The 51,352-nt window shown below is 55.8% G+C and carries 46 protein-coding genes and 4 tRNA genes (1 of these 50 only partly in view); 27 read left to right on the top strand and 23 right to left on the bottom strand.

The window, feature by feature from the left end:
• Positions 1-390: 390 nt before the first annotated feature.
• Positions 391-4,125 carry a glycoside hydrolase family 99-like domain-containing protein gene (locus J4P41_RS04845; RefSeq protein ID WP_426066287.1) on the bottom strand — a complete coding sequence of 1,245 codons (3,735 nt, stop codon included), beginning with the start codon at positions 4,123-4,125 and terminating at the stop codon, positions 391-393.
• A 130-nt stretch (positions 4,126-4,255) separates the two neighbouring features.
• Here J4P41_RS04845 and metX point away from each other — a divergent pair, with 130 nt between their 5' ends.
• The 4 genes from metX to J4P41_RS04825 all read left to right on the top strand — a co-directional run bounded on the left by metX (position 4,256) and on the right by J4P41_RS04825 (position 7,818).
• Entirely contained in the window at positions 4,256-5,449 is a 1,194-nt protein-coding gene (metX, locus tag J4P41_RS04840; protein ID WP_426066286.1) for a homoserine O-acetyltransferase MetX, read from the top strand.
• A complete protein-coding gene (gene metW / locus J4P41_RS04835) occupies positions 5,449-6,048 on the top strand; it encodes a methionine biosynthesis protein MetW (RefSeq protein ID WP_426066285.1) in 600 nt (199 codons plus the stop codon). The genes metX and metW overlap by 1 nt, the downstream gene beginning before the upstream one ends.
• Before the next feature lie 169 nt (positions 6,049-6,217).
• Positions 6,218-6,397, top strand: a complete 180-nt coding sequence (locus J4P41_RS04830) for a hypothetical protein (protein ID WP_426066284.1) — start codon at positions 6,218-6,220, stop codon at positions 6,395-6,397.
• Positions 6,398-6,513: 116 nt separating this feature from the next.
• Positions 6,514-7,818: a DEAD/DEAH box helicase gene (locus J4P41_RS04825; protein ID WP_211569577.1), complete on the top strand. Its 1,305-nt coding sequence runs from the start codon at positions 6,514-6,516 to the stop codon at positions 7,816-7,818.
• A 239-nt stretch (positions 7,819-8,057) separates the two neighbouring features.
• Here the strand turns inward: J4P41_RS04825 and J4P41_RS04820 are convergent.
• Positions 8,058-8,147 (bottom strand) — tRNA-Ser (locus J4P41_RS04820).
• Between the two features lie 233 nt (positions 8,148-8,380).
• Here J4P41_RS04820 and J4P41_RS04815 point away from each other — a divergent pair.
• From J4P41_RS04815 to J4P41_RS04760, 12 genes are all read left to right on the top strand, one after another.
• Positions 8,381-8,902: a Spy/CpxP family protein refolding chaperone gene (locus tag J4P41_RS04815; protein WP_023942903.1), complete on the top strand. Its 522-nt coding sequence runs from the start codon at positions 8,381-8,383 to the stop codon at positions 8,900-8,902.
• A gap of 129 nt (positions 8,903-9,031) precedes the next feature.
• Positions 9,032-10,447, top strand: a complete 1,416-nt coding sequence (gene ffh, locus J4P41_RS04810) for a signal recognition particle protein (protein WP_023942901.1) — start codon at positions 9,032-9,034, stop codon at positions 10,445-10,447.
• Positions 10,448-10,487: 40 nt separating this feature from the next.
• On the top strand, positions 10,488-10,841 hold the full coding sequence (gene rpsP / locus J4P41_RS04805; protein WP_007283494.1) for a 30S ribosomal protein S16: 354 nt from the start codon (positions 10,488-10,490) through the stop codon (positions 10,839-10,841).
• Positions 10,842-10,873: 32 nt separating this feature from the next.
• Complete coding sequence (gene rimM, locus J4P41_RS04800; RefSeq protein WP_426066283.1) at positions 10,874-11,416, top strand: ribosome maturation factor RimM; 543 nt, start codon at positions 10,874-10,876, stop codon at positions 11,414-11,416.
• A complete protein-coding gene (trmD, locus tag J4P41_RS04795; RefSeq protein WP_023942897.1) occupies positions 11,413-12,117 on the top strand; it encodes a tRNA (guanosine(37)-N1)-methyltransferase TrmD in 705 nt (234 codons plus the stop codon). Before rimM ends, trmD begins: the two co-directional genes overlap by 4 nt.
• A gap of 24 nt (positions 12,118-12,141) precedes the next feature.
• Entirely contained in the window at positions 12,142-12,534 is a 393-nt protein-coding gene (rplS, locus tag J4P41_RS04790) for a 50S ribosomal protein L19 (RefSeq protein ID WP_010504000.1), read from the top strand.
• A gap of 20 nt (positions 12,535-12,554) precedes the next feature.
• Positions 12,555-13,982 (top strand): 3-isopropylmalate dehydratase large subunit, encoded by a 1,428-nt coding sequence (gene leuC / locus J4P41_RS04785; protein WP_426066282.1) that lies wholly within the window; start codon positions 12,555-12,557, stop codon positions 13,980-13,982.
• Positions 13,982-14,608 (top strand): 3-isopropylmalate dehydratase small subunit, encoded by a 627-nt coding sequence (gene leuD / locus J4P41_RS04780; RefSeq protein WP_010503995.1) that lies wholly within the window; start codon positions 13,982-13,984, stop codon positions 14,606-14,608. Before leuC ends, leuD begins: the two co-directional genes overlap by 1 nt.
• Positions 14,605-15,714: a 3-isopropylmalate dehydrogenase gene (gene leuB / locus J4P41_RS04775; RefSeq protein ID WP_010503994.1), complete on the top strand. Its 1,110-nt coding sequence runs from the start codon at positions 14,605-14,607 to the stop codon at positions 15,712-15,714. Before leuD ends, leuB begins: the two co-directional genes overlap by 4 nt.
• 162 nt (positions 15,715-15,876) lie before the next feature.
• Positions 15,877-17,079, top strand: a complete 1,203-nt coding sequence (locus tag J4P41_RS04770) for a pyridoxal phosphate-dependent aminotransferase (RefSeq protein ID WP_426066281.1) — start codon at positions 15,877-15,879, stop codon at positions 17,077-17,079.
• Positions 17,076-18,287: a pyridoxal phosphate-dependent aminotransferase gene (locus J4P41_RS04765; RefSeq protein ID WP_426066280.1), complete on the top strand. Its 1,212-nt coding sequence runs from the start codon at positions 17,076-17,078 to the stop codon at positions 18,285-18,287. Before J4P41_RS04770 ends, J4P41_RS04765 begins: the two co-directional genes overlap by 4 nt.
• Positions 18,288-18,329: 42 nt before the next feature.
• Positions 18,330-20,018 (top strand): M3 family oligoendopeptidase, encoded by a 1,689-nt coding sequence (locus J4P41_RS04760; protein ID WP_426066279.1) that lies wholly within the window; start codon positions 18,330-18,332, stop codon positions 20,016-20,018.
• Positions 20,019-20,064: 46 nt separating this feature from the next.
• On the opposite strand, the gene J4P41_RS04755 is transcribed toward J4P41_RS04760, so the two are convergent.
• The gene (locus J4P41_RS04755) at positions 20,065-20,589 is read right to left on the bottom strand and encodes a thioredoxin family protein (RefSeq protein ID WP_026017619.1); all 525 of its coding nucleotides are present in this window, start codon (positions 20,587-20,589) and stop codon (positions 20,065-20,067) included.
• 72 nt (positions 20,590-20,661) lie between these two features.
• Between J4P41_RS04755 and J4P41_RS04750 the strand changes: the two genes are divergently transcribed.
• On the top strand, positions 20,662-20,994 hold the full coding sequence (locus tag J4P41_RS04750; protein ID WP_062016218.1) for a hypothetical protein: 333 nt from the start codon (positions 20,662-20,664) through the stop codon (positions 20,992-20,994).
• Here J4P41_RS04750 and J4P41_RS04745 read toward each other — a convergent pair.
• Entirely contained in the window at positions 20,989-21,426 is a 438-nt protein-coding gene (locus J4P41_RS04745) for a DUF423 domain-containing protein (RefSeq protein WP_426066278.1), read from the bottom strand. The two genes, J4P41_RS04750 and J4P41_RS04745, sit on opposite strands and share 6 nt — an antisense overlap.
• Before the next feature lie 119 nt (positions 21,427-21,545).
• On the opposite strand from J4P41_RS04745, the gene J4P41_RS04740 reads away from it, so the two are divergent.
• The 3 genes from J4P41_RS04740 (at position 21,546) to J4P41_RS04730 (ending at position 23,529) form a co-directional block, all read left to right on the top strand.
• Positions 21,546-22,139 carry a DUF4142 domain-containing protein gene (locus tag J4P41_RS04740; RefSeq protein ID WP_426066277.1) on the top strand — a complete coding sequence of 198 codons (594 nt, stop codon included), beginning with the start codon at positions 21,546-21,548 and terminating at the stop codon, positions 22,137-22,139.
• A gap of 15 nt (positions 22,140-22,154) precedes the next feature.
• The gene (locus J4P41_RS04735) at positions 22,155-22,715 is read left to right on the top strand and encodes a cob(I)yrinic acid a,c-diamide adenosyltransferase (protein ID WP_426066276.1); all 561 of its coding nucleotides are present in this window, start codon (positions 22,155-22,157) and stop codon (positions 22,713-22,715) included.
• Positions 22,716-22,950: 235 nt separating this feature from the next.
• Positions 22,951-23,529, top strand: coding sequence for a hypothetical protein (locus J4P41_RS04730; RefSeq protein ID WP_034880435.1), 579 nt, complete (start codon positions 22,951-22,953; stop codon positions 23,527-23,529).
• 21 nt (positions 23,530-23,550) lie between these two features.
• Here the strand turns inward: J4P41_RS04730 and J4P41_RS04725 are convergent, their stop codons facing one another.
• From J4P41_RS04725 to J4P41_RS04715, 3 genes are all read right to left on the bottom strand, one after another.
• The gene (locus J4P41_RS04725) at positions 23,551-25,446 is read right to left on the bottom strand and encodes an OPT family oligopeptide transporter (RefSeq protein WP_426066275.1); all 1,896 of its coding nucleotides are present in this window, start codon (positions 25,444-25,446) and stop codon (positions 23,551-23,553) included.
• A gap of 72 nt (positions 25,447-25,518) precedes the next feature.
• Positions 25,519-27,150, bottom strand: a complete 1,632-nt coding sequence (locus J4P41_RS04720; RefSeq protein ID WP_426066274.1) for an alginate export family protein — start codon at positions 27,148-27,150, stop codon at positions 25,519-25,521.
• 52 nt (positions 27,151-27,202) lie between these two features.
• Positions 27,203-27,793, bottom strand: coding sequence for a hypothetical protein (locus tag J4P41_RS04715; protein ID WP_034881451.1), 591 nt, complete (start codon positions 27,791-27,793; stop codon positions 27,203-27,205).
• A 101-nt stretch (positions 27,794-27,894) separates the two neighbouring features.
• Here J4P41_RS04715 and ispH point away from each other — a divergent pair, with 101 nt between their 5' ends.
• The 4 genes from ispH (at position 27,895) to J4P41_RS04695 (ending at position 30,489) form a co-directional block, all read left to right on the top strand.
• Complete coding sequence (gene ispH / locus J4P41_RS04710; protein WP_010503979.1) at positions 27,895-28,896, top strand: 4-hydroxy-3-methylbut-2-enyl diphosphate reductase; 1,002 nt, start codon at positions 27,895-27,897, stop codon at positions 28,894-28,896.
• 6 nt (positions 28,897-28,902) lie between these two features.
• On the top strand, positions 28,903-29,865 hold the full coding sequence (locus tag J4P41_RS04705; RefSeq protein WP_426066273.1) for a homoserine kinase: 963 nt from the start codon (positions 28,903-28,905) through the stop codon (positions 29,863-29,865).
• Complete coding sequence (gene rnhA, locus J4P41_RS04700; protein WP_010503976.1) at positions 29,858-30,304, top strand: ribonuclease HI; 447 nt, start codon at positions 29,858-29,860, stop codon at positions 30,302-30,304. The genes J4P41_RS04705 and rnhA overlap by 8 nt, the downstream gene beginning before the upstream one ends.
• Before the next feature lie 109 nt (positions 30,305-30,413).
• Positions 30,414-30,489: transfer RNA gene (locus J4P41_RS04695), tRNA-Asn, on the top strand.
• 121 nt (positions 30,490-30,610) lie between these two features.
• Here J4P41_RS04695 and J4P41_RS04690 read toward each other — a convergent pair.
• Positions 30,611-31,837 (bottom strand): MFS transporter, encoded by a 1,227-nt coding sequence (locus tag J4P41_RS04690; RefSeq protein WP_426066272.1) that lies wholly within the window; start codon positions 31,835-31,837, stop codon positions 30,611-30,613.
• A gap of 61 nt (positions 31,838-31,898) precedes the next feature.
• Between J4P41_RS04690 and gpt the strand changes: the two genes are divergently transcribed.
• From gpt to J4P41_RS04675, 3 genes are all read left to right on the top strand, one after another.
• Positions 31,899-32,414 (top strand): xanthine phosphoribosyltransferase, encoded by a 516-nt coding sequence (gene gpt / locus J4P41_RS04685; RefSeq protein WP_426066271.1) that lies wholly within the window; start codon positions 31,899-31,901, stop codon positions 32,412-32,414.
• Positions 32,415-32,464: 50 nt separating this feature from the next.
• Positions 32,465-32,541, top strand: a tRNA-Pro gene (locus J4P41_RS04680).
• Positions 32,542-32,560: 19 nt separating this feature from the next.
• Positions 32,561-32,637, top strand: a tRNA-Arg gene (locus tag J4P41_RS04675).
• A 331-nt stretch (positions 32,638-32,968) separates the two neighbouring features.
• Here J4P41_RS04675 and J4P41_RS04670 read toward each other — a convergent pair.
• From J4P41_RS04670 to murG, 15 genes are all read right to left on the bottom strand, one after another.
• Positions 32,969-34,585 carry a dihydroxyacetone kinase subunit DhaK gene (locus J4P41_RS04670; protein WP_426066270.1) on the bottom strand — a complete coding sequence of 539 codons (1,617 nt, stop codon included), beginning with the start codon at positions 34,583-34,585 and terminating at the stop codon, positions 32,969-32,971.
• 94 nt (positions 34,586-34,679) lie between these two features.
• On the bottom strand, positions 34,680-35,087 hold the full coding sequence (locus J4P41_RS04665) for an Ivy family c-type lysozyme inhibitor (RefSeq protein WP_426066269.1): 408 nt from the start codon (positions 35,085-35,087) through the stop codon (positions 34,680-34,682).
• A gap of 19 nt (positions 35,088-35,106) precedes the next feature.
• Positions 35,107-35,673 (bottom strand): isochorismatase family protein, encoded by a 567-nt coding sequence (locus J4P41_RS04660; RefSeq protein ID WP_426066268.1) that lies wholly within the window; start codon positions 35,671-35,673, stop codon positions 35,107-35,109.
• Between the two features lie 80 nt (positions 35,674-35,753).
• Positions 35,754-37,097 carry a hemolysin family protein gene (locus tag J4P41_RS04655; RefSeq protein WP_426066267.1) on the bottom strand — a complete coding sequence of 448 codons (1,344 nt, stop codon included), beginning with the start codon at positions 37,095-37,097 and terminating at the stop codon, positions 35,754-35,756.
• A gap of 86 nt (positions 37,098-37,183) precedes the next feature.
• Positions 37,184-39,220 (bottom strand): NAD-dependent DNA ligase LigA, encoded by a 2,037-nt coding sequence (ligA, locus tag J4P41_RS04650; RefSeq protein WP_426066266.1) that lies wholly within the window; start codon positions 39,218-39,220, stop codon positions 37,184-37,186.
• A complete protein-coding gene (gene recN, locus J4P41_RS04645; RefSeq protein WP_426066265.1) occupies positions 39,217-40,935 on the bottom strand; it encodes a DNA repair protein RecN in 1,719 nt (572 codons plus the stop codon). The genes ligA and recN overlap by 4 nt, the downstream gene beginning before the upstream one ends.
• A 45-nt stretch (positions 40,936-40,980) precedes the next feature.
• Positions 40,981-41,880, bottom strand: coding sequence for an outer membrane protein assembly factor BamD (locus J4P41_RS04640; protein ID WP_010503966.1), 900 nt, complete (start codon positions 41,878-41,880; stop codon positions 40,981-40,983).
• 68 nt (positions 41,881-41,948) lie between these two features.
• Entirely contained in the window at positions 41,949-42,986 is a 1,038-nt protein-coding gene (gene lpxC, locus J4P41_RS04635) for a UDP-3-O-acyl-N-acetylglucosamine deacetylase (RefSeq protein WP_426066264.1), read from the bottom strand.
• Positions 42,987-43,114: 128 nt separating this feature from the next.
• Positions 43,115-44,659, bottom strand: a complete 1,545-nt coding sequence (gene ftsZ / locus J4P41_RS04630) for a cell division protein FtsZ (protein ID WP_426066263.1) — start codon at positions 44,657-44,659, stop codon at positions 43,115-43,117.
• A gap of 57 nt (positions 44,660-44,716) precedes the next feature.
• On the bottom strand, positions 44,717-46,114 hold the full coding sequence (gene ftsA / locus J4P41_RS04625) for a cell division protein FtsA (RefSeq protein ID WP_010503963.1): 1,398 nt from the start codon (positions 46,112-46,114) through the stop codon (positions 44,717-44,719).
• Positions 46,111-47,100: a cell division protein FtsQ/DivIB gene (locus J4P41_RS04620; RefSeq protein ID WP_282860359.1), complete on the bottom strand. Its 990-nt coding sequence runs from the start codon at positions 47,098-47,100 to the stop codon at positions 46,111-46,113. Before J4P41_RS04620 ends, ftsA begins: the two co-directional genes overlap by 4 nt.
• On the bottom strand, positions 47,100-48,011 hold the full coding sequence (locus tag J4P41_RS04615; protein WP_282860360.1) for a D-alanine--D-alanine ligase: 912 nt from the start codon (positions 48,009-48,011) through the stop codon (positions 47,100-47,102). Before J4P41_RS04615 ends, J4P41_RS04620 begins: the two co-directional genes overlap by 1 nt.
• On the bottom strand, positions 48,008-48,922 hold the full coding sequence (gene murB / locus J4P41_RS04610; protein ID WP_415515394.1) for a UDP-N-acetylmuramate dehydrogenase: 915 nt from the start codon (positions 48,920-48,922) through the stop codon (positions 48,008-48,010). Before murB ends, J4P41_RS04615 begins: the two co-directional genes overlap by 4 nt.
• A complete protein-coding gene (gene murC / locus J4P41_RS04605) occupies positions 48,919-50,355 on the bottom strand; it encodes a UDP-N-acetylmuramate--L-alanine ligase (RefSeq protein ID WP_415515393.1) in 1,437 nt (478 codons plus the stop codon). Before murC ends, murB begins: the two co-directional genes overlap by 4 nt.
• Positions 50,356-50,395: 40 nt before the next feature.
• On the bottom strand, positions 50,396-51,352 hold the 3' portion of the coding sequence (gene murG, locus J4P41_RS04600) for an undecaprenyldiphospho-muramoylpentapeptide beta-N-acetylglucosaminyltransferase (protein WP_426066262.1). The gene runs 141 nt beyond the window's last position; 957 of the gene's 1,098 nt are visible here — the last part of the coding sequence; its start codon lies beyond the right edge, outside the window; its stop codon occupies positions 50,396-50,398.

The raw sequence follows: 51,352 nt of genomic DNA, 5'->3' as shown, positions 1-51,352 counted from the left end.
CAATCCCATCATAAATCCCTACACATCGACCGCTGACGCAGATATTTCCGCGTCATATCAGTCGTCTCATTGCGGCCCGACCCTCGAAAAGAAGGCCAGGCAATCACGTACGTCTCCATCACACCAGTGACCCACTGGGCCGTCTCTCAACCTGTTTCCATATCCGTTCAGAACGAAACGTAGAAAAGCCAACTATAACGCTGTCAGGTCCCACACCAGCCTTAAGAACATGACACCAGAGGCTTTTGCTCAGCACACCAATAAGTCCATACAAACAACACACAGACCCTAACTCAGAAGAAGTCAGAGGTAGGGGTAAAACAACAGAGTTTAAAAAACAAAATTGATAAAATTTATTGAAGTATAAACTTAAATAATTTCTTTTATAAATTAATTATTAAATTGATTGATAATTTTTATTTGGTAGGTCTTTTGCTTTATTATTTTCTCATCGGAGAGATGTATTCGTTTGGAAATGGTTGTGTGCATAAATTTTATTTCATTGACGTGTCTATTTTTATTGAGGCGATGTGTTGCTGAATGTTCATGGCGTCGGTGAATGTTCAGGGGTTCTTTGACGTAAACAATACCCGTTTCATTTTGATCTAATAGCTCAAGGTAAATACGCCAATCTCCCGCAATGCTGAGTGTTCTAAGGTCTGGTTGGCATTTGCGGAGAGCGGCGCGCATTGGGATGCGTTTGAAAACAGCTCCGCTTACGTTGAGAATGAGATTACGTTCTGAGAGACAGGTCTTCAGAAAATCGCGTCCTTGAAAATACCCATCGTGATCAAGGATGCTGCCTGCTGTCTCGGAGCAGTAATTACGGTAAGACGAAGTCAGAGGAGCGCCATTTGTATCAATGGATCTGCTGTCGCTGAAGGCCATTGTGGCATTGGGGTGCTGTTGTAAAGCATCAAAAAGCTTTTCTAAAAACTGTGGATCACAAAGATCATCTGCTTCTGCAATCCAGATCCATTCTCCTCGGGCCTCTTTCAGTGCTTTGTTCCACTGACGAAAAACTGACCCTGAAGGTTTGCGTCCTTTGATAATGCGGATTTCGCGTTGCCATTCTCTGGCAGTATTTTGTGCAATATCTAGGCTTTTATCAGTTGAAGCATCATCCAAAACAATAATTTCAAGAACAGGGAGTGTCTGTGTGAAAATGGAAACCAGTCGACTTTCTAGGTAACGCGCGTAGTTATAGGACGGGACGACAACCGAAACGTTCGGAAGTTTCGGGAGCGCTCGATACAAAAGGGCTTCAGCATAAGATTTGAAATCAAGCTGGCGTTGCATCTTTTGTGCGATTTTTCTGCGATGCAGAAACGGTCGGTTTTTTGATTGACTCCCCAGTGCAAGGAGAGCTTTCGCCATTGCATTGATGTCACCGAGTGGAACGGTTAAATGGTCGATATCCTCTGAATTTAGATCTTTTAGAAAGGCGGGAATCCCACCGCTATCTTCAAATGCGACGCAAGATAGTCCTGCGCTGACAGCCTCAAGAGCGACAGACGGGTAGGGGTCCTCTCTGGATGTCAGGGCAAAAACATCTGCTGCGGATAGCCAGTCAGATATGTTTTTTACATTTCCCGGCATATGAAATGTTCCTGACAGCAGTGCTAGATCAAGCTCTGAGCGGAGTCCGTCCTGGAGAGTAGGGTCTATGTCTCCCAGCCAGACGAAGTGAGCGTCATTTCGCAGGGTACGCCACAGTTGCAGGAAAAGATCGAAGCCTTTTCGCATATCTGCATAGCCAGCGCCGAGCACTAAAAACGTTGCTCCTGTCAGCCCTAGTTTTTGATGAAAGGCTTGCCGTGCGCTAGTGCTCAAAACAGGGGGTTGATAAAGACCTTGCGGCAGAATGTTCAGTTTGGGGTGCTTTTCTACCCCAAGACGTTGGGCAACGATCTGGGCTGGGAGCATAATGGAACATGCCAGATCGCAACCTTTCTGCATTGCACTGATCAGATTGCGGGTATTTAGGATATTTGGCAATTCGTGGATCAAAAATATGTATTGAATGCTGTTCTCGAAAAGAGCGGGTGCTAATGGTGATGATGCTGCACTGTTGAGGATAGCTCGCTGAAAGCCTTCTTTATTCAAGGCGCTCAGTCTTTTGCTTGTTTCTGGAGAAGTGATGGAAAGAATTTCTACGGGGGCAAGGCGTCTGTATTCGTCGACCATCGCTCCTCCTTCCAGCAGGATAAAGCGAATATCCACGCCAAAAGATTTGCGAAGAGTTCGGCCTATTTCGAGCAGAAGTCTTTGAGCACCTGCAGGAAATGCATCATGACCGATCAGAAGGAGGCGGGCCTTGTTTAGCGAGCTTTTAAACCCTGTGCATGCTCTGGCTGTTGCATTCAAATAAGCGCTGCCGAAATGTACGTCGGGTTCAAGATATGCACCTTCAGCCCATTCATTCCAGGCATTGATGCAGACGATGGATTCGCCAAAAAACCGTTCTTTTTGAGCATGATCGACCAAGCCTGTCAGCCATCGCTCATAAAGTTTGGGTGTAGATCCGTGCAGGACCAGTCCTTGTCCCTGGCGACGCGCATCATTATCCCAGGAGGGTGCCGCGGTCCGTATCAGGGGGTAGGATGTCGGGGGCTGTTTGAGAGCATTCTCGACAATATCTGAGTAATCATAAATCTGACCGCGGAAATCTTCGTCCATCAGTTGCACGTGTTCGTTGATCAGACTGCAATTCGCAACGACCTTATGGGGCGGAAATTCGATGGCTCCATCTACGCCAAAATCACGAGGGTTCTCGGCGTTAAAAGCCTGTCCCATGACAAAAATCGGATTCAGGTTATGCCGTGTTCTGAAAAGTTTGCGCCATCTTTCAAAAGCCTGAGGTGCATCCGGGATGGTTCCTGGTCTATACACCATGAGGAGAGGGCGACCTTGAACCTGGATATAGCGCGGGTCACGCATATGGCGTGCAAAGCAATCAATCAGGGCATGATCGTCTTCCGGTCTGTAATCCTGTGCAATGAGAATGTCGTTGTCGGATCCATCCCATCTGCGGCTCCAGTTTTCATTGGCCCACATGAGGCAGAACGGCAGATCAATATCAGGATTGGCCAGAAGCATTTCCAGCGGTCCATCAAGAAGCCGTTTGCGATTGAACCAGTAGAAATAGAAGACGAAACCTTCAATTCCCGCAGCCTTTGCCATGTCTGCCTGTCTCTTCAATAAATCTGGAGATGTCAGTGTGTAATGGCCAAGGTCGCGCGGAATGCGCGGTTGATAGTGATCAGCGAACCGGGGGAGCGCGCGGGACGTATTTGTCCATTCCGTAAAGCCGTCTCCCCACCAGGCATTGTTTTCCGGAGTGGCGTGATATTGCGGCAGATAATAGGCCAAGACACGTGCGCGGCGGATCGCACTCTCTGGAAGGGGCTGGGTCTTTTCAAACAGTGGTCCGGGCGTGCTGCGTCGACGAACTTCCCGGAAAACCGTGAGTTCGTTTTGTGGTTGTGCAGGATGAATACTGGGTTTGTGTCTGTTTTCCAGGTAATGCAGGAGAGGGTTTGTCTCTGGTTCATGTCGCAGGTAGTTCTTGCGATAATAGACTAGATCAAATGCTTCAAAAGGCTGTCTGGCCTCACGAAACCCCTGGATCATATAGTGTTCGAGTGGGTCTATCCCTGCCGCAGCGACATCCGGGTAAGCTTTCAGATAAAAAGCCGGATCAAACTCTGCGATGGGTTGCAGGATTTGGGTGTGTCGATTTAGCAGGTAGTGCGCCAAGGCCAGCATTCCCTCGGGAATGGTATAGGTTTGGGCATACCAGGCCGGATCAAACCACATGATAGGCTGACGGCCTTCCTTTTCTCCAGCGGTAACGTAATGAAGCAAAGGGTCGCCAAGAACGTCCGGGTATTGCTGCAGATACCAGCGTGGATCAAAGAACGGGTTGGGTTTGCGTCCTTCTTTCCAGCCACAGTGATGATAATGCCGTAGAACGGCTGTTCCCAGATTTTTCAGGTCAGGATTGGTCTTCAGATAATAGGCGGCATCAAATGTCCCTGAGTATCCGAGGAGCTGAAGGGGGGTGGGGCGTACGGAACCAGCGAAGGGACCGGAACGAACGCAAGTTGTAAGACCATCTGGCATGAGATGTTTTTTTACTGTTTCTTAACAAAATTCAAGCTCGTTAATTTATCGTCAATCCAGAAAGAAATTTGCTGTGTCGCCGGGACAATGTCATACCGTCCGCCCCGGAAGGCATTCGAGGTGGGAACTGATGGATCGCAGTGTGTCTTCTTCCGTTGAGGAAGGTCCTGTCTACAAGCATCAAACCATGCGTCTGGAAGAGGGGATGGCGCTGGAATGTGGTGCTCATCTTGCGCCTCTGGAAGTCGCTTACTGCACTTACGGCACGCTGTCTGCTACCCGCGATAACGCCATTCTCGTCTGTCATGCATTGACGGGTGACCAGTATCTTGCAGAGCCTAACCCGTTGACGGGAAAGCCTGGTTGGTGGAGCCGTATGGTCGGCCCCGGACTTCCAATCGATACGGACCGCTTTTTCGTGATCTGTCCGAATGTCCTTGGGGGCTGTATGGGGTCCACGGGGCCACGATCCCTCTGTTCTGAGACGGGCAAGGCCTGGGACAGCGAGTTTCCTCCTATTACGATGCATGACATCGTGGCCTCTCAGGTCCGTCTGGTAGATTATCTTGGAATTGAACGCCTCTTTGCTGTCGTGGGTGGATCAATGGGCGGTATGCAGGCGCTGACATGGGTGGCAGATCATCCAGAGCGCGTTTTCGCAGCTTTGCCCATTGCCACGTCGCCTTTTCATTCGGCGCAGAATATTGCGTTTAACGAGGTCAGTCGTCAGGCCATCTTTGCAGATCCTCACTGGCATGACGGACATTACCGGGATTTTGGTGCTATTCCGGCGCGTGGTCTGGGGGTTGCGCGTATGATGGCGCACATCACCTATCTCTCAGAAGAGGCTCTGAGTCGAAAATTTGGTCGGCGTGTTCGTAAGGAAACAGCTACGGCCATTCCCGCAGCGAGCAGTCCATCGCTGTTTGGCGAAATGTTTGAGGTTGAAAGTTATCTACGGCATCAGGGGTCAACATTCGTCCGAAGATTTGATGCAAACTCCTATCTGACGATTACGCGGGCGATGGATTATTTTGATCTGGCTGCCGAGCATGACGGCGATCTGTCAGCTCCGTTTGGAAAGTGCGAGACGCGTTTCTGTGTCGTGTCTTTCAGTTCTGACTGGCTTTTCCCGACGTCTCAGTCCCGGCTGCTGGTGCGTGCTTTAAACAAAGCTGGAGCAAACGTCTCTTTTGTAGAAATCGAAAGTGACCGTGGGCATGACGCGTTTCTTCTTGATGAGCCTGATCTGGATCGAACCGTAAGAGGTTTCCTAAATGGTGCTGCCGAACATGCGGGTCTTACCAGGGAGGAAACACACTGATGCGCGTTGATCAACGACTGATTGCAGAGATGATTCCCGCGAAAGCGCGCGTTCTGGATGTCGGCAGTGGCGATGGTACTCTGATCGACTATCTGTATCGTACCCGGGGCTGTGATGCCCGAGGTATCGAAATTGACATGCAGAGTGTCACTCAGTCGGTCGCTCACGGTCTTCCGGTCATGCATGGTGACGCAGATCACGATCTTGCACACTATCCGGATGATGCATTCGATTATGTTGTTCTTCAGAGGACACTGCAGGCTGTAGAGCGTCCGCGAGAAGTGCTGAGGCAGATGCTGCGTATTGGCCGTCATGCCATCATCTCTTTTCCGAATTTCGGGCACTGGCGTTTACGGCTGCAGCTTCTGACAACCGGACGTATGCCTATGACGCCGGTATGGGGTACGCCTTGGTACTCCACGCCGAATATTCATCCTTGTACGATCAGGGATTTTCTCGCTCTTTGTGAGGAGGATGGGTATGTTGTCCGGCAGTGGCTCGCTGTGGATGAAGACGGACTGAAGGCGCCCTGGAGACGATCTATCCGGTTTGCCAACCTGTTTGGAGAGCAGGCTCTTTTTCTGCTCAGTCGCGGCTAGAAGGTCGCTCTTTTTTCCAAGGGGTGTTTCTGTTTGAGCGGATGAGAGAGGTATTCTTTTCTCCCGCTGCATTCTTCGCTGTGTGATGATTCACGGTTTTACAAAACGCGTGAAATAATAATGATTTTTTGTGAATCGGGAGTTCACTTCTCTTGCGGTGGAAGGGAACGTGCCCTACATCAATCCGCAGATATCCCAGCCGTTAACGCAGGGAGATGCTGACGGTTTCGTCGTCATGCTGATTTGGTTTTGGCGTTCAGGTATCAGGCTTCATGGTTCATTTTTGAAAAATGAAGTGACCAGATTTAACCGGTCTCAATGGCTGGTAAATGGTCATGATGCTGGCTGAAGTCAGCTGAGAGCCGTCTCTCATCAACTCTAGGCTCAAAGCAGGCGTCCTTTCGTGCTCCAAAAGTACGGCTCGGGCTGTGCGAGCCAGGCCTTGTTATCCCTCAGGAGGGGTCCATGACCAGTTTCGCAGAGCTCAATCTTGCCGAACCAATCCAGAAGGCACTTGCCGAAGAAGGATATACAACTCCGACCCCTATTCAGGCTGGAGCAATCCCGCATCTTCTTGAAGGGCGCGATCTTCTGGGACTGGCGCAGACAGGAACAGGTAAGACGGCGGCTTTTGCTTTGCCGATCCTGGACTATCTTCTGCGGAATCGCCGTCCACCTGTGCCAAAGACCGTCCGCGTTCTGGTGTTGGCTCCAACACGTGAACTTGCGTCCCAGATTGACGAAAGCTTTGGGGCTTATGCCCGTCACATGAAGCTATCTCATGCTGTTGTTTTCGGTGGCGTCGGTCAGGGGCGGCAGATTGAAGCGACGCGTCGTGGTGTTGATGTTCTGGTGGCAGCACCTGGCCGACTGCTGGATCTGGTAGGGCAGGGGTATATTGATCTCTCGGCTCTTGAAGTTCTGGTGCTTGATGAAGCCGACCGGATGCTGGACATGGGCTTTGTTCGTGACATCCGTCGCATTATGGCGCTTCTTCCTGCACGTCGTCAGACAGTTCTGTTCTCTGCAACGATGCCGCAGTCCATCAGTGATCTGGCGCATTCCCTGCTGAGTGACCCTGCAACCGTTCAGGTCACGCCTGAATCCAGTACTGTCGATCGTATCCGTCAGGCTGTCATGTTCGTTGAGTCGGAGAAGAAGAAAGACGCGACGCTGATGCTTGTTGAGAGCTCAAATGTCGTGCGTGCTGTTGTCTTTACTCTGATGAAGCATGAAGCCAACAAGGTTGCAGAGTTCCTTAACAAGAACGGCATTACCGCTGAGGCCATTCACGGAAACAAGTCACAGGGCGCTCGTGAGCGTGCCATGTCGGGTTTCCGGAACGGCACAGTCAAGGTGCTTGTCGCAACGGATATTGCGGCACGTGGTATCGACGTGGACGATGTATCTCACGTCTTTAACTACGATCTGCCGAATGTTCCTGAATCCTATGTTCATCGTATTGGCCGTACGGCGCGTGCGGGCCGTGAGGGGTGGGCTGTTTCGCTCTGTGATGCTGAACAGCGTGCTTGGTTGAAAGATATTGAAAAGAAGATCGACAAGGCCATTCCGGTCGTAACCGATCACCCTTATCATTCTGATGCAGCCCAGAATTCTACAATGCGTCCTCCGGTTCTTGGTGGCGGACGTGGCGGCGGTCAGCGTGGTGGTGGAAATGGCGGAGGTGGCCGACGCCGTTCTGGTCCGCCGCCGTCGGCACGAGGGGCTGCCGGTCGTCGCGGCGGCGCGCGTTCTGCTGGGCAGCGCTAACTTTTGAGGAGAGCAGATTTCAGAGATTGAAGTGCCCTGGAATCTGTTTCTGCTGAAGAGACGACCAACCTCCATCCGATGTATCGGGTGGAGGTTTTTTTATGCAGAAAGAGTAAACAGCTGCCACCGCGATTGCCGTAGCTTGCGCATAGCTGATTTGCTGTAAGCCGGAATTGTCCGTTTCTAACGGAATGCCGGTAATTGAATTCGTCTAAATGATAAGAAAATGCGTATTGTTTTGGCGGAGAGGGTGGGATTCGAACCCACGGTACGCTTCCACGCACGGCGGTTTTCAAGACCGCTGCCTTAAACCACTCGGCCACCTCTCCTGACGTCTGCTTAAGTAAAAACAGAGCAGAGTCACATCCTGTTCCCAAGATGTCGGGGCTTCATGCAATGTCGTGGAAAGAACGTCAAGAGGCGTTCTGTGTTACGTGTCTATGCGAGGTTTACGTTTCGAAACAGGAGTGGAGGAGTTTTGTAACACGGAACGTGTCATCTTGATTGTGAAGGAAGCGGGAGTGCGCTTCCGTTTCCAACAACCTTCAAGGATATGTCATCCATGACGGCCTTTCGTACTTCTGTTTTTCTTTCTTTTGCTGCGTCCGTTGGTCTTCTGACTGCGCCGCTGCTGGCTCAGGCTCATCCGAATCAGTCTGCTCCATTGCATGCGGGGATGCATGGTGATCATGGTCCAGGCGATATGCCGCCGCCGTTTCCACCTGGTGTCATTCTGACAGATGCGCAGAAGGCTCAGGTTCATACGATCTTCAAGCAGGCGCATGAAGATATGAAGGCTCAGCATGAAAAGCTGAAAGATCTTCGTGACAAGATCCGTACAGAACTATCTGCTGAAGGAGATCTTAACCGTTCTCTTCTCGCTGATCTGACGCGACAGGAAAGTGAACTGCATACGCAGGAAGCTCAGGCCCGTCTTGCAACGCAGGAGAAGCTCCACGATGTGCTGACGCCGGAGCAGCGTCGTCAAGCCAATGTTACGATGGAAAAGATTCATTCGCTTCATGAGCAGCTGGATGCGATCATAGGGCACCCGCCGGAAGATGGTGTGCCGCCAGCTCCCTGATTTCTGACTGAATACTGCTCTATTGCTTGACGTCAGTGTCTCAAGGCGATAGAGCGGTCCTGTTTTCGGACACGCCACATCGCGAAGGCTCGCGCAGTGGCGTGTTTCTGTTTGCTATAAGGTGGCCCGTTGTTCGATCAACTTTCAGGCAAGATGTCCGGTGTCCTCGAAGGACTTTCCAAGAATGGGAAGCTTACCGAGGGTGATGTCACCGAGGCAATGCGCGAAGTCCGTCTGGCCATGCTGGAAGCGGACGTTGCGCTGCCGGTGGTACGTGACTTCGTCAACAAGGTCCGTGAGCGCGCTGTCGGGCATGAAGTGCTTGAAAGTGTATCTCCAGGCCAGGCTGTTGCCAAGATCGTCAACGATGCCCTGATCGACGCGCTGGGCGGGGCAGGCGCAGTTCCGCTGAACCTCGCCGCTGTGCCGCCTGTTCCTGTGCTGATGGTTGGCTTGCAGGGCTCCGGCAAAACAACGACGTCGGGCAAGATTGCTCTGCGTCTGTCGCAGCGTGAAGGCAAGAAGGTTCTTCTCGCCAGTCTGGACGTCTATCGTCCAGCCGCTCAGCTCCAGCTTCAGCAGTTGGCAGAGCGCGTCAATGCCATCACGAAGCGTGTCACGGCCCTTCCGATTGTTGCCGGACAGTCGCCAGTAGAGATCGCCAAGCGTGCGCTCGATACGGGCCGCCGTGAAGGCTATGATATCGTTATCCTCGATACCGCAGGTCGTCTTTCCATCGACGAAGCCCTGATGGATGAGGTGCGTCAGATTCGTGCGGTCGCGAATCCGGCGGAAACGCTGCTGGTCGTGGATGCCATGACGGGTCAGGACGCGGTCAATACGGCCAAGTCTTTCAATGAGGCTGTCGGTATTACCGGCGTCGTCATGAGCCGTATGGATGGTGATGCACGTGGTGGTGCGGCTCTGTCCATGAAGGCCATCACGGGCGCGCCGATCAAGCTGACCGGCTCTGGCGAAAAGCTGGAAGCCCTCGAAGAATTCCATCCGGAACGCGTGGCCGGCCGTATCCTCGGCCTAGGTGACGTGGCTGGTCTCGTGGAGCGTGCAGCGGAAACGCTCGACCACGAGGAAGGCGAGCGTGTCGCAAAGAAGATGCTCGCCGGCAAGTTTGATCTGGATGACTATGTCTCCCAGATCAACCAAATCAACCGTATGGGGTCGATCTCGGGTATTCTCGGCATGCTTCCGGGTATGGGTAAGATCAAGGATATGCTGGGTGACAAGGAGATCGACACATCGATCTTCAAGCGTCACAAGGCCATCATTTCCTCGATGACCAAGCAGGAACGCAAGACGCCGGGAATTATCAAGGCATCCCGTAAAAAGCGGATTGCCTCGGGTTCCGGAACGACGGTTCAGGAAGTGAACCGTCTGCTCAAGCAGTTTGACGACATGTCCACAATGATGAAGCGCATTAGTAAAATGGGCCTTGGTGGCCTGATGCGTGGCATGGGTGGGGCAGGTGGTCTGGCTGATATGATGAAGGGCATGGGTAAGCCTGGTGGCCGCCCGCCTTTCGCCTGATCAGTCTCAAGTTTTCAAGTTTGTCCTTCAGGAGTTTTTCATGAGCCTTAAGATTCGCCTTGCACGCGCAGGTGCCAAGAAGCGCCCTTACTACCACATCGTTGTTGCTGACAGCCGCAGCCCGCGCGACGGCCGTTTCATCGAGAAGGTTGGCGCATACAACCCGATGCTGCCTTCCGATCATGCTGACCGTATCCGCCTCGATGGCGAGCGTATCACGCACTGGCTGTCCAATGGCGCACAGGCCACGGATCGCGTTGCACGCTTCCTTGGTAACGCTGGTCTGGCTCCGAAGCCGACATACAGCGAGCAGCCGAAGCAGTCCGCTCCGAAGGCAAAGGCACAGAAGCGCGCTGCTGATGCCGCTGCTGCCGCTGCTGCTACGGCCGGCTGATCAACTGCTGACGCATCAGGACGCCTGACCCCGTGCCCCGCTTCAACCCTGACAGTGATGTTCTGATCGCCACCATCGGTCGCCCGCATGGTGTTCGCGGTCTGGTGCATCTGCATGCCGCCACTGACGATCCGGAAACGGTTGAAACGATCGGTGTGCTGCATGACGAGCATGGAGCGGCATGGACGGCACGCTGGTTTTTTCCCGGTGTCGCAGCGCTGACGGACGGGCAGGGAAACACTCTGCCAGACCGGACGGCTGCCGAGCGGGTTGTCAACCGTCGGCTGTATGTTGCGCGCGACGTTCTGCCTGCCGTTGAGGAAGACGAGTTCTATCATGCTGATCTGATTGGCATGACGGCTGTCTCCGAAAGTGGCGACGTTCTTGGAACCATTACCGTGGTCCATGACTACGGTGCTGGCGTCAGTCTCGAGATTGATCGGGGGCTGATTGTTCCATTTACGATGGCCTGTGTGCCGCATGTCGATCTCGCGCAGCGTCGCGTGACCGTCGTGCCACCGATCGAAGTCGAGGTTGAAGGTGATCTCGACGGAGAGGTTCAGGTCCGGGCATGAGCTGGCGCGCTGACATCCTGACCCTGTTTCCGGATATGTTTCCGGGTCCGCTGGGTTTTTCTCTGGCGGGCAGGGCGCTCGAGCGCGGGATCTGGTCCTGTGAATCGCATGATCTGCGTGAGCATGGACTGGGCCGTCATCGCGCTGTGGATGACACGCCGTTTGGCGGCGGGGCTGGCATGGTGATGCGGGCAGATGTTCTGGACACGGCTCTTTCGGCGCTTCCCGCGTTGGATGGCCGTCCAGTCATTTACCCGACACCGCGTGGGCGTCGTCTGTCCCATGAGGATGCAGAGCGTTTCGTGGCAGGACCGGGCGTCGTGGTTCTGTGTGGGCGTTTTGAAGGGATCGACGAACGTGTGCTGGAAAAGCACGATATCGAACAGTTCAGTATGGGCGATGTCGTACTGTCAGGCGGAGAAATTCCGGCTCTGACGCTTCTGGATGCATGTGTGCGTCTTTTACCGGGAGTGATGGGTTCCCAGATGAGTGGGCAGGACGAAAGTTTTGCCGAAGGTCTGCTGGAGTACCCGCAATATACGAAGCCGGCGGTCTGGGATGGGCGGGAAGTGCCCGAAATCCTGCTCTCCGGCAATCATGGTGCCATCGCCCGCTGGCGTCATGAACAGTCAATCGCCGTCACGAAGGCACGTCGCCCCGATCTGTGGGATGCGTACCTGGCGCGACAGCAGGTTCATTGAATTTTTGTTTCCAGGAGTTTGGTCATGAACATTATCCAGCAGTACGAGGCGCGCGAAATCGAGCGTCTTTCCGCAGCTCGCGCAGTTCCGGAATTCATCGCAGGTGACACGGTTCGCGTTGGCGTCCGCGTTGTTGAAGGTACGCGTGAGCGCGTGCAGAACTTCGAAGGCGTTGTCATAGCCCGTTCCAACAAGGGCCTGAACAGCAACTTCACGGTTCGCAAGATTTCCAACGGTGAAGGCGTGGAGCGTGTGTTCCCGCTGTACGCTCCGTCCCTCGCCAGCATCGAAGTGGTGCGTCGTGGTAAGGTGCGTCGCGCAAAGCTGTACTACCTGCGTGGCCGTTCGGGTAAGTCTGCCCGTATTGCAGAGCGCCCGCGCGATCTGCCGAAGGCTGGCGAAAAAGCCGCTTCCTAAGTCAAGGTTGGAGTATAAGGATGCCCGTTTCTTCTTCGCCCAGAACACTGTTTGACAAGATCTGGGCCGATCACGTCGTTGACCGCCTCGAAGACGGGACGTGCATCCTATACATCGACCGTCACCTTGTTCACGAGGTGACAAGCCCGCAGGCTTTTGAAGGTCTGCGGATGGCCGGACGTCGCCTGCGCCGTCCGGACGCAACCGTCGCCGTGGTGGACCACAATGTCCCAACGTCCGACCGTTCCCAGCCGATTGAAGAGCCGGAAAGCCGTCTCCAGATCGAAACGCTGGAGAAGAATGTCGCTGAGTTCGGCGTTCCCTATTTTCCGCTGCGTTCCGCGTCTCAGGGCATCGTTCACGTTGTCGGCCCGGAGCAGGGTATTTCCCTGCCAGGCATGACGATTGTTTGCGGTGACAGTCATACCTCGACGCACGGCGCACTCGGTGCGCTCGCATTTGGTATTGGTACATCCGAAGTCGAACACGTCATGGCGACCCAGACGCTTCTCCAGAAGCCCGCGAAGAACATGCGTGTTTCTGTTGAAGGCAAAGTAGGTCCAGGCGTGACAGCCAAGGACATCATACTGGCCATTATTGGCAAGATCGGGACGGCTGGTGGCACTGGCCATGTGATCGAGTTTGCTGGTTCTGCAATCCGCGACCTGGACATGGCCGGGCGTATGACGCTCTGCAACATGTCCATTGAGGGTGGTGCGAAGGCTGGCCTGATTGCTCCGGACGAAACGACCTTCGCATACGTGAAGGGGCGTCCGTTCGCCCCGAAAGGTGAAGCATTCGAGCAGGCCTGTGCTTACTGGTGCACGTTGGCATCGGATGAAGGCGCTCATTTCGACACGGAAGTGACGTTGAAGGCCGAAGATATCGTGCCTTCCGTGACCTGGGGCAACAGCCCGCAGGACGTTCTTCCGATTGATGGCATTGTGCCGTCTCCTTCCGATTTCAAGGATCCGGCCCAGGCCGCGCAGGTTCAGCGCGCTCTGGATTATATGGGTCTCACGGCTGGGCAGAAGATTGCCGGAACGCCAGTCGATGTCGTGTTCATTGGCTCCTGCACTAACAGCCGTCTGGAAGATCTGCGCGCTGCTGCTGAAGTTGTTCGTGGCCGTCATGTTGCGAAGAACGTTCGCGCGATGATCGTGCCGGGCTCAGGCCTTGTGAAAGCGGCTGCCGAGGCCGAGGGGCTGGACAAGATTTTCCTTGATGCCGGTTTTGAATGGCGCGAGGCCGGTTGCTCGATGTGTCTGGGGATGAACCCGGATCGTCTGACGCCGGGACAGCGTTGCGCTTCTACGTCCAACCGTAACTTTGAAGGTCGTCAGGGCCCCGGGGGTAGAACGCATCTTTGCTCACCGTCCATGGCTGCTGCTGCTGCTGTAACGGGCACGCTGTGTGATGTGCGTGAGCTGATGAAGGAAACCGTCTGATGGAAAAATTCACGGAACTGACCGCCATTGCGGCTCCGATGCCGAATGAAAACATCGACACCGACCAGATTATTCCGGCACGCTTTCTGAAGACCATCCAGCGCACGGGTCTCGGCAAGAATGCCTTTGCGGCGCAGCGTTACGACGATAACGGCAATGAGAACCCGGACTTTGTTCTGAACAAAGAGCCGTATCGTCATGCTGAAATCCTCATCACCTATGACAACCTTGGCTGTGGTTCATCCCGCGAGCACGCACCTTGGGCTTTGCTGGATTTCGGTATCCGCTGCGTCATTGCGCCGAGCTTTGCCGACATTTTTTTTAATAACTGTTTCAAGAACGGTATCCTGCCGATCCGTCTACCACGGGAAATCTGTGACGAACTGATGGGTGATGCGCGTCAGGGAGCAAACTCCCGTCTGACGGTCGATCTGGAAAAGCAGATCATCATTCGCCCGGATGGAAATGTCGTGCCGTTCGAAGTTGATCCGTTCCGCCGTCACATGCTGCTCGAAGGTCTGGACGATATCGGCCAGACGCTGGCGCATGATGCGGAAATCAGCAGCTTTGAACATCAGGCCAGCCGTGCATGGGTGCCGTCAATCAGCATGGGAACTGCAAAATGAGTGAAGCCCACAAGCTTCTTGTTCTTGCCGGTGATGGTATCGGCCCGGAAGTCATGCGTGAAGTTGCACGGATCGTGCACTGGCTGGACGCAAACCGTGGCCTGAAACTGGACATTACGGAAGAACTCGTTGGCGCGGCTTCCCTTGCTGTCCATGGCGTTCCTATCCGTGATGAGGTTATCGACCTTGCCCGGAAGTCTGATGCAGTTCTGTTCGGGTCGGTTGGTGATCCTGCCTGGAGCCATGTCGGGTTCGACAAGCGCCCTGAAGTGGCCATTCTGAAGCTGCGCAAGGAGCTTGAGCTTTTTGCAAACCTTCGTCCGGCCCAGCTTTTTGATGCGCTGATTGATGCGTCAGCCCTGAAGCCAGAAGTCGTTCGCGGTCTCGATATCATGATCGTCCGTGAGACGGTCGGTGGTATCTATTTCGGTGAGCCACGCGGCATCGAGACCCTTCCGGATGGCTCCCGTCGTGGGATCAATACGGAAGTCTATACGACGTCCGAGATCGAACGTGTCGCCCGCGTTGCTTTTGAGATGGCCCGTCAGCGCAGCAATCGCGTCTGCTCCGTCGAGAAGTGCAATGTGATGGAAAGTGGCCTCCTGTGGAAGGAAGTCGTCACGGATCTACACAAGCGCGAATATCAGGATGTGGAACTGTCCCACATGCTGGCCGATAACTGCGCCATGCAGCTCGTTCGTAACCCGAACCAGTTTGATGTGATCGTTACGGGCAACCTGTTCGGCGACATCCTGTCCGATCTGGCCTCCATGCTGACGGGTTCGCTCGGTATGCTCCCGTCTGCAACACTTGGCATTGTCCGTGAGGACGGCAAGCGCAATGCGCTGTACGAGCCGATCCATGGCAGTGCACCGGATATCGCTGGCAAAGGGATTGCAAACCCGCTGGCGCAGATCCTCTCCTTCGCGATGCTGCTGCGGTATTCTTTGAACCGTGCGGACGATGCCGATCTGATTGAAAAGGCAGTGTCTAACGTACTGGCCAGTGGTTTGCGGACTGCGGATATCATGTCACCGGGAATGGCTCGTGTTGGCACCGATATGATGGGCCAGGCTGTCGTTCGTGAAATGGAAAAGCTGGCCTGATATCTCAGGAAGGCTGATGTGTGAAAAAGCCGGATAGCTCCTAAGGGGGGTATCCGACTTTTTTATGTAAAAAACGCATCTCTCATCTGCAGATGGGCTGTGGTCAAATGCCTATCGGGAGCGGTAGGGTTCCTGCGCGATAAAGCCCATCAGGAACCCATCATGTCTTTCATTGCCGACCGTCTGAACCGTATCCTGCCGAGCCAGACGATTGCGATTACGCAGAAAGCCCGCGCTCTGAAGGCGGAAGGCCGTGACATCATCAGCCTTTCTGCTGGCGAACCGGATTTTGATACCCCCGATTTCGTCAAGCAGGCCGCCATTCGCGCCATTCAGAACGGCGAGACGAAATATACGGACGTTGCAGGCACAATGCCGCTCCGTGAAGCCGTTGCGGCCCGACTGAACGCTGATTTCGATCTGGATTACCGCGCCGAGGAAATCTGTGTTTCAACTGGCGGCAAGCAGGTCATTTATAATGTGATGGTCGCTACCCTGAATGCTGGTGATGAGGTCATCATTCCGGCTCCGGCCTGGGTGTCTTACCCTGATATCGTCTCGTTGGCGGACGGAACGCCGATTATAGTTCAAACGACGGTTGAGAACGGCTTCCGCCTGACGGCTGACCAGCTCCGCGCAGCCATTACGCCGAAGACGAAATGGCTGATGTTGAACTCACCTTGCAATCCGACGGGTGCTGCATACGATGAGCATCATCTCAAAGCGCTGACTGACGTTCTGATGGAGCATCCGCATGTGTGGATTCTGACAGACGATATGTACGCCAAGCTGATGTATGAAGGTGCCGTCGCCAAGACGTTCGTGCAGGTTGAGCCGCGTCTGCGGGACCGGACGGTGACGATGAATGGCGTGTCCAAAGCTTACGCTATGACCGGCTGGCGAATTGGTTTCTCTGCAGCGCCTGTTGAACTGACGCGCCAACTCATCAAGCTGCAGGGGCAGAGCACGAGCAATCCATGCTCTATTGCTCAGGCTGCGGCCAAAGAGGCTGTTTCAGGCCCGCAGGATTTCATTGGTGAGATGGTAAGCGTTTATGAGCAGCGCCGTAATCTTGTGGTGTCCATGCTCAATGAAGCCCCTGGCCTGAGCTGTGCCAAGCCGGAAGGCGCGTTTTACGTCTTCCCATCCATCGAGGGAACGCTTGGAAAAACGAGTAAGGGCGGTCATCTGATCGACAGTGACGAGGCTTTTGTGACGGCGCTTCTCGATGAAACGGGTGTGGCCGCTGTTCATGGAAGTGCTTTCCTGACGCCTGGGTATTTCCGGATTTCTTATGCCACGAGCACGGAGCTTCTGAAGGAAGCCTGCACCCGTATCCAGCAGTTCTGCCAGGGCCTGTCATGACGTTCCGCATCGCATCCCGTCTGGCAACGCTTCCCAAGCCCGCAACCATTGCCATGGCCGCGCGGGCCCGTGAACTGCGGGCCGAGGGCAGGGATGTCATTTCCTTGGCCTTGGGGCAACCGGATTTCCCATCACCGCCGGAAGCCATCGAAGCTGCGTATGCGGCTGGGCTTGAAGGCGATACGGGTTATCCGCCTATCCCCGGCCAAAAGGCACTGATCGACGCTATTATCCAGAAGTTCAAACGGGATAATGAGATCGCTGCGACACCAGATCGGATCATGGTCGCGAATGGTGGCAAGCAGGTTATTTATAATGCGTTTACGGCGACACTTGAGGAAGGCGATGAAGTCATTGTCCCTGCACCGTACTGGGTCAGCTATCCGCTGATTGCGCGGATGCTGGGTGGGAAGGCTGTGGAAGTCGCCTGTCGGGAAGAGGATGGGTTCCGTCCTGACCCGGCGGCCATCAAAGCCGCGATCACGCCCAAGACCCGCTGGCTGGTTCTGAATTTCCCCAACAACCCAACGGGAGCCATTCTGGAGCGCAAAGACCTTGAGGCGATTGCCGATATCCTGCGTGAGGCTCCGCATGTTCTGATCATGTCAGATGAAATTTACGAGCATCTGACGTTTGACGGCCGCAAGCATCTGTCCCTGCTTCAGGTAGCTCCCGATCTGGCTGATCGTATTCTCGTCATCAACGGAATGGCCAAAGCCTACGCCATGACAGGGTGGCGGGTTGGGTTCGCCTGTGGGCCAGTACCACTTATCAAGGCGATGATTGCCGTGCAGGGCAATACGACGTCTGGCGTCTGCACCCTAGCGCAGGCAGGTTCCGTCGCTGCGCTGAATGGTGGGTTGGAGCGTATCGAACAGATGCGTGAGACCTATCAGCGCCGACGCGACAAAATGGTGGCTGCCCTTCAGGCGATCCCCGGTCTGACCTGTGCCATCCCGGAAGGAGCGTTTTACGTCTATCCGGGTGTCGGCGCACTTCTTGGTGGTACGTCCGGTAATGGGCGTGTGTTGAACACGGATGTGGATTTCGCTGAAGCCCTACTCGACGAGGCCTATGTTGCGACCGTCCCCGGAACAGCCTTCGGATACAGCCCGTATCTGCGCTTATCCTGCGCGGCATCGGATGAGCAGCTTGCGGAAGCCTGCAGACGTCTGGCTGGGTTTGTGAAAGCGATTCAGAAACCCTGAGAGGCATGGACGGAGACGGAGCGGAATGTCAGAATTAGAACCATGACACAGACAATCCCTCCGTTCTCTGACCTGTCTTTCCCCCGTCCTGACGAAGCGTCCCTGAAGGCGCGGTATGACGATATCGCGCTCCTGCTGGATCAGGGGCGCTCCAAGGATGCTGCGCAGGCTTTCGATTTCGTGCGCCGCGAATATGAATCCTGGGCATCACACGTCCACCTTCAATTCTCGCGCAATACGCAGGACGAGCAGGCCAAGGCAGACCGTGATTACGCGGATCGTCTTTCGCCTATCGCGACGGACCATGAAGTCACGATTAAGAAGCGCCTTCTGGGGGACCCGGATAGAGCGGCTCTCGAAGCTCTGGTCACGCCCCATGTTGTCCGTTTGTGGGAAGCTGATACCACGACGTTCGATCCGCGCATCAGTACGGATCTCGAAGAAGAAGCACGCCTGACAGGCGAATATACGGCTCTGCTGGCCTCGGCGAAGATCCCGTTTGACGGGAAGGTGCTTAATCTTTCCGGTCTGGTGCCTTACCTGCAAGGCCCGGACCGTGAGATGCGACATGCGGCCGAAAAGGCTCGCTGGGCATTTTTCGAAGAGAATGGTGAGGCACTCGACACCCTTTACAGCCGCCTCGTTGAATTGCGTGACCGCATGGCGAAAACGCTGGGGTTCGAGAATTATATCGAACTCGGTTATCGCCGGATGCGCCGGACGGATTATGGCCCCGAGCAGGTTGCAGCCTTCCGTGAGAAGGTTCTGAGTTCCGTCACGCCGCTGGTTCAGTCTCTGCTGGAACGCCGTCGTCTGAAAATGGGGTGGGACAAGGTCTGGGCCTGGGATGAGGCGCTGATTGACCTTCAGGGGAACCCGAAACCCGCCGGCGATCATGATCTTCTGGTTGCCCGTGCTGAAGGCATGTTCCGGACGCTCGATCCTAAAGGTGAGATGGGCGATTTCTACGTTCAGATGCGCGATCTTGGGTATCTGGATCTGAAGAACCGTGATGGCAAAGCAGGAGGCGGCTTCTGCACGTCCTTCCCAACGATTGGCAGTCCTTACATCTTCGCCAATTTCAACGGCACGCATAACGACATCGGCGTTTTCACCCATGAAATGGGTCACGCGTTCCAAAACTGGAAAAGCCGCGATCAGGACTGGGTTGATCAGCTCTGGCCAACCATGGAAGCGGCAGAAATCCATTCCATGGGGCTGGAATTCCTGACATGGCCGCAAATTGACGCGCTGGTCGAGGATGGAGCCGCTGACCGGTATCGCCGGATGCACCTGATCGATGCGCTGTCGTTCTTCCCTTATGGCGTCTGCGTCGATCATTTCCAGCATGAGGTCTACGCTAACCCGCAGATGACCGCAGCCGAACGGCATGAGACGTGGCTACGTCTGGAAAAGATGTACATGCCATGGCGGGACTGGGGCGATCTGGACTATCCGGCCAAGGGCGGACGCTGGCAGGCTCAGCTTCATATTTATCGCCTGCCATTTTATTACATTGATTACGCGCTGGCTCAGTGCTGTGCGCTTCAGCTGTGGCTTCGCTCCCGGATGGATCGGGAAGGGACGTTCGAAACCTATCGCCAGCTTTGCGCCGAAGGCGGCTCGAAGCCATTTGCACAACTGGTGGCAGATGCCGGGCTTGTTTCGCCGTTCGAGGCGGATGCGCTGGCGGAAGTTGTTCATGAAGCCGAGCAGGAACTCGGAATCTGAAAGCCTCTTCTGGCTCCGAAGTGATTTCCGGAGCCAGAAAGTAAAATCAGCCGCGGCTGTTCCATTCTGAAATCAGGTCTAAAACGGCCTGAGGGGACATGCTGCGGGCGTTCCCGAGCGCTTTCGACCCGTCGCCGTTCAGTGCCTTTCCGTCTGGCGTCACGATAATGACGGTCGGAACGGCCTTGATCGTCACGCCATATTTCTGGGCGAGATCCAGATTGGTGTTGATACGGCCAACATTGACTGGAACAATTACAAACTGGCTGTCGAGCCACGCCTTGGCATCAGGAAGTGCGAAAATGCCGGACAGCATCTTGCAGTCCGGGCACCAGTTTCCACCAAAATCGAGAAGCACTTTGCGCCCGGTTTTCGCGGCGAGGGCAAAAGCATCCTTGACCTGAGCCTGAGCAACAGACGTATCCGGGTACGGTGCAGCGACGGGGGGAGCGGATGTTTCGCTCAGATGTGGCGCTGGCGTCGTTGCAGCATGGGCTGCAAATGGAGCGGAAAGCGCCAGACCCAGTCCGGCTGCGGCGAGAAAGGAAGCGCGCATAAAAAAGGCTTTCATTGAAGGAAGAGACTGCATGACATAACGCAGTCTTGCAGAAAAACGATTAAAGCTGAATTCAACCTTGAGGTCATGTTCTTGATAAAATCCCGAGTGCCTTCTCAGTCCCCAAAGACTGTCCCGGAAGTCAGCATTGCCGAAACGCTCCTGCGAACCGTTAGCCTGGTGGGATTAACACTCGCATTCGCAGCGATATTCCGGTTCTGGCATCCGACGATCAAGCTGGTGCAGATGGTTGCGGCGACCCATGCGTGGCAATGGCTTTACACGCTGTTCCGTGTCGACTCCGCGCTGGGCCGGGAGCAGATGATTCTGATCGGTATCATCGTTTTCTGCTTCTGCGCGGCGCTGATTATTCAGATCGCCGTACTTGCGGTTATCAAAAGGATACGAAGCAGATCATAGAGTATCGGATGAGGCTTTACGCAGGCCCGAAGCGGCCGCCAGAAGCCACGAAATAATCAGCAGCGTGCCACCATAAGGTGCAATCCGCGCGACGGATAACGTGCCGATTTTCAGATCAAAAAGGGCGTATAACGTCACGGGCGTACAGAACAGAATTGTTCCTAGCGCCATGGTGAGGCACGCCAGCCGGACGAGACGGCGCCTCAGAAAAGGGGCGCCAAGCGTAAGAGCACAAAGCGAAATGGCGTGCCACATCAGGATTTCAACACCTGTATGGAGAACGCCTCTTCCATTCGGGGCGGCAAAGGCGGCGTCAGGCAAATGCGATGCCAGTGTCCCAAGCACGAGTCCGATAGCTCCCCCCAGAGCACCTGAAACGAAGCAGAAGCGGAAGATGCCAGAAAGGGCAGGGAGGCGGGGATTTGCGGACATGCGTTGAATGTACCATGAAGTGTTCCGGAACATGAATGGACCGTTTTGAACGCGGGGCCATTCACCCGTAGCGGCCGGGGGGCTTCTCCCGGTCTCACCGATGAAAGGACTGCCTCTTCATGAGAGCCACCGCACGTTTTGCTGCTTTTGCATCCCTGAGCCTGTTTGCTGGTCTTGCGGCCTGTAATGCACCGGATGCGCCGCCAGCTCCGGCTCTGCCGTCTGCGGCTTCGACCTATACGCTGTCCACGGCGGATGCGGCGTTCCTGCAGCAGGTTGATGCCATGGATCTGACGCAGATCAGCATCGCCAACCTTGCTGCGACGCACAGCAACAGTGATGTCGTGAAGGCTTTTGCAGCCACAGTTGTCAGCGACCACACGACGAACCGCAAGGCTGTTGCAAAGATCGCCACGGATTCCCATCTGACCGTCACGGACAAGCTGAACGCTGGCGATGAAGCGCATGTTGCGACGTTCGGTCATCTGTATGGCACATCTTTTGATCGTGTGTTCCTGAGCGAAATCAAAAGTGTTCAGACGCCTGCTCTGACAAGCGCTCTCACCACCGCTACGCAGTCGGGTGGGACGGCAGATATCAAGATCCTGGCCGGGGACACGACCAAAATGCTTCAGGATCATACGACTCGGGCAGGTGATCTGAGTGGTGCGAAGACCATCAAGGGTCATCACCATCACTTCGGCCGTCACTGAGGAAAGATTTCCGGAATGAGTATTCGGCTTGATCGTATCGTGACCCGCGGAGGAGATCAGGGGCAGACGTCCCTTGGGGATGGTTCGCGCGTCTCCAAGGACTGTGCCCGGATTGAAGCCATGGGAGCGGTCGATGAGCTGAATGCTCTTCTGGGGGTTCTTGAATATCACGTACGGATGGATGGAAATACTTCCAGTATTTCTTCTGATATTCGGCAGATACAGTCCTGTTTATTTGATTTGGGGGCTGATCTCTGTATCCCCGATACAGGTCGCCCGCCTGCTTTGACGGAGAAAGCGGTTTTCTGGATCGAAGCCTGTATTGAGCGGCTCAGGGTCGCGCAGCCTGAACTCCGTAGTTTTATTTTGCCGGGAGGCTCCCTGATTTCAGCCCATGCCCACTTGGCTCGCACAGTCACCCGCCGGGCGGAGCGCAGGTTGATCTCCCTCGAGCCGAGGCCGGCGGAAGGGATCCGGTTTCTGAACCGATTGTCAGACTATTTCTTTGTTCTTGCTCGCCATGCGAATGAGGACGGTGCCCAAGATGTGCTCTGGCAACCGGGTCAGTGGAAATAAAGAAATACGAATACAGTTCTATTGTTTTGATGACAGGCCTTGGCGGACCTGATAAAAGGCAATTGTCTGACAGAACGGGTCATTCATGAATTCCGTTAATGCCGACTTTCAATTTCCTTGCCAGGACACGTTTCGCTGATTGGCTCATGGGCTTTTCAGTCTCTCTTTTATTCAGAGAGGTCGTCCCTGTTGGGAAACACAGCATAAATTTCATTATTGGTTGAAAAAACAAAGAATGCAGGACGATCAGCAGGTTAGCGAAGACAAACTGCGAGAGGCGCTGGCTCGTCTAGGATCGGGGTCATCATCCCGCTCCCAGAAGCCTCGCCCGGTGACACCAACTACGGAACGCCGCCGTCGCTTTGTGCGTGACGGACAGGTTGTTGTTGAACACCAGGCCAGCCGTGGCTTTAGTCAGCGGAACAATGGACCTGGTCAGGAAGAGCAGGAAGAAATCGAGCGTCTTCGTCAGTCGGTGAAGCGTGAACAGCGCCGCTGGGAAGAAGCCGAAAAGAGCCTCTCAGATATTCGGACGCAGCTTAAGGCGTTCGAAACACGTGAAGCTCATGCCAAGATTCAGATTACGGAACTGAACCGGAATCTGCGCGATCATCAGGATCAGATCCAGTCTCTCAAGGCGCAGCTTCATCAGGCGCGGGAGCAGGCTGCTGAAGCTGCTCGCCGGACACCGCGTCCGGTAGGGCGTCCGCGTAAGGTTGTCGTTGAAGACGATGTTATGGTTGCCGACGAGCCTGTTCTGGCTGACGTTGAATCGAACGAGCCAGAGCCCGTTCAGTGGTGGGTGAAGGCCTGACTCTGTCAGGCCACAACTTTTTCAGGTCGACTGGCGGCTGATACGCCGCCCGAACCAGAACATCACCCCCAGAAACACGGCCCATCCCAGCCCGGAGCGAAGCATCGCGGGCAGGTGAAGGGACAGTGTTTCGGTGCTGCCCGTGGCGCCGGCAATGGCGGCCACGGCGACGCCGACCAGACTTTCCCCGACAATAAATCCTGAAGCCAGCATCGTTCCCTGATCTTTGGGGAAGCGACGGAGCAGCCATCCCAGACCTGCGCCGATTGCAATCGTGACGGAAACATCTGCTGGCAGATAGATTCCCATGCCAACAGCCAGCGGCGGCAGAGACAGATTGCGACGCTTCAGGAGTATGTCTGCAACGACCAGAACGATACCGATGGCGGCACCGATTTCCAGCATCAGCCAGTCAAGATCGTGGGTCAGGATACCCTTGGCGATCGCGGCCATCAGAGCGGGCTGCGGCGCAGCCAAGGCGCGTGTTGGGTCCATTCCGTCGCGTGGCAGTGCACTGACAAACCCGTACGCCTGATAAAGTGTCTGGAGTACCCACGGAATGACAACAGCACCGACAACGCAGCCGATCAACAGGGCAACTTCCTGTTTCCAGGGGGCAGCGCCTACAAGCTGGCCGGTTTTCAGATCCTGCAGATTGTCGTTGGACATTGCGGCGGACGCTGTAATCGCAGAAAGAACAAACAAGCCAAATGCGATGACCGTGGGGCGTTGATCCGGCGACAGAATACCCCCGCTTTCCAGCCCCCAAAGGGCTACTGAAATAGCGATGATGGCGATAATTCCAACACCAGAAATCGGCGATGACGAAGAGCCGATGATCCCCGCCATGTATCCGCAGGCACTGGCCACCAGAAAGCCGAGACCGAAGCACGCAACAATGCCCAGAATGACGAGTGTGGTCATTGAGGCACCATGAGGCATAACGGGCCAGAGGAACTGGGTGAACAGCCCTGACAGGATCAGCGCGAGTACAAGGCTCAGAACAATCAGGGTGCGAGGAGCAAGATCGAGGTCCGCTTCGTCTTGTGATGCCCGGTGTTTGACTGAAAGAGCTTCTTTCAGCCCCTGAGCGACTGGTCCGGCGAGGGCAAGAAGGGTCCAGATTGCTGCAATGGCGATTGCTCCAGCACCCATGAAACGAACCTTGTGCAGCCATAGTGCTGTTGTTGCAGCTAGAGGGTCTGCCACCGGGTTCAGATGTCCCAGAACCGGAATCATGATCCCCCAAGCCAGGAAAACCCCGAGAAGCATGGCAATGCCGCCTGCAATGCCAACGAGGTAGCCGGTTCCGAGAAGAGCCAGAGAGAAGCTGATATCAAGACGGAAGGCCGAAGCGCCCCAGCTGGTGGCCGCTGAAACCCCATCTGACAGAAGGCGCAGGCCGGCAGTTGCAAAGGCGATCACTGCGGAAACAGCCGTACCCTTCGTAAGAGAGCGAAGGCTCTCTGCGTCCCCCTCTGGAGAAGAAGCCCGCAGGATTTCTGCGCAGGCCGTACCTTCTGGGTAAGGAAGATCAGAATTTCGGACCAGCGCACGACGCAGCGGAATGGTGAAGATGACTCCTGTCATACCACCGCCCAGCGTCAGCAGCAGGGACACAAAATAGGGGAACTCGTGCCAGTATCCCACCATGATCAGGCCAGGAAGGGCTGCAAAGATGCAGGAGAGGCTTCCTGCCGCTGAGGCCTGGGTCTGGACCATGTTGTTTTCGAGCATCGTGCCGCCGCCCATGAGGCGAAGCACAGCCATTGAAATAATGGTGGCCGGAATGGATGAGCCGAAAGTCAGACCGATCTTCAGGCCCAGATAAACATTGGCGGCCGTAAAGACGACTGTAATGAGCGCACCCAGTATGATGCCCCTCAAGGTCAGTTCGCGGCTGTCCATATATTTCATGATGGGGCAATCCTGTGATGTCGCGTGAGTATGGGGGCATTACGCTGCAGGGCGCGGCTCTGCAACCATTCTTCAGAAGGCAAATGAGAGACTGGACTGATAATACAGCCCGCTTTTGGCGCCAGCGTTTTTCAGATCATGCGAAGCGGCAAACCAGGCTACAACGTGAGTCCAGTTCCAGTGGTGGTTTACAGCCCATGTCAGCAGACCATTCGGCGCAACGCCTACAAAGTGACTGTGGAACTTCGGAAAATTATAGGCAGACGTAATGGAATAGACCGAAGCCTGTGTGGTCTGCCGCCACAGGATTGGCGCTTTTACCCGAAGCGAGACTTTTCCATAAGAGCCGACGAGGATCGGAGACAGATTGATCAGGTTCGCTGCGCCTATATAGCCAGTGTAATCCAGATAGGGATTCTGGGGAGCGAAGGGCGCGCTGTAAGTTCCTACAGTCCCCGCTCGATGACGTTCGTTACCGCCTGAATAGACGTCTGTTTGCACACCAAAGAAAGGCTTGAACAGCAGGTCGGACCGCCTGTATCCCACCGTTGTATTGACGGAATATGCAGAGACCTGCCTGCGCGCTGTTGTGCCATAGGGCGTAAAATTGCCCTGTTGCCACAGAACCCCCAGAGCATATTCCAGTTGTTGTGCTGTACCGTACCAGCGGAAGCCCAGATTGTTGCGACTGGTTGCGCCAGTGACGGATTTGACAGCGATTGAACTCAAGACCGGAACCGATCCCGTCTTTCCACCTAAGTGAAAGCCGATCCAGAACAGATCCAGATAAGACTGGATCCGTTGATGGCCCAAATGGAAGGCTGGTACATCAGCTGTGGTGTTGAAGCCATAAAGCCGCGTGTTCCAGTCCTGTGTGTCATGGAACATGGCCCGGGGAGTAATATTCGTAGCTACGAAGTCATACAGATCAAACCGGATATGTGGCAGAATTGCGTAAGCACGCGGGCCGTTCCAGGTAATCTGGATATTGGGAGGCTCGCGATCATACAGAACGTAAGAAGGCGCATCGAGAAATTGCTGACGCCCAAACATCAGTCCCGTTTTGGCCGTGCCAATGGTCTGTTTGTATTCAATGAACGCCTGATGCAGATCCAGTCGTTTTCGGTAGGTGCTGCCATAGCCGTAGCCATTCCAGCCAGCCGCGGTCCCATTCACAAGCTGCCCGAAAATGCGCCAGTGTTCTCCAAGATGTAGATCGGCTCCGAACATGTTCCGGGTGACGAAGCGTCCAGAACCAGAGTGTGGGTTTGTCCCGAGCATCGGATAGTCGTTGTACCAGTTACGCAGGCGGGTACGTTCTGAGAGAGAAAGCCAGATGGTGCGCTGGTTGTTCAGGGCAATGAACTTCAAAGGGTCGAACAAATCGTTCCGATGACTCTGATCGCGCAGATAAGACCAGTCTTCTGCCCAGGGTGCCACGCCGTAACGGCCAACAGGACCGAAGCCCGCGCCTTCGCCGTTGCCGCGATTGAACCCACCCCAGTGCGGCTGCCGTCCGATTGGGGCAAGATTCTGACGTGTGGTCAGGCGTCTAGGCTGTTCCAGAAAGCCCGCATGAGGGAAGTTCTGGATTTCCGGACGCTCTGCGTGATGAACCTTGATCTGTTCTTCTTTCGATGCCGAAACATCAAGGGGCGCGGAAAAGGCTGAAGACCCGAAGCCTGTCAGACAGGCTAGGGTCATTTTCAGCGTGATACGGGTTTTGACGACGGGTGAAAGAGGAAAAGAAAGGCCGTTACTGTGTCCGGCCACGGAATTTTACGACAGGAAGATGGGCGCGGTTATAGTCCAGTTCATCGTGTGTGAGCTGATAGCCAATTTCCAGCGTGTAAGGGTTGTCCTGCAGATTTTTGGAAGCCGGAAGATCAATCAGGCGTAGCTCTGTACGGACGGGCTGGGCACTCACATTCGGTTCGAGTTTGAACGTGTCCGTGAAGACTTTTTTATCCACGATCTTTCCATCGCGCATGATGACGATGAAATAGGGAACATCAATGCTGCTGCTCTCGGAAGCCGGGCCGCGGGTCAGGTTCATTGCGAGGCTGATGCGCGTCCGCACCATTTCCTGATCCTTCGGGCCTTTGGGGCCACGCTGGCAGTCTCCGGCAATGGATGTCAGCTGGGCATGGCTGACCAGACTGCCAACGTCCAGTCCGCGACCGTCATAAACGAACCGGTCAGATGCGGCGCTCGGAATTTCCGTGGCGGGGCAGGCCGGAGCGAACATGCCCGGATTGGATTCGTCGCACCCTGCCAGTGTCGAAAGGGCGAGAACGGCAAAAGCCGGGACAAACAGGGACGTGGCAAGGCGCCGGAAGGCTGGCATCTGCTGTAGAAACTCCCACAAAGCGGCCCGGACGTTGCGACATGCCTCAATCCGGTCGATAATAGTCCTACATATCGAACTCCGCCCGCTTGGGGAACACCATGCCAGAACAGACAACTCTTGCACCAGAACGTGCTGCACACCAGAAGACGCTCCGGGTCCTGCTCGCCGGCCCCCGTGGTTTCTGCGCCGGTGTGGATCGTGCGATCCGCGTCGTTGAAGAAGCCCTGCGTCGTTATGGCGCGCCAGTGTATGTGCGTCATGAAATCGTTCATAACCGCACCGTGGTTGAGGGGCTGGAAGCCAAGGGTGCCATTTTCGTTGAAGAACTCGACGAAGTGCCAGCCGACGGGCACGTCGTTTTCTCGGCTCATGGTGTGCCGAAATCCGTGCCGGCTGAAGCGCAGCGCCGCAACCTGCTTTATCTGGATGCAACCTGCCCGCTGGTGTCCAAGGTTCATCGTGAGGCAGAACGTCACTTTGCGGGTGGTGGTCCGGAGCAGCTTCATATTCTGATGATCGGTCATGCCGGCCATCCGGAAGTGGTCGGCACGATGGGTCAGCTCCCTCCCGGCGCTGTGACGCTCATCAACGATGCCGAGGAAGCCCGTACGATCCAGCCGGAAGACCCGGCAAAGCTGGCGTTCATCACGCAGACGACGCTGTCTGTCGATGATACGGCAGAAATCGTCGATATTCTTCGCTCGCGTTTCCCGCTGATCGAAGGGCCGAAGCGCGAAGACATCTGCTACGCCACGACCAATCGTCAGGAAGCTGTGAAGGCCATTGCGCCTGAGAGCGATCTGGTCATCGTTATTGGCTCGCCAAACTCTTCCAACTCGCAGCGCCTGCGGGAAGTGGCAGAGCGTTCCGGTGCGCGCCGGGCCCTGCTGGTACCGAAGCTGGCAGACCTTGACTGGTCCGCTCTGGAAGGTGTGGAGACGCTGGGCATCAGTGCCGGTGCGTCTGCTCCGGAAAGTCTGGTGCAGGAAATGGTGACGGCGCTCGCTGCCAAGTACACGCTGAAGATTGAAGAGCGGATCGTGAAGGAAGAGAACATCAACTTCCGTCTGCCAGGCCCGCTTGCTGGTGAGGACAACTGAGATTTCATGGCCGTCTATACGGAACTGGCGGCCGAGACGCTTGAAGCGTTCCTTGGCACATATGACATCGGCACCCTGATCTCGTTTCAGGGAATCGCTGAAGGCGTCGAAAACAGCAACTTCCTGCTTCAGACGACGAGCGGGAAGTTCATCCTCACGCTATTCGAAAAACGCGTGAAAGCCTCGGATCTTCCATGGTTTCTGGGGCTGATGCAGCATCTGTCAGGGAAGGGGATGAACTGTCCTCTTCCTGTTGCAGGGCGTGACGGGAACGCTCTGCGGAGTCTGGCGGACCGTCCTGCTGCCATCACGACCTTCCTCCCGGGACGCGCCATCTCTGAGATCACGGCAGAATCCTGCAGACAGCTTGGTCAGGTCCTGGCCACTTTCCACGAGAAGGGACGGGACTATACGGCAGAGCGCCCGAATGGGCTTTCTGTGCAAGCGTGGAGACCTCTCCTTGAAAGCTGTCAGGGGGCAGGGGATGATCTGCTTCCCGGACTGACACAGGAACTGGTCCAGGCTCTGGACCGGATCGAAGAGGCATGGCCCGCAGAAGGGACGCTCCCCCGCGGGCAGATTCATGCGGATCTGTTCCCTGATAATGTGTTCTTTCAGGAGGGCAGAATTTCCGGGCTGATTGATTTCTATTTCGCCTGCACGGATCTGTTTGCCTACGATCTTGCCATCTGTCTGAACGCCTGGTGTTTCCGGGACGAAAAGGTTTTCGAGCCGTCTTTCGCCCAAGCCATGATTGATGGTTATGAAACAGTGCGCCCGCTTGAAGTAGCGGAAAAGGCGGTTCTGCCAGTTCTGTGTCAGGGAGCATCGATCCGCTTTTTGCTGACGCGTCTCTATGACTGGATCAATACGCCCGCTGATGCGCTTGTGACCCGCAAGGACCCGCTCGCCTATCTCGGACGGCTCCGGCATTTTGCGGAATATCCCGCAGGACATGCGAATGTCTGAGACGGAAAGCCTGCTGGTTGAAATCTGGACAGATGGTGGCTGTAAGCCCAATCCCGGTCCGGGAGGGTGGGGAGTTCTTCTGTGCTGCAAAGGCAAGGAGAAGGAAATGTGGGGCGGTCATCCGGAAACGACCAATAACCGGATGGAGCTGACTGCCGCCGCTGAGGCTTTGGAAGCGCTTAAGCGTCCCTGTCAGGTCAAACTTCATACAGATAGCGAATACCTGAAGAATGGCATTACCCGTTGGCATACGGGATGGGTCCGTAGAAACTGGCGTAATGCGGCCGGAGATCCCGTGGCCAACATGGATCTGTGGCAGCGCATTCTGGACGCAGCCAAGCCGCATGAGATCGAATGGCTCTGGGTTCGGGGCCATTCTGGCGACGTGAACAACGAACGGGTGGATGTTCTGGCCACGCGTGGGCGGGAAGAGCTCTGAATAAAGTCATGTTTTCTGCATCTTACTGAGGAAAGTTCAGAAAAATGCAGAAAGTTGAAAAAAGGGGCTTTACCGACCCCGTCGGTTGGACTACATACCTCTTCACCGGTCCCGAATAGCTCAGTTGGTAGAGCAAGCGACTGTTAATCGCTGGGTCGTAGGTTCGAGTCCTACTTCGGGAGCCACTTTTCTTCTTGAAAAACTGGCCACGGTACAAAGAAAAAGCTCCTCACGGGGCTTTTTTCATTTGTGCTGTATTTGTCGTTGACCACCAGTCCTTTCGGATGCTGGTGGCCTGGACGGCGTTCAGAGAATTTCTGGCCGTACATCCTCAAGGCGGTCCAGAGACCATAATTTCGGAAAAAGACGGATCCAGACAAGGGCGACCAGAATGGTGCCTACGCCGCCTGCAATGACCGCAGCTTCCGGTCCAATGGCCGCGCCTAGTGTGCCGCTCTCAAACTCTCCTAATTGATTGCTGGAGCCGATAAACAGGGAGTTTACGGCTGAAACGCGCCCTCGCATGGAATCGGGGGTGGCAAGCTGGATCAGAGATGACCGGATGACGACGCTGATCACGTCTGCGGCGCCCAGAATCATGAGCGCAAGAACGGAAAGCCATGTGATGTGAGACGCGCCGAAAACAATGGTCGCGACACCGAAGACGACAACCGAAATGAACATGGTCACGCCAGCGCGCCTGCCCAGAGGATGTCTGGACAGCCAGACCGATGTGACCAGCGCTCCTATGGCGGGAGCGGCGCGGAGGAAGCCGAGACCAATCGGCCCAACATGCAGGACGCTATCTGCGTAGACTGGCAAAAGCGCAGTGGCGCCCCCAAGAAGAACCGCAAAAAGATCCAGAGAGATTGCTCCGAGAAGATCTCGGCGTCTGTTCAGAAAGCCAAGCCCCGCAAAAACGGAGGCAAATGTTACAGGCTCTTTTGCCGGGACCGTGTGGTGAAGGCGCAGAGCCAGTGTACCGAAAAAGGCGAGCGCGAATCCAAGGGTGGCAAGGCTGTAGCAGGTTACGGCACCCAGCCCGTACAGCAGGCCACCCAGGCTTGGCCCGACAATGGATGCGGTCATGAACAGGGACGACAGAAGCGCCTGGGCACGTGGCAGAAGTTCAGGTGGCGCGATGGCAGGTAGGAAGGCCTGCTGGCAGGGCATCTCAAAGCTGCGAAGCGTGCCGTAAAAAGCTGCGAACGTATAAACGAGGGCAGGAGTCAAAATCTGCATGGCTGCCGCTGCTGCGAGTGCGCCAGTACTGAGAATTTCCAGAATCTGACAGGTCAGAACAATGTTCCGGCGATTGAATCGGTCTGCCACATGCCCTGAAATGAATGTCAGCGGCACCATGGGCAGGAACTGTGCCAATCCCAGATAACCAAGCGACGCTACGCTGTGGGTCAGGGCATAGATCTGCCAGCCTATGGCGATGGTCATGGTGGTGGCGGAGAGCTGTGAACAGATTCGGCTTATAATCAGGGGACGAAGGCCGGGAAGGGCCCGCAATGCTGGGTCAATCATCCAGCCACCTTAGGCATTTCCGCTCCTCAAGTTTATTGCAAAATTCCGAGACGGAAGGCAGATGAAGAACATGACTGCCACACAGACACCCAAACCCATAACGTATGCGACCGTCACCTGGGACCAGCTCCACCGTGACGCCCGTACCCTCGCCACAACGCTCATGGAAAAGCACGGACCGTTCCGCGGTATCGTTGCGATCACGCGTGGCGGACTCATCCCTGCCGCCATTCTGGGCCGCGAGATGGGCTGCCGCCTGATCGAAAGCGTTTCTGTCATCAGCTATGCTGGTGAAGAAGGCACCCAGCATGAGCCAAAGGTCGTGAAAGCTCCGACCGCCGCAAGTGATGGGGAAGGCTTCCTGATCGTTGATGATCTGGTCGATTCCGGCGTTACGGCGAAGTACGTTCGTGAAATGCTGCCCAAGGCTGTTTTCGCGTGCCTCTATGCAAAACCCGACGGTAAACCGCACACCGATCACTACGTGACGGAAGTCGCACAGGACACATGGGTGCTGTTTCCTTGGGATACGGCACCACTTTTCGTGCCGCCGCTCGTAAGAAATGAAAAAGAGTGAAAAAACCCTATTGCTTCTGAAACTTACTGCCCCTATGTTCCGCCTCGGTTCGGGGCGTGGCGCAGCCTGGTAGCGCGCCTGTTTTGGGTACAGGAGGCCCCCGGTTCGAGTCCGGGCGCCCCGACCAGTTTCAAGATTTCTCTACTGCGCCCTTAGCTCAGTTGGATAGAGCAACAGCCTTCTAAGCTGTGGGTCGCTGGTTCGAATCCAGCAGGGCGCGCCACCCAGCGCGCCTGTCCCCCTTCTTTTGAATATTTCAGAGAAGGGGCAGAAGAAACGCTAAATGTCGTTTCCCAAGAGTTTCTTCTAGCTGCGACAATTTTTCGTAAAGCCGCAGCTTCGAAACTACTTTTTCTCATAATCTACAATTTTAATCTGAGCGTACCGAATCGATAAGGTTGCAGATTAGCTTAGCGATACGCCGATTCCTTTTGGCGTTAATGCCGCCTCAAATATCCGGATACTTTCTGGCGGCCAGATCTTCGCCATACCGTTTCAAAACAAAGCCTTCATGTTGCGACTCTGTTTTGAAACACCTCACGGTTGCGATTTTCTCAAGTGAGAGTTGCAAGTCCTTCCAAGAGGCGTGCAATGGCTTCGGCGCCCGGATCCGGAATATCTTTTAACTGCTCTTGCGGCACATACGCTGCGCGACCTGCGCGCGCAGGCATTGAACGTGTCAAATCCGCGCCTTTCCGAGCAGCAATCGCCGCATCATGCAGGTTGCCTGTCTGAAGTGCTGCTATGGCAGGGAAGAGGGCATCAAGCATGGTACGATCGCCGGGCGAGGCTCCTCCATAGCTTTGCATGCGCTGCAAGCCAGCTTCCAACCCGGATGCCCAGTTGTCCTGCTGTCCGGCTGTCGAGAACATGATCGAAAGCAGAACACCGCTCGAACCTCCTGCATTTCTGGCCAGAAGTCGCCCGATTGTCGCACAGAGCTTCTGTGGAGACGCGAGGGGCAGCCGCTCAATATCCTTCACAATCACACGTCCAGCTTCTGCGAAGGTTGACCCGGCGTCTCCGTCGCCAATCAGGGCATCCAGTGCGTTGAGATCCTTCTCGTTGTCGATAAGGATTTTCGCTCCTTCCCGGATAAGCTTTTCGAGCAGGTTATGAGGCGATGCTTCAAACGCAAATGTCTCCGGCAATGTCGGCGTGGGTTTTGTCTGAACATCCTTAAAGGCGGCAATTCCTGGCCATGCCCATGGCTCTACGGGAGCGGACAGAGCATCAATGAAAGCATCTTTTGCAGGAATGGCGGACAAGGAAAATCCGTACATATCCAGAGACGTCATTAACGGGGCCGGCCCGATGATAAATGCGGTACGTTCGGCCAGAGACGTCCGGGCCAGAGCGTCCACAATGGCCTGTGCTTCAAGAACGGGTACGGCTCCGAGCATATTCACCATGACGGCCTGTTTTTCATCCGTCAGATGGTTGATCAGTGTGTCTGCGGCCCGAGCCACCAAGGCATCCAGTTTCTTTACAGCGATACGCTCCGCTCCCGGCTCTCCGTGAATACCAAGGCCCAGTTCGGCTTCATGGTCGTCAAGCCGCGTTTCATGTTGCGGGTCGTAGACATTCACATCCGTCAGAGCCAGACCGATGGAGGCTGTGGACTTGATGGCTTTTAGAGCTGCCTGTTTGACGTCTGCCAGACTGGCACCCGATTCTGCTGCGTGTCCTGCGATTTTCTGAACAAGCACTGTTCCGGCAATGCCACGGGCATTGGTTCCCTGACCAAGCGCGATGTCATCTGCCACAATGACCAGTTCAACATGTTTTCCCAAGGCTCGGGCCTGTTCTGCTGCCAGCCCGAAATTCAGACGGTCGCCAGTATAATTCTTGACGATCAGAAGGCAGCCGGCTTCCCCGGTTACTTCCAGAATTGCCGCGAGAATGGCATCAACGTTCGGGGAGGCAAAAAGAGCGCCACACACAGCGGCTGTCAGCATGCCTTTGCCGACAAATCCTGCATGGGCTGGTTCGTGTCCGGAACCGCCACCCGAAATGATAGCAACTTTTGCTTTTTCCCAGTCGCGTCTTAGAACAACATGGATATTCTCATGTCCTGACAGGCGGCAAAGCTGGCGTCCAGCAGAGGATCTCAGAAGTCCGTCAATGCCTTCAGTAACAAGAGTATCGCGGTGATTGTAAAAGCGCTTCATCGTATTCTGGATCCTCTACGGATTGATACCGAAGAGAACACCTCAACCTAACGAATGGACCAATCACCTTCCCGCGACCCTTGGTGGGCGATAATCAGTCTGGCGGATTATTTTTGGTATAGGCGTCTCTCAAAGCCTTCTCGATTTCAGGAGATGGTGATCCAAGAGTGGTCTGTTTCAGGACGTTGTTTGCCTTGATGGAGAGAAGCCCCCAGGAGCCTGAGTGGTCAGTGGCCAGAACCAGTTCCAACTGTTGAGCGGCACAGTCATGGGGCTTGCACATGTGACCAAGTGCATATTTTTTCCCATTTTGCGTGAAGTACTCTACCGGTGTGGACGTGCCTTTACCGGAAACAACCCAGGCCGGAAGCGTAATCATAGCTTTATAAGCTTCTTTGAATCCTGATGTCTCCAGCAGATCCTGCGTCGTAGGAGGGGCGGCTGTGGCGGTGCCACAGAGCAGGGAACAGGCGAGCGTCAGAACTGTAAGGCGCTGTTTCATAAAGCGTCCTTCTTTCGGATCAGATGTTTTTTATCAGACCGACACCCTGTGTTTGCAGGTCATGAAGGAGTGGAGCCTGATCGCTCGTAATTCCTCGGCATGCCTCAAGAGCAATGTCGGTCCTGAAGCCACAGCGCATGGCGTCCCGGGCGGTTGCAGCAACACAGAAATCGAGTGCCAGTCCGCAGACAACAACGTGTGAGACCTTTAGTCCGCGAAGCAAATGGTCCAATCCGGTGGACGTCTCGTGATCATTGTCAAAGAAAGCGGAGTAGCTGTCGCGATCCTGAGCCATGCCTTTATGAATAATATGACTTACCGGGCGCAGGTGCAGGGCTGATGGAAAATCAGCACCCGTCGACGCTGCAATGCAGTGGGCTGGCCAAGGACCGTCCTGTGTAGTGAAGGAACAATGATCCGCCGGGTGCCAGTCCTGCGTTGCAATAACTGCAGAAAATCCCATTCCGGAGAGAATGTTAACGGGGGCGATGACCTCATTTCCGTCCGGAACAGCAAGAGCGCCGCCCGGCAGGAAATCATTTTGGACGTCCACAATAATCAGTGCGGACTGCTGAAAATCTGGCACGGAGCGGTCTTTCGGGGCTGAGTGAGAACACAATACTGGCGATCTTACTCAGTCCCGGGCAACCTAAGAAAGGCAGCTTTTCAGAGACGGGTGACGAGAAGCTGGTTGATACGGAAGCCCTCAACGTCCACGACTTCAAAACGGAAGCCAGAAGACTCAACACTGTCAGCCTTTCGAGCCATGCGACGAAGCCTGTTCATGACGAAACCACCCACGGTATCGAAATTCTGCGCATCGTCGAACAGTGGAATATCCAGTTCCCGGATAACATCCCCAATAGGCGCTGCGCCGTCGATCAGCCAGGAATTGGCATCTCGCCGAACAATAGCCTGTTCTTCAAACGGGCTGACCAACCCATCCATCAAAGCACCCATGATGTCTTTGTAGGTAATCAGACCGACGACCAGGCCATATTCATTCACAATCAATGCAAAGCCTGCGGAGTGGGCATCGAATTGAGCCAGTGTTTCCCAGAGATTCAGAGTATCAGGCAGGGAAAGAACATCCCGGCGCATTTTGAAAATCTGGCTGGCAACCGGTGTCAGGCTTTCTTTTGACTGCGGCTCGTCAACGACGGCGACCAGCACGTCTTCCGCGCGAATGGACCCAATGACGCGATCCAGGCCGCCATCGCACAGCGGGTATCGGGAGTAGGGACGGACACGAACCTTGTCCCGCTGGCTTTCGGGCGTTTCCTGAACGTCCAGAAACACGATTTCATCACGCGGCGTCATGGCCGACGTAACGGAACGATCTTGCAGGCCCAGAACATTCTGGATCATCTGATGTTCCTGCTCGAGCAGGATACCCGAAGCCGTACCAGCAGCCAGAATGGCCCGCAGGTCTTCAGGTGTGACAGGCTCGACAGTTGCGGCTGCCGGAATTTTCATGACGCGTAGGAGGACATCCGAAATACGCGAAAAAACCCAGACCGCAGGATACAGCACCTTGAGGGCGAGGGCCGGGAACCAGCCAACCTTGAGCGCGATCCGGTCTGGCGCATTCATGGCAATCCGCTTGGGAAGCAGATCGGCAAACAGAACGAACAGGCCGGTAATCAGGATGAAGGAGCAGGTGGAACCTGTATTCGAGGCCAGAACCGGCGAGAACCCAATCCACTCAAGCCCGGTCGCTATTGGCTCACTCAGCATTGATTCGCTGATGATGCCACCAAGAACACCAACAGCGTTCAGACAGATCTGCAGGACGGTGATGACCTGTCCGCTATTGCGCCGCAACTTGAGAAAAGCGACAGCCCGAGGGTCACCAGATTCGGCTTTTGAGCGAAGTCGGACGTCCCGGGCAGCGGCAAAGGAGATCTCGGAGAGGGAGATCAATACGGAGACCGCGATCAGAACGATGGTCGCGACGAGACCCAGCAGGAGAAGAATAATCATGTGCTGGGTAGGAGATGATACTGACATGCGGGCGGCATCATACTCCGAAGAACAGAAACAATGCCAATTATCTTCGGATGGCAGCCATGCAGACCAATAATGTCATGGAACTGTCAAAGACCGGCCAATGTTCTCCAGCCGGCCTCATCAACAGTTTCAAGTCCAAGATCCGCAGCTTTCTTTGCTTTCGAACCTGCCTTTTCTCCAAGAACAACCAGAGACGTTTTTTTGGAAACGCTGTCCGTCACCTGCGCGCCCAAACGCTCGGCAATGGCTTTGGCTTCAGGGCGTGTCATGGTCGTCAGTGTGCCGGTGAATACAATGGTCTTGCCAGAGAGGTGCCCATCTGAAGGCGCGGCTTCTGTCTCGATCGTGTGCAGTTCCGAGCGCAGGTCATTCAGTGTGGCGACGTTGTGCTCTTCGGAGAAGAAAGCCACCAGTTCATCTGCAATGGCGCCTCCAACCCCCATAATGGATCCAAGAGCATCTCGTTCTTCCGTGCCGCTCTGGGCGGAAACCATGGCATCACGCCAGTTTTCGAAAGTGCCGTAATGACGAGCCAGAAGTTGTGCGTTGCGTTCTCCGATACGTCGGATACCCAGGCCGAAAATGAGGCGGGCAAGAGAAATGGTTCTGCGCTCTTCAATGGCACGAAGCAGGTTTTCGACCGAAAGCTGACCCCAGCCGTCCCGCTTCAACAGCGCATCCTGATGGTTTTTCAGGCGGAAAATATCCCCAGGTTTGAGGATGTAACCCGCAGCATGAAATTCCCGAATGCTCCGTTCGCCTAGTCCATCAATATCGAAAGCCGCACGCGATACCATATGGATCAGGCGTTCAACGACCTGCGCTTCACAGGTCAGGCCACCTGTGCACCGGCGTACGGCTTCTCCATGGACGCGTTCCGCCAGAGATCCGCAGACAGGACAATGATCCGGGAAAACATAGCGTGGACCGCGAGGCTTATCACTCTCGACCACCCCTAGTATCTGCGGAATCACATCTCCGGCGCGTTGCAGCCGCACCAGATCGCCGTCACGTACGTCTTTGCGTTCGATCTCGTCTTCATTGTGCAACGTCGCACGAGAGACGATCACGCCGCCCACATTGACCGGCTCCAGATGTGCGACAGGCGTAAGCGCTCCCGTTCGGCCCACCTGAATTTCAATCTTAAGCAGACGTGTCATCGCCTGCTCGGCCGGAAATTTCCAGGCAATCGCCCAACGGGGCGCGCGGCCGGCAAATCCTAAGCGCTCCTGAAGGGAAAGATCGTTTAATTTGAAAACGATACCGTCGATATCGTAATCTAGGCCTGAACGCTCCCGTGCGATCTTTTCTACATAAGTTGGAATGTCTCGAGCGTGTTCGATGCGTTCAGACAGCGGGTTAACATTGAAGTCCCAACGTCGAAGGGTTTCCAGATATTCCCAGTGCGTCTCGCTGACAGGGGAAGACGAGTATCCCTGCGCGTAGGCGAAGAGCGAGAGTGGCCGATTGCGCGTGATTTCTGGATCGAGTTGGCGAAGGGAGCCAGCAGCGGCGTTGCGCGGATTGGCGAAGGGCTTGATGCCGCGTTTTTCCTGCTGTTCATTCAGATCGAGGAAGTTCTTCTTTGAGAGAAAAACTTCTCCGCGGATTTCCAGAACATCGGGCGCATCATTCGGGAGCGTGGAGGGAACATCCTTCAATGTGAGAAGGTTAGCGGTGACATCTTCCCCTTCGATTCCATTCCCGCGCGTGGTGCCACGAACGAATTTACGGTTTTCGTAGGTCAGGCTGATGGAAAGCCCGTCAATCTTCGGCTCGGCAACAAACTGAAGGGCCTGAAGACCCTCTTCCGTCAGCCCGAGAAACCGGCCAACGCGAGATACAAACCCATCAAATCCTTCGGCACCGAAAACATTATCCAATGACAGCATGGGCACGAGGTGGCGGTGTTTGCCAAACGCGGAGTCCGGCATGGCGCCCACACGATCACTGGCACCGCCTTCCCGTTTCAGTTCCGGGTGAGCCTCTTCAAGCTGTAATAGTTCCTGACGGGCCGCATCATATTCCGCATCGGAAACGTCCGGATCATCCTTGCCATGATAAGCCTCGTCCCAGCGGGCAAGAAGGGCTTCAAGTTCGGCGTGACGATCGGCAGGAATCATGCGGTCTGTCCTAAAAGGCTGTCAGCGGCGCCGCGAGCCGCATCGGTAATAACGTCACCCGCGAGCATACGCGCGATTTCTTCGCGTCGGGCTTCGCGGGAGAGAGGCTCGGCGAGCGTTTCAGTGCGCTCGTTGCGAATACGTTTGGCGATACGAAGATGTTGATCGCCGCGCGCCGCAACCTGGGGGCTATGCGTGACCACCAAGACCTGAACGTCCTGCGCCACTTTGTGAAGGCGGTCGCCGATGGAGGACGCCGTTGCACCCCCGACACCAGAATCCACTTCGTCAAAGACAAGAGTGCCAATGTCGGAACGCTGTGCCAGCACGACTTTGAGGGCCAGCATCAGGCGAGACAATTCGCCGCCGGACGCAACCTTGGCCAACGGGCCAGGAGGCTGACCAGGATTGGCAGCGATCAGAAAGGAAGACTGCTCCATGCCTCTGCTGTTCCACTGATCTGGCGATAAAGCAAGCAGAGAGACAATGAAACGGGCCCGTTCCAGCTTGACGGGTTTCAACTCGCGCGTGACAGCCTGTTCCAGCTTTTGGGCAGACTGTTTGCGGGCCTCAGAAAGCTGTCTTGCGGCCTCTTCATAGGCCAGTCGGGCTTCCGTCAAAGCCGTTTCCAGTCGCGCCAGTTCTGCATTGCCAGAATCAAGGGCTGCGAGACGCGCTTTCAGGGAGGCGAGGAAAGAGGGAAGCTCCGCAACCGCAACATTATGTTTTCTTGCTTCGGCCCGAAGCGCGAAAAGGCGTTCTTCCGTTTCTTCCAGAAGGCGAGGGTCTCCCTCTGTATCGGCGGCAAGGCGGGTGAGAAGCATTTCTGCGTCCGCCAAGGCTTCTTCGGCCTTTTCCAAAGCATCCAAAGCTTCCTGGGCCTGTCCCTGATGCGCGGAAGGTCCGTTTTCACCTTCCGTACTGGAAGGCAGGAGACGCACCAGCGCCCGGCTGGCTGAGCGTAATGCTGCGGCGGGGCTGGAGGAGCGCCGATCACGAGGTGTCAGTTCTGCAAGAGCGGCCGCGACAGCTTCACCGCGCTTTTCATCCTGTTGCAGACTGACGCGCAGAGCGGCCAGTGAGTCTTCCTCACCCTCCTGAGGGGCAAGGGTTGAAAGATCGTCCACCGTTGCACGGAGCCACTCTTCTTCGCGGGCCGCAGCTTCCATATCGCTACGGGCCTTTTCGAGGGCGGTGCGTGCGTTGGCCCATTGGCGAAAGGCTATGGAGGTCTGTGTCAGCAGCGCTGGCTTTACACCAAACGCATCGAGAAGATCCAGATGTGTACTTTGGTCTGCCAGCCCCATTTGTTCGTGCTGGCCCTGAATTTCCACAAGCTGGGACGCAATGCGCCGTAGTAACGTGATCCCGACTGGCTGATCGGACACATAAGCGCGTGACCGTCCATCCTGCGTGACGATGCGGCGTAGTACCAGAGGCTCTGACGGATTCTCCAGAGCGATGCCCTGTTCGCTGAGAAGGGCAAAAACAGGGTGCTTGAGTGGAACTTCGAAAATGGCGGCAACACTGGCTTGCGTCGCCCCGGATCGGATCAGACCTGCATTGGCGCGGTCGCCAAGAGCAAGCCCCAGACTATCCAGCAGGATGGATTTCCCGGCTCCGGTCTCACCGGTCAGAACGGTGAGACCTGAAGCCAGGGCCAGATCGAGTTTTTCGATCAGAACCACGTCACGGATCGAGAGATGGGTCAGCATGACGGGAATGTTGTGTGTGGGGAGGCGTGTTTCAAACGCCTCACATCAGAAGACGCTGTGCCAGGCGCGCGAGAAGAAGCCGCGCGGCTTGCTGGTTGGCTTCTGGGTTGCGGGCTGCTTGAAATCTTCAGACAGAAGCTTGTTGTCCCGCAGGTTTGCGTAGGCATAGCGGTACCACTGGCTGTCCGGATAGTTGTAACCAAGAACAGACGCCGTTTGCCGTGCTTCATTTTTCAGGCCCAGAGCCAGATAGACTTCGACCAGACGTTCCAGCGCCTCAGCAACATGGTTGGTTGTCTGATAGTCCTGAACCACACGCTGATAGCGTGTCATGGCGGCTTCATAATTGCGCTGCTGTTGATACCAGCGACCAACAAGCATTTCCTTACCGGCCAGATGGTCACGGCAAAGATCAATCTTCAGCTGAGCGTCACGAGCATAAGACGTCTGGGGAAAGCGCGTAATGACTTCTTCCAAAGCATTCAGCGCTTCAACAGTGCCCTGCTGATCGCGCTGAACATCGGCAATTTGCTCATAATAGCAGAGGGCACGCAGATAGAAGGCGTAAGCTGCATCAGGGCTGGTCGGGTGAAGCTGCAGGTAACGCTCAAGCTGCTGGACGGACAAGGCATATTCGCCCTGCAGATAATACGAGTATCCTTCCATCAGCTCCGCGTTTCCGGTGAAACCGGAATACGGGTAATTCTGCTGAAGAAGCTCGAACTCGCCACCCGCCAGCTCGTAACGACCGGAGCGCAGAGCGTCGATGCCGTAATTATAAAGAGTCTCTGCATCCGCTGTCTTGGGAATAACAGGCTTCTCATGCTTGTGAGAAAATAGAGAACACCCTGACAGAAGCAGAAGCCCGCTGACGGCCGTAGCCTTCAGAATCAGACTCCGCCCGTTGGAGGACACTTCAAGATGACGTTGTGTGCTGCTTGGCATACCTGCTCTTCCCGTGATGCCCGTCTTATATCACGGGAATGCGGCGGCGAAAGACCCGCCAGTCATCCTCATGCCGCCACGCGCGTGCGTCGGTTGTTTCGAACGGGTGCAATGTCCGCGTCCGGCTCAAAACGCCAGTTGCGCCGATCCGAAAAAACGGCGTGAAGAAGCTCGTTGTTGATCTTGTGCCCGGACTTATGACCAATAAAACCGGCCTTCAGGCGGTGACCGCAGCAATAAAGGTCTCCGATGGCGTCCAGAAGCTTGTGGCGGGCAAATTCCCGCTCAATTTTCAGGCCCGCAGGATTAAGAATATTTTCTCCGTCCACAACAACGGCGTTATCTAGAGAGCCGCCGCGGGCAAGGCCAATGCTCTGGAGATATTCAATATCCCTGCGGTTTACAAAGGTTCTGCAGAACGAGACTTCTTCAAGGAAACGCTGCGGATCAAGCTGCATGGCATAACGCTGGTTACCGATTGCCGTAGCTTCGAAACTTAATGAAATAGCAAGAGAAAGACCACGTTGTGCAGGACGGAGTTCGGCAAAGGCACCGTTGTCGCCTTCCGCACGAATATTGCGGAGAATTTCGATGACGCGCCGCGGCTTTTCGAGAATCTTTATTCCAGCGCACTGGATAAGAAAGGCAAAGGCATCTGCCGAGCCATCCAGAACCGGCAGTTCCGGCCCGCTGACACGGATCAGGGCGTTATCAATTTCCAGCGCATGCAGGGCCGCCATAAGATGCTCGATGGTTGCAACCCGAAGAGATGGCTCGTCTTCACAGGCAACGACAGTCGAAAGTTTCGTATCAATAATCCGGTCGTAACGGGCCAAAAAAGACGATGAACCTGGATAGTCGCTTCTCTGGAAGCGAATGCCTGTGTCGGCTTTGGCCGGGAGCATCTCAAGATCAACGTTCACTCCGCTATGGAGCGCAATTCCGCGACAGGAAATAGGTGAGGAAAGGGTCGTTTGCAGGGTCTTCAAATCGGGGCGCCCGGAAGAGGAGTGTAGCTGACTGGTGTCAGATACGCTGGAAAGGATCTGCCGGATCTGACGATCCGTTGATGCAGACTTTCCGTGTTGCGCTGGCTTGGCCTGCATGAAACCCCCGATGATTTGGACTGCTTTAATAAAACCCAGTCATCGGGGGAGTTCCACTCAATGATTGTTGCCGGATATTACCCGGCCGCTTCCGCGAAGCAGGAGATCGCGGAAGGACTGAGCCGCTGTTAGCGACGTAGATAGGTTGGAATATCTAGCGTCGAATCGTCAGATCCGTCAGTCGGTGCCTGATGATGACGTTGATCCTGCGTTCCATGCTGGTCGGAAGGGTAGTCACGCGCGTGCGGCTCCGACCGCGGTGCCGATTGCGTAGGCTGCTGAGGTGCCGGGCGGTTACGGAAAGCTCCTGTCATTAGACCAAAGAGGCTACGAGGAGCTTCAGGAGCAGGATTCCGGGGTGGTTCAGAGAAGAGGCCCGCCCGCGGAGAACGCTGGGACATCTCGTCCTGCGGAGCTGGAACGTGCTGTTGCGGCGCAACGTGGGCGGGCGGTGCCACCGGGCTCTCTGCTGCAGGGGCTGGCTGGGACTGCTGGAGCTGAGCGTTGGGGTCCAGACTGAAATTCGGACGTGCAGGGCCCCCGGCGTAAGTTGAGCCGGGCTGGAAATTCTGCGGAGCCGAACGAGGCTGGGACGTATTGTCACGTGGTGCAGAGGACGGCGACGAAGCCTGTGGCTGAACCGGCGGCTGAGCAGAAACGGTCTCTGGACCCTGCGGACCATTCTTGGATTGCGTATCAATGCCTGTTGCAACAACGGAGACACGGATCCGGCCGTTCATGTTTTCATCAATCAGCGCACCGAAGATGATGTTGGCTTCTTCCGCCACTTCTTCACGGATACGATCTGCAGCCGCATTCACTTCGTAGAGTGTAAGATCTTCGCCACCCGTGATGTTGATCAGTAGGCCACGAGCCCCTGCCATGGAGGCATCTTCCAGCAGCGGATTGGAAATGGCGCGCTCGGCAGCGGCAACGGCACGGTCTTCGCCATCTTCTTCGCTACTGGCTTCGCCTGTGCCCATCATTGCCTTGCCCATCTCTTCCATCACGGCTTTGACGTCCGCAAAGTCGAGATTGATGAGGCCTGGAGAAACCATCAGGTCCGTGATGCCCCGAACGCCCATGTTCAGGACGTTGTCAGCCATCTTGAAGGCTTCACGGAACGTCGTGTTCTGATTGGCTGAATTGAACAGGTTCTGGTTCGGGATGACGATGAGGGTATCGACGTGCTTCTGAAGTTCGGCAATGCCGGACTCAGCAGCCAGTGTACGGCGACGTCCTTCAAAGTTGAACGGCTTGGAAACAACGCCGACTGTCAGAACGCCACGTTCACGCGCCATGCGTGCAATAACAGGCGCCGCGCCTGTACCGGTACCACCGCCCATACCAGCCGTGATGAAAACCAGATTTGCCCCTTCGAGTTGACGCTCGATTTCCTGTGCCGCTTCTTCAGCAGCTTCCCGGCCAATTTCCGGCTTGGCACCGGCGCCAAGGCCGCGCGTCAGATGGGGGCCAAGCTGGACGCGGCGTTCTGCCTTGGAATGGGCAAGCTGCTGCGCATCCGTGTTGGCCACAACGAACTCAACACCCTTGAGCTCCGAATCGATCATGTTGTTGACGGCATTGGTGCCGCCGCCGCCAACGCCTACGACGGTAATGCGTGGCGCAAGTTCAACGTGAGAGTTCGGGGTCGGGGTAAGGTTCAAAGTCATGATCAGGTCCGGAACTGCGAGAAGGCAAAGTAAAAAAGAGCGTTGATTCTATGTAGCTCATCCACGATCGCGGATGAAGCCTACGAAACGCTTCAGAAGGCCACCAGATCGAGGTTCAGGAGCAGAAATGTCTCCAAAATCGCGATCGGCACCCGCTGCCCAGGCCAGAAGCCCCGCAGCGGTGGAGAAACCGGCCGAAGCTGCTGCAGTCTCCGGCAGGCCATGAACGTTCAGCGGTTTGCCCATGCGAACCGGCCGAGCGAGAATACGTGTTGCAACAGGCACAATCCCTTCCATCAGGGATGCGCCACCCGTCAGAACGACGCGCCCGTTGGCGAGCCGCCCCAAACCAGCATTGTCGAGAGCATGGCGGACAAGTTCAAGTGTCTCTTCGACCCGGGGCTGAATGACGGAAATCACTTTTGAGCGCGGAATGCGGGCCAGACGGTCTCGCCCTTCACCGATCAGGGGAACCGACAGGATCTCACGCTGGTCGTCAGAGCCAAGTTGTGCCGCGCCATACATGGTTTTCAGGCGCTCGGCTGTTTCCAGAGACGTGGAAAGTACGCCAGCAATATCGCGCGTAACATGCAGACCGCCGACAGGAATTTGTGCTGTGTGGATCAGTTTGCCTTCACAGAACACGGCCAGAGACGTTGTTCCGCCGCCCATTTCAACAACTGTAACGCCCAGATCCCGCTCTTCGTCGGCCAGTACAGCAACACCGGACGCAAACGGACTTGAAACCAGACCATCCAGTTTCAGTTCGGAATGCTGAAGAACTGTGTCCAGCGTACGCAAGGCACTGGAGTTCATATCCACGACATGCAGCTTGGTGGCGAGTTGCTCGCACTGATGTCCCCGCGGATCAACAATGCCTGACATGGAGTCCACGACATACCCGATCGGTAAGGTATGAATGACATCCCGCCCTTCCGACCAGGCGCGTGCCTGCCCGTCTGCAATCAGCCGCTGAACGTCTCCATCTGTAACTTCCCGGCCACCAATTGGCAGTTGTGCGTCAATCAGGCGACTGCGGGGATGCCCGCAGGAAAGATTGACAACCAGCGAGTCCATACGACGTTCAGCGGCTTCTTCTGCCTGCCCGACGGTTGCACGGATCGCAGCTTCGGCTTCACGGATATCGACAATCGACCCCGATCGGATACCGTGCGAGCGACGCCAGCCATAGCCCAGCACCTGAATGGAGCCGTCAGGCTCACCTTTTCCAATCAGGCACGTCATTTTCGTCGTGCCAATGTCGAGCGCGCCAAAAACGCCATTGCGCCAGACGCGCGGTTTGGACGTTTCTTCCGGCGGGAGTGGCAGAATCTCTCGTGGTGTTCGGTTCAGCGCAACATCACGCTCCCCACCCACGGGAATCAGGGACCGGCCCCGCAGACCGCGCCGGCGACGGAAAGCCGGAAGATCGGACGTTGGTGTGAGATCGGTCATGGCTGTTGTGTCGTCTGCTTACTGTCAGAAGGAGGGGCGGAGGGAACAGCGTTGGATTTTGCTGGATCAGGCTTGGCAGTGTCAGCCGTTGCGGTATCAGGCGGGGGAGAAGGAGCCGGAACCTGATGAATCACCATTCTGTCAGGCAAGCGCATGTCAATCGAGACAACGGGCCGGTCCAAGAGTTGCATGGATCCCTGATAGCGGGCGAGGCGGGCGAATGCTGCGGCTTCCTCACCTTCTGGCAGGAAGACGGTCGTTCCGTCTTTCAGTGTGACGTTCCAGCGGCGGTCTCCAACCCGGATCAGTGCTGTAACACGGGATTTGACATCCGGCTGTTTGGCCAGAGCATCAATCACATTCGCTGCGGCCTTGTTGGCGCCTTCACCAACAACCAGTGGCAGCTGGAGAAAAGCCTGGGCATTTTTCCCTGTCAGGCCCTGATCCGGAACTTCCTCGCCCGCACGGTTGATCAGGGTGAAGTGACCATGGGTCTGCCAGACGGCAATCGGGGTCCGTTCCGTCAGATTGATGACGATCGTATCGGGCATCCGACGTTCGACTGTGGCGTGATCGACAAAAGGCAAGTCGTCAATCCGTTTGCGGGCAGCTTCCACGGAAAAGCCGAAAATGGGTCGGCCGAGATTTGTACCCAGTGCGTCATAAAGGGCCTCTTCACTGGTCATACCACGGCCATTGATGATGACGTGCCTGATGGGCAAAGGCTCCATGGCGACAAGTTTCTCGCGCAAGGGACCGAAACGCTCCTCGGAGGCCGCATCGTAAAGAAGACGGGCACCCACAACGCCTATTCCCACGACCACCAGCAGCACAATTCCTGGCCGGATCAGACGCCTCTGACGACGCCAGAAGAGCTTTGCGCGTGATGGCCTGTCCTCGTAAGGGGGCATAACCGCCGGGCGGTTACCCCGAAAAGAGGGATCACGGTGGAAATCGGGTTCCTGAGGGCGGCCGTCCCTGCGCATCAGCGGTTCAGTGCCTCCTGAACCATCCAGTCACACAGGTCCGGATAAGAAATGCCACAATAGGCAGCCTGTTCTGGCAACAGGGACGTTGGGGTCATCCCGGGCTGTGTGTTGACTTCAAGAATGATGAGCGTGTCAGTCTCATCGTCGTAGCGGAAGTCCGTCCGGCTGGCCCCGGCGCAGCCGAGTGTCTGATGAGCGCGCAGAGCGTAATCAAGCGCGCGTTCCGTGACATCCGCAGGCAGGTCAGCGGGCACGACGTGACGGGAGCCCCCAGCCTTGTACTTGGCCTCGAAATCGTAAAATGCAGCAGTTTCGGCTGGCAGGATATCGGTTACCGCAAGTGCCCGATCCCCCATGACACCCGCCGTCAGTTCACGTCCGGGGATAAAGCTCTCCGCAAGGGCTTCCTTGCCGAAACGCCATGTCCGCGCAATTTCGGCACGACGGTTATCGCCCGCACGGATGATCTCAACGCCAACGGAAGACCCTTCCGCAACAGGCTTGATGACATATGGGACGGGAAGGGGATCAGCCTCTGCCAGTTCGGCAACCGTGACGACGCGACCTTCTGCAACGGGCAGACCAGCTGCGGCAAGAAGGATACGTGTCGCTCCCTTGTCCATGGCGACAGCAGACGCCCGGATGCCAGAATGCGTATAGGGCATGCCAAGCCATTCCAGAACGCCCTGAATGGCCCCGTCTTCACCTTTGGGGCCATGCAACGCGTTGAAAACAACGTCCGGAGCAGCAGCCTTCAGGGCCTGAATCGTGACAGCAATATCGGATCCGACATCCACAGGCGTGACATCATGGCCTTTTTCGCGCAGGGCAGAGATGGCAGCCTCGCCACTGACAAGACTGACAGGTCGCTCGCTGGACGTGCCGCCATAAAGAACTGCGACCTTCATATCGTCTTCTCTCCTGTCGTCCTGCGACCAATGCGTCTGATTTCCCAGTGCAGGTCAATACCGCTCTGCTCCAGAACTTTTTGGCGAACGGTCTCACCAAGTGTTTCAAGCTGTTCGCTTGTCGCATCGCCAATGTTGAGCAGGAAATTGCAGTGCTTCTCACTGACCTGCGCCCCACCGAGCATCATCCCGCGACAGCCTGCTTCATCAACTAGTGCCCAGGCCTTGTGACCTTCCGGATTGCGGAATGTCGATCCACCCGTACGAGCACGAACGGGCTGAGAGGCTTCACGAGAGGCCCGGATTTCCGCAAGGCGTTCACGAATGGCCTCTGGGTTGTCAGGTGTACCACGCAGGCGGGCGCGGACGACAATAGCCCCATCAGGCAATTCGGAATGGCGGTAATCGAAACCCAGTTCTTCGCAGGACAGGCGGCGCAGTTCACCCTCAGACGTCAGGATTTCCGCCCAGTCGAGAACGGCCTTGATATCGGAGCCATAGGCGCCAGCATTCATGCGAACCGCACCGCCGATAGACCCCGGAATACCAACCAGAAATTCTAGCCCCGCCAGTCCGGCCGCCGCGCTATGTTCGGCAACCGTGACATCCAGAGCCGCCGCGCCTGCGATGATCCCGTCTGCCTCAACCTGAATATCTGAAAACCCACGGGTCAGACGCACGACGACGCCCTCGATGCCACCATCACGGATAATGACGTTCGAGCACGCCCCAAGAACGGTGAGCGGCAGATCGGTTGGGCGGTTACGCAGCAGATCGGCGAGATCGTCCACATCTTCTGGAACGAACAGCCAGTCCGCAGGGCCGCCGGTCCGGAACCAGGCCCGCGCACCCAGAGGCGCATTGGCTGTCAGACGTCCGCGCAGTCCTTTAACGGGGAAAGCCTCGATCATAGGGCGCTTTCCGTTGTCGGCTTCTTGGCGTTCAGGGCTTCGAGGTCCTGCGGCAGTGTCTGAGCCCATTGTGTGATCGTTCCCGCGCCGAGGCAGACAACATAATCGCCCGGCTTGGCGATGGCGTTAATCATTTCAGGCAGAAGTTCAGGCGAAGGCAATGGCACAACCGAGCGATGGCCACGATCACGCAGTCCCTCAACCAGAGCATCCCGGTCAGCCCCTTCAATCGGGCTTTCTCCAGCGGCATAGACGTCAGCGACAATCACCGTATCTGCGTCATTCATGCAGGTACAGAATTCGCCGAATAGCCCCTTAAGACGGGAATAACGGTGAGGCTGCACAACGGCGATGACGTTCTTCGCACCAGCCTGACGGGCCGCTTTCAGAACAGCCGCGATTTCAACCGGATGATGGCCATAGTCATCAATGATCGCAACGCCATTATATTCGCCTGTGCGGGTAAAGCGACGCTTCACACCTTTGAAGGATGCGAGGCCAGACGCGATTACGGAATCACTGATTTCCATTTCTAGCGCTACAGCAATAGCAGCCAGCGAGTTCAGGACGTTATGGTGCCCCAGCATTGGCAGACGGAAAGGCCCGGCCCGGCGTGTCCGGTTATGGGCACGGTTCGTCACCACAACCTCGAATGTCGCACCGCGCTTGTCCATCACAACCTTTTCGGCGCGGACATCGGCCTGCGGGCTGAAGCCATAGGTGATGATGCGGTGATCGGACAGGCGTGGGATCATCTGCTGGACCTGTGGGTGATCAACACACAGGACTGCAAAACCATAGAACGGAATGTTGGAGACGAATTGATCATAGCCCGCCTGCATGGCTTCTTCTGTTCCCCAGTGATCGAGATGCTCGGGGTCCATGTTCGTAATGACGGCAATAACGGCCGGAAGGCGTAGGAAGGACCCATCGCTCTCATCGGCCTCTACGACCATCCAGTCTCCGGAGCCCATGCGCGTATTGGTGCCGTAAGCTTCGATGATGCCGCCGTTGATAACAGTCGGGTCCAGCTTGGCGTGTTCCAGAACACAGGCAACAAGGCTTGTCGTTGTGGTTTTGCCGTGCGTGCCACCAATCGCAACAGACCACCGCAGACGCATCAGTTCTGCCAGCATTTCCGCACGACGCACGACCGGGATCAGCTTTGCACGGGCTGCAACAACTTCCGGATTGTCTTTCTTGACAGCCGTGGACGTCACCACAACCTGAGCATCACCCAAATTGGCAGCATCATGCCCGATATGGATCTGGATGCCCGCCTGACGAAGACGCTGCACATTCGAGCTTTCCGCAATATCCGAACCCTGAACCCGGTAGCCCAGCATATGCAGAACTTCCGCAATGCCGGACATTCCGATACCGCCGATACCGACGAAATGAATGGTTCCGATGTTCAGGGGCAGGGCGCGCATGGGGCAGGTACTCTTGAGGTAATAGGACAAAAGAAAAAGATCAGGACTTGAGGTCTGATTCGATCAGGTCGGCTACCTTTGCGGCAGCATGAGGGCGAGCAAAGTGTCGGGCGGCTTCCGCAGCGGCCGCGAGACGTTCCGGATGGGTCAGCAGATCAGCAATCAGGGCCGTAACGGCGGCAGATGTAAAGTCCGGCTGGCGGATCATCCATGCGGCACCTGCATCCTGAAGCGCCTTGCCGTTGGCGCCCTGCTCGTCCGAGGCTGCGATGGGCAGCGGAACCAGAATGGACGGCAGACCCGCCATGGCCAGTTCGGCCACAGACGAGCCGCCTGCGCGGCCGATCACCAGATGAGCAGATTTCAGACGGTCCGGTACGTCGTTGAAGAAGGGCTCAACGTCAACATCAATGCCCGTTTCTTCGTAGATAGTGCGAACACGGTCTGTATCCTCGGCGCGAACCTGCTGGGTCACATGCAGACGCGTGCGAAACCCGATCGGTAAAGCCGCCAAAGCCTGCGGGACAACATCCGAAAACACACGCGCACCAAGAGATCCGCCCCAGACAAGGATGCGAACGGTTTCAGTTGGCGCGACATAGGGCTGTCCAAAGAGCGCTTCAATGCCCGCCCGAACGGGCATGCCCGTCAAGCTTACATGCGAGCCTTGTGGCAACCGGGCCACGTTCTCATAGGACGTAGCAATCCGTGGAGAAAATCGGGACAGGAACGCATTGGCCTGACCCAGAACGGCATTGCCTTCATGGATCACCATCTCCGGCCGCCGGGCTTTCGGCAACATCCGGGACGCCAGCAACGGCGGAATGGAGGGATACCCACCAAAGCCAACAACGGCTGCCGCGTCCAAAGTTTTCAGGATCTTGCGGGCTTCCAGCATCCCGCGCAGCAGAGCCGTCACGCCACGCAACTTGCCGCCAATGCCTTTGCCCGCCACGCCAGCACCGTCCAGCACATATTGCGGGCGGTCCTTGAACAG

Origin of the sequence: Gluconobacter sp. NFX36 (assembly GCF_049887835.1) — a bacterium.
GTDB classification, from domain to species: Bacteria; Pseudomonadota; Alphaproteobacteria; order Acetobacterales; family Acetobacteraceae; genus Gluconobacter; species Gluconobacter japonicus_A.
The sequence above is the reverse complement of the archived record's forward strand: the minus strand, read 5'-3'. Positions and strand labels throughout refer to the sequence as shown.

What these genes read in the sequence shown, in the direction of transcription:
- J4P41_RS04845 (WP_426066287.1), bottom strand. Translation starts at nt 4,125, where the DNA reads ATGCCAGATGGTCTTACAACTTGCGTTCGTTCCGGTCCCTTCGCTGGT.
- metX (WP_426066286.1), top strand. Translation starts at nt 4,256, where the DNA reads ATGGATCGCAGTGTGTCTTCTTCCGTTGAGGAAGGTCCTGTCTACAAG.
- metW (WP_426066285.1), top strand. Translation starts at nt 5,449, where the DNA reads ATGCGCGTTGATCAACGACTGATTGCAGAGATGATTCCCGCGAAAGCG.
- J4P41_RS04825 (WP_211569577.1), top strand. Translation starts at nt 6,514, where the DNA reads ATGACCAGTTTCGCAGAGCTCAATCTTGCCGAACCAATCCAGAAGGCA.
- J4P41_RS04815 (WP_023942903.1), top strand. Translation starts at nt 8,381, where the DNA reads ATGACGGCCTTTCGTACTTCTGTTTTTCTTTCTTTTGCTGCGTCCGTT.
- rpsP (WP_007283494.1), top strand. Translation starts at nt 10,488, where the DNA reads ATGAGCCTTAAGATTCGCCTTGCACGCGCAGGTGCCAAGAAGCGCCCT.
- trmD (WP_023942897.1), top strand. Translation starts at nt 11,413, where the DNA reads ATGAGCTGGCGCGCTGACATCCTGACCCTGTTTCCGGATATGTTTCCG.
- rplS (WP_010504000.1), top strand. Translation starts at nt 12,142, where the DNA reads ATGAACATTATCCAGCAGTACGAGGCGCGCGAAATCGAGCGTCTTTCC.
- leuC (WP_426066282.1), top strand. Translation starts at nt 12,555, where the DNA reads ATGCCCGTTTCTTCTTCGCCCAGAACACTGTTTGACAAGATCTGGGCC.
- leuD (WP_010503995.1), top strand. Translation starts at nt 13,982, where the DNA reads ATGGAAAAATTCACGGAACTGACCGCCATTGCGGCTCCGATGCCGAAT.
- leuB (WP_010503994.1), top strand. Translation starts at nt 14,605, where the DNA reads ATGAGTGAAGCCCACAAGCTTCTTGTTCTTGCCGGTGATGGTATCGGC.
- J4P41_RS04770 (WP_426066281.1), top strand. Translation starts at nt 15,877, where the DNA reads ATGTCTTTCATTGCCGACCGTCTGAACCGTATCCTGCCGAGCCAGACG.
- J4P41_RS04765 (WP_426066280.1), top strand. Translation starts at nt 17,076, where the DNA reads ATGACGTTCCGCATCGCATCCCGTCTGGCAACGCTTCCCAAGCCCGCA.
- J4P41_RS04760 (WP_426066279.1), top strand. Translation starts at nt 18,330, where the DNA reads ATGACACAGACAATCCCTCCGTTCTCTGACCTGTCTTTCCCCCGTCCT.
- J4P41_RS04755 (WP_026017619.1), bottom strand. Translation starts at nt 20,589, where the DNA reads ATGAAAGCCTTTTTTATGCGCGCTTCCTTTCTCGCCGCAGCCGGACTG.
- J4P41_RS04750 (WP_062016218.1), top strand. Translation starts at nt 20,662, where the DNA reads ATGTTCTTGATAAAATCCCGAGTGCCTTCTCAGTCCCCAAAGACTGTC.
- J4P41_RS04745 (WP_426066278.1), bottom strand. Translation starts at nt 21,426, where the DNA reads ATGTCCGCAAATCCCCGCCTCCCTGCCCTTTCTGGCATCTTCCGCTTC.
- J4P41_RS04740 (WP_426066277.1), top strand. Translation starts at nt 21,546, where the DNA reads ATGAGAGCCACCGCACGTTTTGCTGCTTTTGCATCCCTGAGCCTGTTT.
- J4P41_RS04735 (WP_426066276.1), top strand. Translation starts at nt 22,155, where the DNA reads ATGAGTATTCGGCTTGATCGTATCGTGACCCGCGGAGGAGATCAGGGG.
- J4P41_RS04730 (WP_034880435.1), top strand. Translation starts at nt 22,951, where the DNA reads ATGCAGGACGATCAGCAGGTTAGCGAAGACAAACTGCGAGAGGCGCTG.
- J4P41_RS04725 (WP_426066275.1), bottom strand. Translation starts at nt 25,446, where the DNA reads ATGAAATATATGGACAGCCGCGAACTGACCTTGAGGGGCATCATACTG.
- J4P41_RS04720 (WP_426066274.1), bottom strand. Translation starts at nt 27,150, where the DNA reads ATGACCCTAGCCTGTCTGACAGGCTTCGGGTCTTCAGCCTTTTCCGCG.
- J4P41_RS04715 (WP_034881451.1), bottom strand. Translation starts at nt 27,793, where the DNA reads ATGCCAGCCTTCCGGCGCCTTGCCACGTCCCTGTTTGTCCCGGCTTTT.
- ispH (WP_010503979.1), top strand. Translation starts at nt 27,895, where the DNA reads ATGCCAGAACAGACAACTCTTGCACCAGAACGTGCTGCACACCAGAAG.
- J4P41_RS04705 (WP_426066273.1), top strand. Translation starts at nt 28,903, where the DNA reads ATGGCCGTCTATACGGAACTGGCGGCCGAGACGCTTGAAGCGTTCCTT.
- rnhA (WP_010503976.1), top strand. Translation starts at nt 29,858, where the DNA reads ATGTCTGAGACGGAAAGCCTGCTGGTTGAAATCTGGACAGATGGTGGC.
- J4P41_RS04690 (WP_426066272.1), bottom strand. Translation starts at nt 31,837, where the DNA reads ATGATTGACCCAGCATTGCGGGCCCTTCCCGGCCTTCGTCCCCTGATT.
- gpt (WP_426066271.1), top strand. Translation starts at nt 31,899, where the DNA reads ATGAAGAACATGACTGCCACACAGACACCCAAACCCATAACGTATGCG.
- J4P41_RS04670 (WP_426066270.1), bottom strand. Translation starts at nt 34,585, where the DNA reads ATGAAGCGCTTTTACAATCACCGCGATACTCTTGTTACTGAAGGCATT.
- J4P41_RS04665 (WP_426066269.1), bottom strand. Translation starts at nt 35,087, where the DNA reads ATGAAACAGCGCCTTACAGTTCTGACGCTCGCCTGTTCCCTGCTCTGT.
- J4P41_RS04655 (WP_426066267.1), bottom strand. Translation starts at nt 37,097, where the DNA reads ATGTCAGTATCATCTCCTACCCAGCACATGATTATTCTTCTCCTGCTG.
- ligA (WP_426066266.1), bottom strand. Translation starts at nt 39,220, where the DNA reads ATGATTCCTGCCGATCGTCACGCCGAACTTGAAGCCCTTCTTGCCCGC.
- recN (WP_426066265.1), bottom strand. Translation starts at nt 40,935, where the DNA reads ATGCTGACCCATCTCTCGATCCGTGACGTGGTTCTGATCGAAAAACTC.
- J4P41_RS04640 (WP_010503966.1), bottom strand. Translation starts at nt 41,880, where the DNA reads ATGCCAAGCAGCACACAACGTCATCTTGAAGTGTCCTCCAACGGGCGG.
- lpxC (WP_426066264.1), bottom strand. Translation starts at nt 42,986, where the DNA reads ATGCAGGCCAAGCCAGCGCAACACGGAAAGTCTGCATCAACGGATCGT.
- ftsZ (WP_426066263.1), bottom strand. Translation starts at nt 44,659, where the DNA reads ATGACTTTGAACCTTACCCCGACCCCGAACTCTCACGTTGAACTTGCG.
- ftsA (WP_010503963.1), bottom strand. Translation starts at nt 46,114, where the DNA reads ATGACCGATCTCACACCAACGTCCGATCTTCCGGCTTTCCGTCGCCGG.
- J4P41_RS04620 (WP_282860359.1), bottom strand. Translation starts at nt 47,100, where the DNA reads ATGCGCAGGGACGGCCGCCCTCAGGAACCCGATTTCCACCGTGATCCC.
- J4P41_RS04615 (WP_282860360.1), bottom strand. Translation starts at nt 48,011, where the DNA reads ATGAAGGTCGCAGTTCTTTATGGCGGCACGTCCAGCGAGCGACCTGTC.
- murB (WP_415515394.1), bottom strand. Translation starts at nt 48,922, where the DNA reads ATGATCGAGGCTTTCCCCGTTAAAGGACTGCGCGGACGTCTGACAGCC.
- murC (WP_415515393.1), bottom strand. Translation starts at nt 50,355, where the DNA reads ATGCGCGCCCTGCCCCTGAACATCGGAACCATTCATTTCGTCGGTATC.